The following is a 50,377-nucleotide window of genomic DNA, read 5'->3' as shown; positions in this document are numbered from 1 at the left end:
GGTCAGCCGACGGCGCGGGCCGGCCGGCGGGGCGGGTCAGTCGTCAGCGTCGACGATGGTGGCGGCGGCGCGGATCCCCCGAGCGGTCACCTCGTCCATGTCCTCGCCGGTCAGGTTCACGTGCCCCACCTTGCGGCCGGGACGCACGCCCTTGCCGTACAGGTGGATGGTGGCCGACGGGTCCTGCTCGACCGCGATCCGACCGCCGTCCACGAGGTCCTCGCGGGTGCCGCCCAGCAGGTTCACCATCACAGCCGCGGGACGCAGCGGCTCCGTGGAGCCCAGCGGCAGATCGGCAACAGCGCGCAGATGCTGCTCGAACTGGGAGGTGACACAGCCGTCCATCGACCAGTGACCCGTGTTGTGCGGCCGCATGGCCAGCTCGTTGACGAGAACGGTGCCGTCGGCCAGTTCGAACAGCTCCACGGCGAGCATGCCCACCACGCCGAGGTCCTCGGCGATGCGCTCAGCGAGACCGCGGATCTCGGCATCGCGTTCAGCGGACAGTCCGGGAGCGGGGGCGGCGACTCGGAAGCACACGCCGTCCTTCTGTTCGCTCTCCACCACCGGATAGGCGGCGACCTGTCCCCCGGGGCGGCGCGCCACCTGCGCGGACAGTTCCCGAGTGAACGGCACCAGCTGCTCGGCGAGGAGGTCATCACCGCGCTCCAGCCAGTCGGCGAACTCATCGGCCGAGGAGATGACGGCGACGCCGTGGCCGTCATAGCCGCCGCGGGCGGTCTTCACCACGATGCGGCCGCCGGCCTCCTCCAGCGCCTGCTCGAGGTCGGCGCGGCTGGCGATGCGCCACCACTGGGGGCAGGGGTGGCCGAGCTCGGTGAGGCGCTCGCGCATCACCAATTTGTCCTGTGCGTGGATGAGGGCGTCGGCCCCGGGGCGCACAGCGATCCCGTCGGCCTCCAGGGCGCGGAGGATGTCCTGGGGAACGTGCTCGTGGTCGAAGGTGACGGCATCGACGCTCGCAGCGAAGGCCGCAACTGCATCGGCGTCCTCGTGGCTGCCGATCTCCACTCGGTGAGCAACCTGTGCGGCGGACACCGTGTCGCTGCCGGCGAGGACGGCGATGTCCAGACCGAGTTCGATGGCGGCGGGGATCATCATGCGGGCGAGCTGCCCGCCTCCCACAACGCCGATGGTGCGAACGGTGGAGGGCGCAGAATCAGTCATCACGGCGACCATTCTAGGCGAGGACCGCTCAGCGCTGGGACTGCGCCTGCTGCGCCCGCCGCTCCCGGCGGCTCATCACCCGGCCCTGGGAGAACCCATCGGCGTCGTTCGCGCTTGCGCGGGACGTGAGGGTCGACTCCCCGAGGACCACATCACCGTCGCCGGCCTCCCCCGGCGCGGTGATGAGGAAGACGCCGAACACCGCCGGCTGCTCCTGCAGCAGCTCCAGCCGGCCGCCGTCGTCCTCCACCAGCGTGCGGGCGAGCGCAAGGCCCACACCGGTGCCGGTGGACTTCGGGCCCTGCACGGACCGCTCGAAGATGCGCGTGCCGACCGTCGGGTCCACACCCTCTCCCTGGTCCGCCACCTCGATCACCGTGGAGTGGGAGTTCGCGCGCACCTTCAGGCTCGTGGTGCCGCCGCCGTGCATGAGGGAGTTCTCGATCAGGGTGGCGACCACCTGCGTGAGGGGCCCGTCGGACGCCCACACCGCTGCGGACTTCGGCACGTGGATGCGCAGCTCTCGGCCGGCCTGACGGAACGCGTGCTTCCACTCTTCGCTCTGCTGGGTGAGCACGTTGCGCAGCTCCACAACGCCCGGGGTGCGGCGCTGGGAGGAGCGCGGCTTGTTGATGAGGTCGTTGACCACGTTCGTGAGGCGGTCCACCTGTTCCAGGGAGACGCGCGCCTCGTCCCTCACCCATTCCTCCGAGGAGGTTGCGAGGATCTCGTCCAGGCGCATCGACAGCGCCGTCAGCGGTGTGCGCAGCTGGTGGGAGGCGTCCGAGGCGAGCGCACTCTCCGCCTCCAGCCGTTCGGTGAGCGCAATACCGGACTTCGTGAGCTCCACGGCCACCATGTCGATCTCCGCGATCCCGGACTCCTGCCACTGGGTGCGGGCGCGGCCCGAGCCCAGCTCAGCGGCTCGGCGCGTCAGCTTGGTCAGGGGCGCCGACAGCCTCTGCGCCTGCCACAGCGCCACGGAGATGGCGATCGCGATCGCACTCAGCGCCGTCAGCACGATCAGCACCACCGCCCCACCGGTGTGGGCGCGCACATCCGACTGCGGAATCGAGATCGTCACGACCTGCCGATTGGAACCGGCCGCGGAGACCACAACGGGGTTCTCCCCGGGCGGCTGTCCGGCCTGCACGGTGCGGCCGTCGTGCGTCACGGAGATGTGGACGTTGAGGTCCGCGGTCTGGTTGACGTACTGCTCCAGCATCGGCTCATCGATGCGCTGCCCGTTGTTGAGGCGACCGTCGGTGGCGGTGACCACGGACTGCAGCAGGGTGCGCCCCGAGTTGCTGAGGTTGTTCTGCACCAGGGTCAGCCAGGCTGTGCCGAGGGGAATGCCGAGGAGCAGAACCACCAGGAGCACGGAGACAAGGGTGGCCTGCAGGACCCTGCGCTGCATGAATCAGCTCTCGGCGGGGTTCTCGAAGCGGAAGCCGACTCCGCGCACAGTGGTGATGCGGGTCGGGTTCGTGGCGTCGTCGCCGAGCTTGCGGCGTAGCCAGGAGATGTGCATGTCGAGGGTCTTGGTGGAGCCCCACCATTCGGCACCCCACACCTCTCGCATGAGGTCGTCACGGGTCACCACGGAGCCCGCTTCGCGGATGAGCACCGCAAGCAGGTCGAACTCCTTGGCGCTGAGGGTGAGCTCCTCACCGCCCACGTACGCGCGGCGGGCGGAGGCGTCGAGCTCCACGCCGTTGACGGAGAACGCGTCGGACTGCTCCTCCACGGCCTGGGTGCGGCGCAGCAGGGCACGGATGCGGGCCTGCAGCTCACCGAGGCGGAACGGCTTGGTGACGTAGTCATCGGCGCCGGCGTCCAGGCCCACCACCGCGTCGACCTCATCGGCGCGGGCGGTGAGGATCAGGATCGGGGCGGTGACGCCGCCCTTGCGGAGGCGGCGCGCAACCTCAAGCCCGTCGATGTCGGGCAGGCCGAGATCGAGGATCACGAAGTCGATCGGGTCCTCCTGCGCGGCCGCCGCCAGGGCATCCATGCCGCGCGATGCGCGCATGACGGAGTAGCCCTCACGGTCCAGGGCGCGGGACAGCGGTTCTGCAATGGCCGAGTCATCCTCGACGAGAAGTAGGCGAGTCACAGTTCCTGATCCTAACGGCCCGGTGCTGACAGCGCCGGGCGATCGATGCGGAGACCGGGTGCTTCCAGGCCGCTCAGCGGTTGATGACGATGCGGGACGCGGCGGCTCGCTCGAGGCGCACCACCGGGGTCAGACCGATGCCTTGTAGCTCCACGGTCCATTCCTCGGCGCGGCTGAACCCGCCCGGGAAGGCGCGGTCCACCGTCTCGGCGGTCTCCAGATCCACCACCACAGCGCCGGGTTCGGCGATGCCTTCGAGGCGGGCGGCGAGGTTCACACGCGGCCCGAACACGTCACCGTAGCGGGAGAACATGTTGCCCCAGGCCAGCCCCACGCGCACCGCCGGCAGGATGGGACTGGCGGCGACGGCTTCGGTGATGGACAGGGCGATGCGGACGCCGTCCTCGGGCGTGTCGGCGAGGAACATCATCTCGTCGCCCACGGTCTTGACCACGCGGCCGCCGCCCTCGGAGATGATGTCGCGGCACAGACCCTCGAACTGCTTGATGACGTCGGCGAGCTCGAACCCGTCGATCGACTGGGCAAGCCGGGTGAATTGGACGAGGTCGGCGAAGGCGACGGCGCGCGGCAGCGGAAGCGCCTCGTCGGACCAGGACTCGCCGACGCTGCGGAGGATCTCCGATCCGGCGCGGGCCGTGTAGGAGGCCATCTGCCGACGGAAGGCGTAGACGACCTGGCGCTCGAACACGCCGAGGAACTCCGGGGCGCGCTCCAGCATGAGCATGCGGGCCTGAGAGTCGGAGACCTTGCCTCCGGCCTTCGCCTCGTCCACGAGCGCTTCGGTGAGCCACATGGCGAGGCGGCCGGTGTGGAAGCCGAAGCCGCGGGCGAAGTTGACGAACGTGTCCTCGTCGATCTCGCCGTCGGTGACGAGGCGGATGAGCTCACCGATCGCTTCGGCGTCCTCGTCGGTGAACACGGCGGTGTCATGGTCGATGCCGCCGAAGCCCATACCGCGCCAGTACTTCGCAACCAGGGATTCGGGCAGACCGTGGAGCGACTGCAGTTCGCGGGCGGAGTGGGTGCGCGGCCCCTGCAGGAGGACCCGTTCGAGAGCGCCGACGCTCTGGCGGACGCGTGCGAAGCGCCGGTTGAGCTGCTGCGGAATGCTCATCTCCGCGGTGACGGTGGGGACAGCACCGTCACTGGGCTCGGCAGAGCTCATACACCAACGCTCCTCTCGTTCGTATCCGGCACCAGGTGGACGTCCCCGGCGGTGACGGACGTGCGGGTCCCGTCGACCGCGCGGATGACGAGTCGGCCGACGGAGTCGACGGTCTCGGCGGTGCCGCGGATGGTGGCGGAGCCGGTCTGATCGACCATGTGCACCGCTCGTGAGATCGTGACACATCTCTCACGATAGATCGAGGTCATCTCATCAGCACCCGTCCGAGTCTCCAGACACTGGACCCAGTGGTCCATGGCAGCGCAGATCGCGCGAGCGATCTGCTCCCGCTCCCCGTCATCGAGACTGCGGCCGATCACCGCCTCAACGGTGCCGGCATTCGCGAGGAGCGGGTCGTCCGCGTCGATTCCGCCGCGCAGGTTCACTCCGACCCCCACGGCGACCCGCTCACCGTCCACGGCCGCGAGGATTCCGGCGAGCTTGCGCCCGTCGGCATCGAGCACATCGTTCGGCCATTTGAGCTCGACGGCCGCGCCGACGCTGTCCTCCAGAGCGTCCTGCACCGCGAGCGCCATCGCCAGCGACAGCCAGCCCCACTGGTCCCGATCGATCCTGGGGCGCAGCACATAGGTGAGGGCGAGGGAGTCACCGGGGCGGTTCTGCCAGGTGCGTCCCTGTCGGCCCCGGCCGGAGCGCTGATCGAAGGTGGCGACGGCGAACGGTGTGCGGCGGGAGGCGAACGCGTCCTCGCCGACCAGATCGTTGGTGGAGCTCGCCCAGGGGACGAAGGTCAGGCTGGTCGCGTCCACGGTCGCGTGGCCCCTTTCTGCTGGTCGGCTGGGGAAGGCACCCGGAGAGAGTAGCGCATCACAGTGCGGAGGCGGGTAGCGTAGGATCCTTGCAGTTCCGGCCGCGCACCAAGGAGTGAGAGTGAACGACGCGTCTCCGACGAACCCCCAGGAGCCCCGAGCCATCACAACGGCTGAGCGGATCGCGGATCTGCAGGAGCGGTACGACACCGCCGTCACCGCCGCCGGCCGGACCGCCGTGGAGAAGCAGCACGCCCGCGGCAAGAAGACCGCTCGCGAGCGCATCACCGACCTCCTGGACGACGGTTCGTTCGTGGAGACCGATCGATTCGTCCGCCACCAGTCCACCGCGTTCGGCCTGGACAGCAAGCGCCCCGACGGCGACGGCATCGTCACCGGCTACGGCACCATCGACGGCCGCCAGGTCTGCGTGTACTCCCAGGACTTCACCGTGTTCGGCGGGTCCCTCGGTGAGGCGCACGGCCGCAAGATCATGAAGGTGCAGGACCTCGCTCTGCGCACCGGAGTACCGCTGATCGGCATCCTCGACGGCGGCGGTGCCCGCATCCAGGAAGGGGTGGCGTCCCTGGCCGCCTTCGCCGGCATCATGCGCAACAACACCCGCGCCTCCGGCGTGATCCCGCAGATCTCGCTGATCATGGGCCCCGCGGCGGGTGGTGCCGTGTACTCCCCGGCGCTGACGGACTTCATCGTGATGGTGGAGAAGACCAGCCACATGTTCATCACCGGCCCGGACGTCATCAAGACCGTCACCGGTGAGGACGTCGGCTTCGAGGACCTCGGCGGGGCCCGCACCCACACGTCGAAGTCCGGCGTGGCGCACTACATGGCGCCCGATGAGGATGACGCCATCGAGTACGTCAAGGACATTCTGTCGTACCTGCCGCAGAACACCCTCAGCGATCCGCCGGTGTTCCCGCTGGACACGCCGACGGAGACCACGCAGGAGGACGAGGCGCTGGATTCGCTGGTGCCGGATTCCCCGAACCAGCCGTACGACATGCTCACCGTGATCCGCACCGTGCTGGACGATGGTGACTTCCTCGAAGTGCAGCCGAACTACGCGCAGAACGTGGTCATCGGCTACGGCCGCGTGGAGGGCCAGAGCGTGGGCATCGTGGCGAACCAGCCGTCCCACTTCGCCGGCACCCTCGACATCGACGCCTCCGAGAAGGCCGCGCGGTTCGTCCGCACCTGCGACGCCTTCAACATCCCGGTGCTCACGTTCGTGGACACCCCGGGCTTCCTTCCGGGCACGGATCAGGAGTGGAACGGCATCATCCGCCGCGGCGCGAAGCTGCTGTACGCCTACGCCGAAGCGACGGTTCCGCTGATCACCCTGGTCACCCGCAAGGCCTACGGCGGTGCGTACATCGTGATGGGCTCCAAGGACCTGGGCGCCGATATCAACCTGGCGTGGCCCACCGCGCAGATCGCGGTGATGGGCGCGCAGGGTGCGGTGAACATCCTGCACCGCCGCACGCTCAAGAGCGTCGCGGAGGACGGCGGCGATGTGGAGGCGGAGCGCGCGAAGCTGCAGGGTGAGTTCGAAGAGCGGTTCGCGACCCCGTACCTGGCGGCGGAGCGCGGCTGGATCGACGGCGTCATCGCGCCCCGGGACTCCCGCCTCGAGATCGCGCATGCGCTGCGCCTGCTGCGCACGAAGCGGGACATGCTCCCGACGAAGAAGCACGGGAACATTCCGCTGTGAGCACGCCCGAGTCCGGCGCCCCGCAGGGGCAGGTGGAGGTGTCGCCCGCGGCATCGACCGCGGTGAAGCTCGTGAGCGGTCAGCTCTCCAACGATGAGCTCGCAGCGATCGCCGTGGCTGTCTCCGCGCTGAGCGTGGTGGCGCGCGAGGAAGCGCACCAGCGGGAGCTGGAGTCGCGCTCCGGTGACCGCGGTACGGGCTGGTCCTCCCCGGTGCACCGGGTGCGCGGGGGCCATGCTCTGCGCGGTGAGCGCGGGCCGATGGCCTGGCGGTTCAACCACCGCTGAGCACGTGCGCCGATAGGATCGGTGTCATGACTCACACCATCCCCTCGACCCCGTCCGCCATCGACCGCATCGCCGATTCCTACGTGGAGAAGGCCACCGCCCTGAACCCACTGCTCGCGAGCGGCCTCGGCGTGCCCGGTCATGACCGCGACATGCCGGACCTCTCCCCCGCCGGCCTCGATGCCGAAGCGGATCTCGCCCGCACCACCCTCGCCGACCTCGACGACGCCGAAGCCGCTGCCCGCGACGCCGGCGAAGAGCTCTCCCAGAACGACCGCCTCACGCTCGCCGCGATGCGCGAACGCCTCGGTCTCGACCTGGAGATGCACGAGAAGCTGATCCCGCACTCACAGGTCAACAACATCACCTCCCCCATTCAGGGCCTGCGCGCCGTGTTCGATCAGATGCCCACCACCGGCGACACCGATGCTGAGGCAGTCGGGAACTGGGACGTGATCCGCGAGCGCCTCACGAAGATCCCCGCCGCACTGGAGGGTTTCGCCGAGTCGCTGCGCTTCGCCGCCGACAAGGGCGTGCTCTCCGCTCAGCGCCAGTTGCGGATCGGCGCCGAGGAGGCCCGCGGCTTTGCGGCGGCCGACGGGTTCTTCGCGCAGCTGATCACCCAGGCCCCCAGCAGTGATGAGCAGCTGGCGGCGGGCCTGCGGGACGCCGCCGACCAGGCGCGCGGAGCATACGCGCAGCTCGCGGACGTGCTCGATGAGCTGCACCCGTCGGCCCCCGAGGCCGACGCGGTCGGCGAGGACGCCTACCGCCTGCACTCGCGCGCCTACATCGGCGCCGAGATCGACCTGGAGGACACCTACCGGTGGGGTGTGCGGGAGCTGCTCGGCATCCTCGAGGAGCAGCGGCAGATCGCCGCGCGCATCAACGAGCACTACGGCAACGGTGGCGGCGACGATGTGGACGCCGCCTACGCCAGCCTCAACGAGGACGAGGCATGGCTGGTGCACGGCTCGGACAACCTGAAGGCGTGGATGCAGGAGAAGTCCGATGCGGCGGTGGCCGCCCTCGCCGATGAGCACTTCGACATACCCGAGCAGCTGCACACCCTGGAGTGCATGATCGCCACGACCGGCTCCGGCGGCATCTACTACACGCCGCCGAGCGAGGACCTCACCTCCCGCCCGGGCCGCATGTGGTGGGACGTGCCCGAGGGCGTCACCGCCTTCCACACGTGGAAGGAGACCACGACCGTCTACCACGAGGGCGTTCCGGGCCATCACCTGCAGCTCGGCACGCAGACCATGCAGGCGGGACTGGGCCGCCTCAACCGGTGGCGTGCCCTCATGTGCTGGATCTCCGGCTACGGAGAGGGCTGGGCCCTGTACGCGGAGCGCCTGATGGATGAGCTCGGCTTCCTCGCGGAGGATGCGGAGCGGCTCGGCATGCTCAGCGAGCAGCGGATGCGCGCCGGTCGCGTGGTCCTCGACATCGGCCTCCACACCGGCCGCCCGGTGCCGGAGGAGTTCGGCGGCGGCGAGTGGACCTACGAGAAGGCGTGGGAGTTCATGACCGAGTTCTGGGGCCTCGGTGAGGAGCACCGCCGGTTCGAGCTGCACCGCTACCTCGGCTGGCCGGGCCAGGCGCCGTCCTACAAGGTGGGCCAGCGGGTCTGGGAACGTCTGCGCGCCGAGTCGCCGCTGCCGTCCCGCCAGTTCCATGACCGCACCCTCGCGCTGGGTGCGCTGCCGCTGTCGATCCTCGAAGACGCTGTGAAGGAGATGCGATGACCACCGCACGCCCCGAATCCGTCGGCCCCGCCGGCGGCGAGGAGTTCGAGCCGCTGCTGCTGCTCGCCTCCGCATCCGCCGGCCGCCATGAACTGCTCAGCCGCGCCGGCATCGCGTTCAGTGCCCGCCCCGTGGACCTCGACGAGGGCGCTGTTCTCGCCCGCGCTGTTGAGGCGGCCGACGGGGACCTCCCCGCCGCGGAGCAGGTCCTCGTGCTGGCGCGGGCGAAGGCCGAAGCGGGCCTGGACGCCTCCGACGGCGGCTATGTGGTCCTCGGCTGCGACTCCATGCTGGAGTTCGACGGCGAAGTCATGGGCAAACCCCTGGAAGCCGGGCGCGCCGTGGAGCGCTGGCGGCAGGTGCGGGGGAAGTCCGCGGTGCTGCACACCGGCCACTGGATCGTCGACGACCGCGACCCGGCGGACGGCGGCACCGGCGCCACCATCGGCACGACCGTCTCCACCGAGGTCTCGTTCGCGGACCTCAGCGATGAGGAGATCGACGCGTACGTCGCCACCGGGGAGCCGCTCGGCGTGGCCGGCGGCTTCACCATCGACGGCCGCGGGTCCGCGTTCATCGACTCGATCACCGGTGACCACACCGCGGTGATCGGTCTGTCGATACCGGCGCTGCGTGGCCTGCTCGCGGAGCTGGACCTTCTGGTCAGCGACCTGTGGACCGACCCCGAAGGCTGCTGACAGGTCACTGAGGTGCGCAGGTCAGGTGGGGGTCTCCCCACCTGACCAGGGCCCGCTCACCGATGAACCTGAAGGCGCACGGCGCGCGGCCCACCGGATATGCTTGCTGTCCGACTGGCCCCGCCCGTGCCCCGTTCACGGCCCACTGACCCGTTTCTCCGAAGGAATCGCGAATGTCCCGTCCCTCCGCCTACCGCCCGTTCTCCACGGTCCTCATCGCCAACCGCGGCGAAATCGCCGTGCGGATCGCTCGGGCCTGCCGTGACGCCGGGCTGCGCTCCATCGCCGTCTACTCCGACAGCGATCGCAGCGCCCTGCACACGAAGGTGGCCGACGAGGCGTACGCCCTGGGCGGCACCACCGCCGCCCAGTCGTACCTCGTGGTGGACAAGCTGCTGGACATCGCCCAGCGCTCCGGCGCCGACGCCATCCACCCCGGCTACGGATTCCTCTCCGAACAGGCCGACTTCGCGCAGGCCGTGATGGACGCCGGCCTGGTGTGGATCGGCCCACCGCCGCGCGCCATCGAACAGCTCGGCGACAAGGTCAGCGCCCGCCACATCGCCCAGCGCGCCGGCGCCCCGCTCGTCGCCGGCACGAAGGACCCCGTCAAGGGGTCCGATGAGGTCCTCGAGTTCGCGAAGCGCGAAGGCCTCCCCATTGCGATCAAAGCAGCGTTCGGCGGCGGCGGCCGCGGCCTGAAGGTCGCCCGCGAACTCGCCGAAGTGCGCGAACTGTACGACTCCGCCGTCCGTGAAGCGGTCTCCGCGTTCGGCCGCGGCGAATGCTTCGTGGAGCGGTTCCTCGACTCCCCCCGCCACGTGGAGACGCAGTGCCTCGCGGACTCCCACGGCAACGTGCAGGTCGTCTCCACCCGTGACTGCTCCCTTCAGCGCCGCCACCAGAAGCTCGTGGAGGAAGCGCCCGCACCGTTCCTCACCGACGACCAGAACACCCAGCTGATGGAGGCCTCCCGCGCGATCCTGCGCGAAGCCGACTACGTGGGCGCCGGCACCTGCGAGTTCCTCGTGGGCAAGGACGGCACCATCTCCTTCCTCGAAGTGAACACCCGCCTGCAGGTGGAGCACCCCGTCACCGAAGAGATCACCGGCGTGGACCTGGTGCGCGAGCAGTTCCGCATCGCCGCTGGTGAGAGGATCAGCGAAGAGACCCCGGTCAGCCGCGGCCACTCCTTCGAGTTCCGCATCAACGGTGAGGACGCCGGCCGCGGATTCCTCCCCTCCCCCGGCCCCATCAAGGTGTTCGAAGCTCCCAGCGGCCCGGGCGTCCGCGTGGACTCCGGTGTCCGCGCCGGTGATGAGATCTCCGGCCACTTCGACTCCATGCTCGCCAAGCTCATCGTCACCGGCGCCACCCGCCGGGAGGCGCTCGAGCGCTCCCGCCGCGCGCTGGACGAGTTCCGCATCGACGGTCTGCCCACCGTGATGCCGTTCCACCGCCTCGTGGTGGACGATCCGGACTTCGCCCCGCAGAAGGACGACGAGCCGTTCCGCGTCCACACCCGCTGGATCGAGACCGAATGGACCGGCGAGGTCACGCCCGCTCCCCTGCCCGTGCCGGGCGAAGAGGACGAGGGCCGTGAGAACGTGGTCGTGGAGGTCGACGGCCGCCGCGTCGAAGTGTCGCTCCCGGCTTCGCTGCGGGCGCCGCGGACCCCGTCGGCCCAGCGCCGCCGCCGCACCCAGCGCGGCCAGACCGGCCCGGCTGCCGCCTCCGGCAACGCCGTCACCGCCCCCATGCAGGGCACCATCGTCAAGGTGGTCGCCGAAGAGGGACAGTCCGTGGCCGACGGCGACCTGCTCGTGGTGCTCGAGGCGATGAAGATGGAGCAGCCGATCCTCGCCCACCGCAGCGGCGTGGTGAAGAACCTCGACGCGGAGATCGGCGCGACCGTCTCCGCCGGCGCTGTCCTCTGCGAACTCGACGACTGATCGATCTCGGAGGGCCCGTCGGCCCCGGCGGATCCCGGCTGCTCCCCGGTACGATCGGGGCATGACGAACACGCACGACACCGCCCAGCCGTACCGCGATGCCGACGCGGCCGCAGCCGCCATCCGCTCCGCCTCCGGCTTGGAGCGCATCGACCTGTCCCTCACCCTCGGATCCGGCTGGTCCGGTGCCGCCGACCTCATCGGTGACGAAGTGTGGTCCGCGCCTGCGCACTCCATCCCCGGGTTCTCCCGCCCCGCCGTGGACGGCCACACCGGGATGCTCCGCGCCATCCGCGTCACCGGCACCGACGCGATCGCCCTCGTCCTCGGCGCCCGCACCCACCTGTACGAGGGCAGGGGCGTGCCGGCCGTGGTGCACGGCGTGCGCACCGCCGCCGCCCTCGGCGCCCGCACCGCGATCCTCACCAACGGCTGCGGCGGTCTCAACCGCGACTGGCGGCCCGGCACCGCCGTCCTGATCCGCGACCACATCAACTTCTCCGGCGCCACCCCGCTGGTGGGAGCGACGTTCCTCGACCAGACCGAGGCGTACTCGCAGCGCCTGCGGAGCCTCGCTCACCGCATCGACCCGTCCCTGCCGGAGGGCGTGTACATGCAGTTCCACGGCCCCACCTACGAGACGCCCGCCGAGGTGCGCATGGCCGGGGTGGTCGGCGCTGACCTCGTGGGGATGTCCACGGTGCTGGAGACCATCGCGGCCCGAGAGGCCGGCATGGAGGTGCTCGGCATGTCGCTCGTGACGAACCTCGCCGCCGGCATCTCCCCGGAGCCCCTGTCCCACCAGGAGGTCATCGAGGCGGGCCGGGCCGCGGCACCGCGGCTCGCGGACCTGCTGTCGAAGATCACCGTCGGCATCGCCGAAGCCGGCCCCACCACTGAGGAGCGCACCGCATGAGCACCCCCGACCCCGCCCTGCTGGAGCGCGCCCGCACCTGGCTCGCCGACGACCCCAACCCCGCCACCCGGGAATCCCTGCAGTCCCTGATCGACACAGCCGAGAACGGAGACGCGGCCGCCGCTGCCAAGCTGCAGGACGCGTTCGCAGGGATGCTGCAGTTCGGCACCGCGGGCCTGCGCGGCGCCATGGGACCCGGCCCGAACCGCATGAACGACTCCGTCGTGTCCCTCGCCGCCGCCGGCATCGGAGCATGGCTGCGCGAGAGGGTCGGCGATGCCCGCGTGGTGATCGGCTTCGATGCCCGCTGCCACTCCGAGGAGTTCGCGCGCCGCAGCGCCGCCATCCTCACCGCCGCCGGACACCAGACGATGCTGATGCCCGCCGCCTGGCCCACCCCCATCACCGCCTACGCGGTCCGCGCGCTCGATGCGGACGCCGGCATCCAGGTCACCGCCTCCCACAACCCCGCCGCGGACAACGGCTACAAGGTGTACCTCGGCGGCCGCGCCACCAGCGCAGAGGGCCGCGGGGTGCAGATCGTGCCGCCGGTCGATGCGGAGATCGCCGCGCAGATCGCCGCAGTCGAATCCGTCTCATCGATCCCTGTCGCCGAATCCGGCTGGACCACGCTCGGCGGCGATGTGCAGGGCGAGTACGTGCAGGCGATCCAGCAGGTCCTCACCCCGGGCGGACCCCGCGATGTCAGCATCGTGCACACCTCCATGCACGGGGTCGGCCACGACACGGTGATGACCGCGCTGTCCCAGGCCGGGTTCCTGACCGTGCATGCCGTGGGGGCGCAGGCGGACCCCGACCCGGACTTCCCCACCGTGGAGTTCCCGAACCCGGAGGAGCCCGGCGCGATCGACCTCGCGCTCGAGCAGGCGCGCCGCGTGGGCGCCGACCTCGTGATCGCGAACGACCCGGACGCTGACCGGTGCGCTGTGGCGGTCCCGGACCCGCGGCTCGGCGACTGGCGGATGCTGACCGGTGATGAGCTCGGTGCCCTGCTCGGCTTCGCACTGCTGCGCCGCACCACCGAGAGCAGCGTCTACGCCAACTCGATCGTGTCCTCCCGCCTGCTCGCCGCCATCGCCGACGGCGCGGAGGTGAAGTCAGCGCAGACCCTGACCGGGTTCAAGTGGATCGCCCGCACCGAGGACCTCACCTTCGGGTACGAAGAGGCGATCGGCTACTGCGTGCTGCCGGACGTGGTGCGCGACAAGGACGGCATCTCAGCGGCGCTCGCCATCGCGGAGCTGGCCGCCGAGGTGAAGGCCGACGGGTCCTCCCTGATCGGTGTGCTCGATGCCCTGGCCCGCCACTGCGGGCTGTTCGCCACGTCGCAGGTGTCGCTGCGGGTGACGGATCTCGATGAGCTGGGGGCGATGATGGCGCGGCTGCGGCAGAATCCGCCCGCGCAGCTGAACGGCTGCCCGGTGACGGTGACGGACCTCGCCGGCGGCACCGACCCCGGCGAAGCGGGCGGCGGTGTGCCCGCGGGCCTGCCGCCGACGGATGCCGTGGTGCTGCTCGCGGAGGACCGCTCCCGCATCATCGTGCGGCCCTCCGGGACGGAGCCGAAGCTGAAGTGCTACCTGGAGGCTGTGGAGGACGTCGCCCCCGATGCCTCCTTCGAGGACCTCACCGGCGCCCACCAGCGCGCTCAGCGGACGCTGACGGCGCTGGCGCGCGAGATCCGCCAGGTGCTCGGGGTTCAGTAGCCGTTCGCCTGCGACTCCTCAGTGAGGCTCTCGGTCTCACCACCGAGGCCGGCGCCGCCGGCCTGCTGACCGCCGGCCGCCTCCTCGAGGATGGCGGCGGAGCCGGACAGGCCCAGACGGTTCGCGCCGGCGGCGATCATCTCGCGCGCCGCAGCGAGGGTGCGGATCCCGCCGGAGGCCTTCACACCGAGGTCCTCGCCGACGGTGTCGCGCATCAGACGCACCGCGTGACCGCTGGCGCCGCCGGCGGGGTGGAACCCAGTGGAGGTCTTCACGAAGTCGGCGCCGGCGTTCTTCGCGGCCCGGCAGGAGGCGACGATCTGCTCATCGCTCAGCGCCGCCGATTCGATGATGACCTTGAGGACGGCGCCGGGGATCGCGTCGCGGACGGCGCGGATCTCCGCTTCGGTGAAGTCGGCATCGCCGGCGGCGGCCCGGCCCACGTTGATCACCATGTCGACTTCGTCAGCGCCGTTGTCGACGGCGAGCTTCGCCTCGGCGGCCTTGACCTCGGGGGCGTGCTGGCCCGACGGGAAGCCGCACACGGTCGCCACGTGCACGGTGGTGTCGATCGGCAGCATCGACGGGGACACGCAGATCGAGTAGGTGCCGAGCTGTTCGGCTTCACGGGCGAGGGCGGCGGCGTCGGCCGGGCTGGACTCGGGCTTCAGCAGGGTGTGATCGATCAGCTGGGCGAGTTCGCTCGGCGTGAGGGCGGAGGCGTCAGGGGCGGTGGTTGTCACGTTGTCGTTCATACGCGTCATTCTCGCACGCGCCTACACTGGTGCATCGTGAACACTGAGCCCCCAGCCGCCGCGGTCCGCCGCATCGTCCTGCTCGCGGGACCCTCCGGCAGCGGCAAGGGCCGCCTCGGCGCCCTCGCCGGCATCCCCCTGGTCCAGCTGGACGACTTCTACCGCGACGGCGACGAGCCGGGCCTGCCGCAGCGCTTCGGCATCGTGGACTGGGACCACCCCGCCTCCTGGAAGGGCGACGACGCCCTCCAGGCACTGATCGCGCTCTGCCACGAGGACTCGGTCCGGATCCCCACCTACTCCATTCCCCGCAGTGCCCGCACCGGCACGCAGACCATCCGCGCCGCCGGCTTCCCGATCGTGCTGGCCGAGGGCGTCTTCGCCGCGGAACTCGTGGAGCCGCTGCAGAGGCTCGGTCTGCTGGCCGACGGGATCGTCCTCGACCGCCCCACCGCCCTCGTGACGGGCCTGCGGGTGGCGCGCGACGTGCGGGAGCGCCGCAAACCGCTGCCGACGATCATGCGCCGCGCCGTCGGCCTCGCCCGGTCCCAGAAGACCGATGTGACGACCTGGGCGAGCAAGGGGCTGCGGCCCCTCGGCTTTCGGGACGCGCTCGCCCGGGTGCGGGCGCTGATGACCGCCGCCGACGCTCAGACGGAGCACGCGGGCCGGACCGAGCAGGTGGCCGAGCCGCCGGTGATCACCGTGTCCGCGGTGTGCTTCACGCACTTCACTCCCCCGGGGCCCGGTGTGCCGAACGGTCAGTGGCGCCTCTTCAGCGTCCGCAAGAAGGGCACGGACCGCTTCATGCAGCCCGGCGGCAAACCGGAGCCGGGTGAGACCGCTGTGCAGGCAGCGGTGCGGGAAGTGAAGGAGGAACTGAACATCTCGCTCGCCCCGCACCAGCTGGTGGAACTGGGCTCGCACCGCACCATGGCGGCCAACGAAGCGGGGCATGCCCTGGAGGGGACGGTGTTCCTCGCTCCGCAGGTGCACAACCCTACGGACATGGCCATCCGCGCGGAGCTCGAAGAGGCCCGCTGGATCGACATCGAGAACCCGTCGGACGACGTCCCGATCGCCCCGCTGATGCGGGAGTTCATCCTCCCTGCCCTGCGCGAGCGCCTGCGCTGACTCGCCGGCCGGTTCCCGCCCTCAGGCGATGCGGTCGAGGATGCGGCTGGGCAGCGGGAACTCCTCGGCCCCCGCATCGATCATGAAGGCGCCCGCAATCGCTTCCTCGGCGCGGCTGAACTTCTCCGGCGTGTTCGTCTGCATCCGGGCGATGACCTCGCCCTTCGTCACCCGCTGACCGAGGGTGCGCATCAGCCGCACACCGGCCTCGTGCTGCACCGGGGCGCCCGGGGTGGAGCGACCCGCGCCGAGGCGCCACGCCGCCACCCCCACCTTCAGCGAGTCGATATCGGTGATGACCCCGTCGGCCTCCGCCACCACATCGGTGAACTCCGCCGCCTGCGGCAGCGGGGCGTCCACGTCCCCGCCCTGGGCGGTGATCATGGCGCGCCACGTGTCCATCGCGCGGCCGTCCTGCAGCGCAGCCTCCACATCGACGTCGCTCTTTCCGGCGGCGGCGAGCATCTCGCGGGCGAGCGCAACGGTCAGCTCCACCACGTCGGCGGGGCCGCCGCCCTGCAGCACCTCCAGGCTCTCCTCCACCTCGATGGCGTTGCCGGCGGTGAGGCCGAGCGGGGCGGACATGTCCGTCAGCAGCGCCACGGTCCGCACGCCGGCGTCCGTGCCGAGGTCCACCATGGTGCGGGCGAGCTCGCGCGCGTCCGCCTCATCACGCATGAACGCACCGGCACCGGTCTTCACATCGAGGGTGAGGGCGGCGGTGCCCTCCGCGATCTTCTTCGACATGATCGAGGAGGCGATCAGCGGGATCGAGTCGACGGTGCCGGTGACGTCCCGCAGCGCGTACAGGCGCTTGTCGGCGGGGGCGAGCCCGGAACCGGCGGCGCAGATCACGGCACCGACCTCGCGCAGCTGAGCGAAGAACTCCTCGTTGGTGAGGTCGGCGCGCCAGCCGGGAATGGATTCGAGCTTGTCGAGTGTGCCGCCGGTGTGGCCGAGGCCGCGGCCGGACAGCTGCGGCACGGCGGCGCCGAAGCTGGCGACCAGGGGCGCGAGAGGCAGCGTGATCTTGTCGCCCACGCCGCCGGTGGAGTGCTTGTCCGTGGTGGGGGCGCCGAGGCCCTCGAAGCTCATGGTCTCGCCCGAGTCGATCATGGCGCGGGTCCAGTGGGCGATCTCAGCACGGTCCATCCCCTGCAGGCAGATCGCCATCGCCAGCGACGCCATCTGCGAATCGGCCATGTGGCCGCGGGCATAGGCGTCGATGGTCCAGGCGATCTGCTCGGGGGTGAGGGTTCCGCCGAAGCGCTTGGCGCGGATGATGTCGACGGCGTCGAACTGTTCGGTCATGAGGGGTCTCCTTCGGTGCGGCGCTCCGCGGCGGCGGGGCCAGCAGGGTCGGCGGCGGCGGGGTCGTCGAGGTCGGCGGGGCCGAACGCCTGCGGCAGCACCGCATCGAGGGTGCGCTCCCCCAGCGGGGTGAGGATCCGGAACTGCGGCGACGCATGCTCGGCGAGCAGCTGGCGGCAGCGGCCGCACGGCATGATGACCGCCCCATCGCCGTTGACGCACACGAACTTCTCCAGCTTCCCGCCGCCACCGGCGATGAGCTCGGAGACCAGTCCGCATTCCGCGCAGAGCGTCACGCCGTAGCCGGCGTTCTCCACGTTGCATCCGGTGACGGTGCGCCCGTCGTCGGCGAGCCCCGCCGCGCCCACCCTGAAGCCCGAGTAGGGGGCGTAGGCGCGCTGAGCGACGTCGCGAGCGGAATCCAGCAGGGCGTCGAACCCTGCGGTCTGCGCCGTCGGCCCTGTCGTCTCCGTCGGTTCCGTCGGTCCCGCCGGGGTGGGGGTGTCCATGCCTTGACTCCGTTCGGCAGCGGTGCGGGCGCTGAGGGTGCCGGCGCCCGCTCGAGCGGTCACGATGACCGGGTGGCGGTCACTTGATGTAGGGCTTGCCGTCGGCGGCGGGTACGCGCACGCGGCCCACGAAGCCGGCCACGGCCAGCAGCGTCACGATGTACGGGAGCATGTTCAGGAACTCCGAGGGCACCGTGAACTTCTCCACGCCCGCCGGCAGCGGCGAGGAGGAGAGGATGCCGAGGTTCTGCTGCAGGGCGGTCGCGAACGCGAAGAACAGCGCCGCCATCGCCGCGCCCACCGGGTGGTAGCGGCCCAGGATCATCGCCGCGAGCGCAATGTATCCCTTGCCGGCGGAGATCTCCTGCGTGAACGCCACATTGGTGCCGACCGTGAGAGTGGCACCGCCGAGACCGGCGATCGCGGAGCCGAGCAGCACGTTCGACCAGCGGGTGCGGGCCACGTTGATGCCGACGGTGTCCGCCGCCTGCGGATGCTCACCGACGCTGCGGACCCGCAGCCCCCACCGGGTGCGGAAAAGGGCGACGGTGCAGACTGCGACGATGACCCACATGAGGTACACGAGGATGTTCTGGCTGAACAGCATCGGGCCGATCAGGGGGATGTCCGCCAGCACGGGGATCCGCAGCTCGGGCAGGCGCAGCGGCACGTTGTACCGCTCGGCCTGCGGCTTCAGCACCGCCCCGTAGAAGAAGCTGGTCAGGCCGACCGCCAGCACGTTCAGCACCACGCCGACGATGATCTGCTGCACGTGGTATCCGACTGCGAACAGTGCCAGCAGTGCACCCATCACGAGCGCGACGAGCGGGGCGGCGAGCATGCCGATCCAGGGGCTGCCCGTCATGGAGCCGACCACGGCGGCGCCGAAGGCACCGAACAGCAGCTGGCCCTCGATCGCGATGTTGATGACGCCGGCGCGTTCGGACAGCACACCGGACAGGGCGCCGAACACCAGCGGCACGGCGAGTCCGAGGGTGGCCTTCAGCAGGAACTCGATGTTCAGGGACTGGGCTGCGACGGTCCACACGAGGAACGCGACGGCGAACAGCACACCGAAGCCGACCAGCAGCGCGGGCTTCGCGAAGCGCGGCCAGGTGCGGTTGGTGGCCTGCATGAACCAGGCGAAGCCGGCGAGGGCCAGCAGCACCATCGACAGCACGATCGCGGTGGGCACCGACGGCACCGTGATCTCCGTGGGGATGCCCATGGAGGTGAACATGGAGTCGTGCGCGATGGTGAAGTGGGAGTCCTGGCCGCGGACTCCGCCGATGCCGAACACCAGCAGGGACACCAGGGCGAAGAAGGTGAGGGCGGCCGGCATCTTCCACCAGCCGGGCAGGCGGCCCTTGGCTTCGGTGAGGCGGACCTCGGAGTCCCCGGTGGTGATGGGGGCGCGGCTGACTGCGGTCGAGTTCATCTCAGGCCTCCTTGGCGGCCGCGGTGCGGCGGGGACGGGTCAGCAGGTTCAGGCCGGACATGCGGCGCACCAGCGGCGGGGCTGCGATGAACAGCACCACGAGCGCCTGGATGACGGCGACGAGGTCGATGGGCACGCCCTGGCCCTCCATGTAGCGGCCGCCGGTGGACAGCCCGGCGAAGAGGATGCCCGCCAGGATGATGCCGACGGGTCCGGAGCGGCCCAGCAGGGCCACGGTGATGGCGTCGAAGCCGATGCTGCCGGCGATGCCGTCGTTGAGGGAGTGTTCGGTGCCGAGCACGTTGACGGCGCCGCCGAGGCCGACGAGGCCACCGGCGATCAGCATCACGAGGAAGCTGGAGGTGCCCACGCTGATGCCGGCGACCTGTGCGGCGCGGGGGTTCTCGCCGACCGCGCGGAAGCGGAAGCCGAGGGTGGAGCGGGACATCAGCCACCACAGGAACAGGGCCGCCAGCAGCATGATGACGAAGCCGAGGTGGAGGCGGAACTGGTCGCCGAGCAGGCGCGGCAGCATCGCGGTGGCCTTCACCTGCGGGGACTGCGGGGTGAGCACGTTGGGTGCGCGGAACGCGGCCGTGGTGAGGAGCCAGGCGAGCAGGTTCACCGCGATCCAGTTCAGCATGATCGTGGTGATCACTTCGTTGGCGTCGAAGCGGGCCTTGAGGAAGCCGGCGATGCCGCCCCAGAGCCCACCGGCGGCGATGCCGGCGGCCAGCGCCGCGATCAGGTGGATCACCGGGGGCAGGGACAGGCCGAAGCCCACCCAGGCGGCGGCTGCGGAGCCGACGATCAGCTGGCCGGTGCCGCCGATGTTGAACAGGCCGGCGCGGAAGCCGACCGCCATGCCGAGCGCGGCGATGATCAGCGGGGTCGCGACCGTGAGGGTTTCGATGAGGCGGTTCCACGCCTGGGTGGAGGTCCTCGCCCTGTAGTCGTACACGGCGCCGCGGAAGAGCGCGTCGTACGCGGAGACGATGGCGTCCCACGAGGCGCGGAAGAAGTCGGAGGGGCGGGCGAACAGGTACGTGGCGGACTGGCGGACGTCCTCGTTGGAGATGAGGATCAGCACGGCGCTGATCAGGAACGCGAACACGAACGCCATGATCACCACGGGGATCTCGCTGCGCCCGATGCGGGCGGCGAGCGTGGGGGTGTTCTCGTTCTCAGCAGTGGGGGCGCTCACGCGATGTCTCCTTCGGCGGCGAGTTCTTCGTTGGCGAGGGTGCTGCCGGAGGCGACTTCGGCGCGGGCCGCTTCAGCGGTGTAGCCGGCCATCATCAGGCCGAGCACTTCGCGGGATTCGTCTCCGGGCACGATGCCGAGGATGCGGCCGCGGTACATCACCGCGATGCGGTCGGACAACTGGCTGATCTCGTCGAGCTCCGTGGAGACGATGATGACGGGGGTTCCTTCGCTGCGGGCCGCGATGATGCGGCGGTGCAGGAACTCGATGGAGCCGACGTCCACGCCGCGGGTGGGCTGGGCGGCGATGAACAGGGAGAGGTCGCGGCTGAGCGCGCGCGACATCACGACCTTCTGCTGGTTGCCGCCGGACAGGGAGCCGACGGGTGAGTCCGTGCCGGAGGTGCGGATGTCGAACTCCTCGACCTGCTCCTGGGCGTGCTTGCGGATGCGCGGCAGCCGCAGGGAGAGGGCGGAGCCGAAGGGGCGGCGGTCGTGCTGGTCGAGCACGAGGTTCTCGGCGACGCTGAAGGAGCTGACGAGGGCGTCGTGCGTGCGGTCCTCGGGGACGAACCCGACCCCGGCGTCCAGCACCTGCTTGGTGGAGCGGCCCACCAGTTCGGTGCTGCCGAGGCGGATGGAGCCCCACACGTTCTTCTGCAGGCCCATGATCGCTTCGGTGAGCTCGGTCTGGCCGTTGCCCTGCACTCCGGCGATGCCGAGGATCTCCCCTTCGCGGACGTCGAAGGAGACGTTGTCGACGGTGCGCAGCCCGGCATCGTCCACCACGGTGAGGTCGCGCACGCTGACGGCGGTCTCCCCCGTCGGCGCCTCCTCCTTGTCGAACTGCAGGGCGACACTGCGGCCCACCATCAGGTTCGCCAGTTCGGACTGCTCCGCGGACGGGTCGGCGGTGTCGACGATCCTGCCGCGGCGGATCACGGTGATGCGGTCGGCGACGGCGCGCACTTCGCGCAGCTTGTGGGTGATGAACACGATGGAGGTGCCCTCGTCCCGCAGCTGCTTCATGATCTGCATGAGCTCGTCGGTCTCCTGCGGGGTGAGCACCGCGGTGGGCTCATCGAGCACGAGGACCTCGGCGCGGCGGGACAGCGCTTTGATGATCTCCACGCGCTGCTGCGCACCGACGGGGAGGTCCTCGACCACGGAGTCGGGGTTGATGTCGAAGCCGAACCGTTCGGAGATCTCCCGCACCTTCGCGCGGGCGGCCGCCATGTCCAGCATGGGGCCCTTCGTGGGTTCGTGGCCCAGTGCGACGTTCTCCGCGACGGTGAACACGGGCACCAGCATGAAGTGCTGGTGGACCATGCCGATGCCGGCGGCCATGGCGTCGCCGGGGCCGCTGAAGCTGACGGGCTTCCCGTCGAGCAGGATGCGGCCGCCGTCGGGCTGGTACAGCCCGTACAGAACGTTCATCAGGGTGGATTTTCCGGCGCCGTTCTCGCCGAGCAGGGAGTGGATCTCCCCGGGTTCGACCACCAGGTCGATGCTGTCGTTGGCGGTGAACGAACCGAAACGCTTCGTGATGCCCTGCAGTTCGAGTTTCACGGTCTCCTGCTCCTTGCGCGGCCGTCGTCGGCGGTCAGAAGGCCGACGGGTCCCGAAGAACCCGTCGGCCGGTGATGGTGATGATCAGGGGATCACTTCGGGGAGGACGGGGAGTCGACCGTGACCTTGCCGTCGATGATGTCCTGCTTCAGCGAGTCGATCTCCTTCTTCAGGTCCGCGGGGACCTTGGAGTCGAAGTCGTAGAAGGGGGCCAGCGACACGCCCTCGTTCTCCAGGGTGCCCACGTACGGCTCGTTGGAGAACTTGCCGGCCATGTCGGCAGTGGCGACGTCCTGAACAGCGGGCGAGATGCCCTTCATCACGGAGGTGAGGATGACCTCCTTGGAGTCCGGGTTCGTCTTGGCGCCGTCGGCGTCCACCCAGATCACCTTGGTGCCGTCGTGCTCCTTCGCGGCGGCGAGGGAGCCGGCGCCGACGGGGCCCGCGACCGGCATGATGATGTCGGCCTTCTGGCTGATGAAGCCCTCGGTGAGGGTCTTGCCCTTGGTCTGGTCCTCGAAGTCGCCGGAGAAGGAGCCGTCCTGCTTGTCCTTGTTCCAGCCGAGCACCTTGACGTCGGTGCCGTGGACCTCGTTGTACTTCGCGACGCCGTCCACGAAGCCGTCCATGAAGATGGTGACGGACGGGATCTTCATACCGCCGTAGGTGGCGACCACGCCGGTCTCGGACATGCCGGCGGCGAGGTACCCGGCCAGGTAGGAGGCCTGGGCGGTGTCGAAGAGGATCGGCTTGACGTTTTCGACTTCGATCGGGTTGCCGTCGGAGTCGAGGGCCGGGGAGTCGATGATGGCGTAGTGCGCATCGGGGTTGGCCTTCGCCGCGGTGGCGGTGGAGCCGGCCAGGAGGAAGCCGACCGTGTAGGTCAGGGTGCAGCCCTGGTTGAGCATGTTCTGCAGGTTCGGCTGGAAGTCAGCCGGGGAGGAGGACTCGGCGGTCTGGATCTCCGCACCGGTCTGGTCCTTGATGGCGACGAGGCCGTCGTGGCCGGACTCGTTGAAGGACTTGTCGTCGAAGCCGCCCTGGTCGGAGACCATGCAGGCCTTGTAGTCCTTGGGGGCGCTGCTGTCGCCACCGGCGCCCTTCTGCTCTTCGGGTGGTGCGCCACAGGCGCTGAGAAGGAGCGCTCCGGCTCCGAGGATAGCCGCTGCGCGGGCTGCCGTTGACTTCATGGGGATCCTCCAACGACACGGGGGTCGGGTCAGGGGTCGGGGCCGGGCTCCGATGCCAGGCGCTGGCAATAACCTACCCCGCCTGAGAGGGTTTGCAGAACCCAGAGGTCCCACCGCGGCGGCGACCCCGGTCAGCGCTTCTGGTCGCGCTGCACGCACAGGGCCGCGAGGAACCCGGCGCCGCAGCGGATGGCGCGCTCGTCGATCACGAGGTCCCCCATGTGGAGGTCGTAGGTGCGGCCTCCGGGAGTGCGGGTGCCGAGGCGGCCGAGCGCCCCGGGCACCTTCCCGAGGTACCAGGCGAAGTCCTCACCCCCGAGGGACTGCGGCGCCGCCTCCACGCTCTCCGGACCGAACTGACCGGCGGCGGTGCGCTCCATGAGGCGCACGCAGCGGGCGTCGTTGGTGACCGGCGGGATGCCGCGGGTGTGGTGCACGCTCGCCTCCACCCCGAGGGGCCGCACCAGCATGACGAGCAGTTCTTCCAGGAGGGTGGAGGCGCTGTCCCAGGCGTCGCGGTCCAGGCAGCGCAGCGTGCCCTGCATCTGCCCCGAGGAGGGGATCGCGTTGAAGGTGCTGCCGGCGTGGATGGAGCCCCAGGTGAGGTTGACGCCGCTGCGGGGGTCGAGGCGCCGGGTCAGCATCGCCGGCAGCTGGGTGGCGACCAGCCCCATGGCGCAGATGAGGTCCTGGGTGTTGTGGGGCCGGGAGGTGTGGCCGCCGGCGCCGCGCAGTTCGATGGAGATCGGGTCGGCGGCGGAGGTGATGGGGCCGGTGCGCATGCCGATGCGGCCCACGTCGAAGCTGGGGTCGCAGTGGAGGGCGTAGATGGAATCGATGCCGTCCACCACGCCCTGCTTCACCATCTGCAGCGCGCCCGGCGGGGTGGGGCTCTCCTCGGACGGCTGGAACACGAGCCGCACCGTCCGCTTCAGGCGACCCGCGGCCTGGACGGCGCGCAGCGCCATGGCGGCGCCGAGGACGCAGGTCATGTGGACGTCGTGCCCGCAGGCGTGGGAGACGCCGTCGTTGCGGGAGCGGTACTCCACCTTCTTCAGATCGGGTATGCCGAGGGCGTCCATGTCGGCGCGCAGCGCGACGGGGCGCAGGGAGTCATCGGTGCCGCGGATGTCGCAGAACAGGCCGGTCTGCTTGGTGAGGCTGGGTTCGAGGCCGAGGTCGCGCAGCTCGGCGGCGATCAGGGCGGTGGTCCGGAACTCCTGGTGGCTGAGCTCGGGGTCGGCGTGGAGGCGTCGGCGCACCGCGATGAGGTCGTCGATGCGGGAGTCGATGATGCGGTCGATGATGCCGCCCTCTCCGACGACGGCTTGGTGGCGGGCAGCCTCGGGTCCGGCGGTGCGGTTCTGCTCGTTCTCAGGCGTCGGCGACGGTGTCACCCCTTGCCCCTTTCCGTTCATGTCGGTCGTGTTCGTGCTCCCGGTGGTCAGCGCAGATGCCCCTGCCCATGCTCCTGGAGGTTCGCGACGAGGCCGGAGAGGCTCTGCGCGTGGTCGTCGGCGAGGACGAGGAGGACGTCCTCGGTGTCGACCACGGTGATGTCCTCCAGGCCGACGACGGCGACGGGGCGGCCGGTGCGGGAGTAGATGCTGGCGCGGGAGGCGTCGGCGATGACGGGGGCGTCCCCGAGCGCGACCACGTCACTGCCGGCTCCCCCGCTCCCCTGCTGTACGGCTGAGCCGGCCGGCGTGGCGTCGTGGTGTCCCTGCTGGGCGGCCGGCGGGGCGCTGCGCAGCTGACGGCTGAGCGCGTGGAAGTCGCCGACGTCGTCCCAGTCGAATCGGGCCGGCACCATCGCCACCGCTCCCTCCGCGGCGAGCGGCTCCGCGAGCGCGTGGTCGATCGCGATGGAGGTCATCCCCTGCCAGATCCGGTCGATCTCCTCGGGGCCGACGCGCTCCTGGCCCAGACGGGCCAGCTGCCGCGCAGCGTCCGCCACCTGCGGCAGCAGCCGGTCCAGCCAGTGCAGGATCAGGGAGGCGCGGGCAACGAACATGCCGGCGTTCCAGGTGAAGCCCCCGGCGGCGAGGAAGGACTGGGCGGTCTCGGCGTCCGGCTTCTCCACGAAGCGGGCAACCGCGCGGGCGCCCGCAGCCCCGAGCTGTTCGGGGGTTCCGTCGGCCTCCTGGATGTACCCGAAGCCCGTGGCCGGGTAGGTCGGTTCGATGCCGATGGTGACGAGGTGGCCGAGTTCGGCGGCGCGGTGGGCGGCGCGGATGGTCGCGGTGAAGCCGTCGACGTCGTGGATCAGGTGGTCGGCGGCGAAGGAGCCGATGACGGCGTCCTCATCGATGCGTTCGGCGACCGCAGCGGCCCAGGCGATCGCCGGCATGGAGTTCTTCGGGCTCGGTTCGGCGAGGATGCGGGCGCGGCGGTCCGCTCCCGCGGCCACGGCTTGGGCCTGGGTGGTGACGGCGTCGCGGTGAACAGCACCGGTGACGATGATCGGTGGGTGGTCCGCAATGGGCTCGAGGCGGCGAAGGGTCTGCTGCAGCAGGGACGAGCCCGTGCCGGTCAGGTCCAGCAGGAACTTCGGTTCGCTGCGGCGGGACAGGGGCCACAGACGGGTGCCGGACCCGCCGGCGGGGACGATCGGGATGAAGACGGAGCTTGCGCACATGCCCCCACAGTACCGAGCCGCAACCAGGTGACCGACCGAAGAGTCGGTGAGCAGTGTTCGCTCGCCCGGACAGGACAGTCGACACGCCTCGATGTCCAGCGGGCGTTGGGCGTTCGCCCTGTGTTCTCCAGTGCTAGTGTGATAAAGCCAAAACCCCTCACGAACCAATGGAGGTCCCCGTGGCGAATGCCAAGTCCGGGACGCTGTACCGCGGACGCGAAGGCATGTGGTCCTGGGTTGCCCATCGCATCTCCGGCATGCTTCTGTTCCTGTTCCTCATCGTCCATGTGCTCGATACGGCACTGGTGACCGTCTCCCCTGAGGCCTACAACGTGGTCATCGGCCACTACAAGACGGTGGTCTTCGGCCTCGGCGAGATGGGCCTGGTCGGCGCCGTCCTGTTCCATGCGCTCAACGGCCTGCGCATCATCGCAGTCGACTTCTGGTCCAAGGGACCGGCGAAGCAGCGCGCACTGTTCTGGGGCGTGGTCATCGTCTGGGCACTGATGATGCTCGCCTTCGTCCCCCGCCACCTCATGCACATGTTCGGAGGCTGATCATGACCTCGACTTCCATCCCCCAGCCGAGCACCCGCTACTCGCGTTCGCGCTACCGCCGCACCGGCCGGTCCGGCCCGAACTTCGAGATGATGTCATGGCTGTTCATGCGCCTGTCCGGCCTCGTCCTCGTCTTCCTGGTCATCGGCCACCTGTTCGTGAACCTGTGGCTCGGCGAAGGCGTCAAAGCGATCGACTTCGGCTTCGTGGCCGGCAAGTGGGCCAACCCGTTCTGGCAGGTCTGGGACCTGCTGATGCTGTGGCTCGGCATGATCCACGGCGCCAACGGCGTGCGCACCATCATCAGCGACTACGTGGAGCGCCCGCGCCTGCGTCAGGGCCTGAAGTACCTGCTGGCCGCCGTCACCGTCGTCATCATCCTGCTCGGCACCCTGGTCATCTTCACCTTCGACCCGTGCCTGCCGGGCGTCGACTCCCAGACCATGGCGAAGTACTGCCAGGCCTGAGCACTCCCCCACTCAACGCGAGGAAAGAACCGTATTCATGCAGACCCACAAGTACGACGTGGTGATCGTCGGCGCCGGCGGCGCCGGCATGCGCGCTGCGCTGGAGTCCTCCACGCGCGCCCGCACCGCTGTGCTGACCAAGCTGTACCCCACCCGCTCCCACACGGGCGCGGCCCAGGGCGGCATGTGCGCCGCCCTGGCGAACGTCGAAGAGGACAACTGGGAGTGGCACACCTACGACACGGTCAAGGGCGGCGACTACCTGGTGGACCAGGACGCCGCTGAGGTGATGGCGAAGGAGGCGATCGACGCCGTCCTCGACCTCGAGAAGATGGGCCTCCCGTTCAACCGCACCCCGGAGGGCCGCATCGACCAGCGCCGCTTCGGCGGCCACACCCGCGAGCACGGTGAGGCGCCGGTGCGCCGCTCCTGCTACGCAGCGGACCGCACGGGCCACATGATCCTGCAGACCCTCTACCAGAACTGCGTCAAGCAGGAGGTCTCGTTCTACAACGAGTTCTACGTTCTGGACGTGCTGCTGTCCGGCGACCCCCGCACCGACGAGGACGTCCGCGCCGCCGGCGTGGTGGCGTACGAGCTCGCCACCGGCGAGATCCACGTGTTCCAGGCGAAGTCCGTCGTCTTCGCCTCCGGCGGCTTCGGCAAGATGTTCAAGACCACCTCCAACGCCCACACCCTCACCGGTGACGGCCCCGCGATGGTGCTGCGGCGCGGCCTGCCGCTGGAGGACATGGAGTTCTTCCAGTTCCACCCGACCGGTCTCGCCGGCCTCGGCATCCTGCTGTCCGAAGCCGCCCGCGGCGAGGGCGGCATCCTGCGCAACAGCGAGAACGAGCGCTTCATGGAGCGCTACGCCCCCACGCTGAAGGACCTCGCCCCGCGTGACGTGGTGGCCCGCGCCATGGCGAACGAGGTGCGCGAGGGCCGCGGCTGCGGCCCGAACCGCGACTACGTGCTGCTGGACCTCACCCACCTGGAGCCCGCGCACATCGACGCGAAGCTGCCGGACATCACCGAGTTCGCCCGCACCTACCTGAACGTGGAGCCGTACACGGAGCCGATCCCCGTGTTCCCCACCGCCCACTACGCGATGGGCGGCATCCCCACCAACATCCGCGGTGAGGTGCTGCGCAACGAGAAGGACGTGGTGCCGGGCCTGTACGCCGCCGGCGAGGTGGCGTGCGTGTCCGTGCACGGGGCGAACCGACTCGGCACGAACTCGCTGCTGGACATCAACGTGTTCGGCCGCCGCGCCGGCATCTACGCCGCCGAGCACGCCCACGAGGTGGACTTCGCGGAGGTCGCCGAGAACGCTGAGGCGCCGACCGTCCAGCTGCTCGAGGAGCTGAAGAACCGCCCGGCGAACCCGGATCGCATCGCGGCGATCCGCCGCGACCTCCAGGAGGTCATGGACGCCCACGTGCAGGTGTACCGCACCGACGAGACCTGCCGTCACGCGCTCGCCGAGATCAAGAAGCTCAAGGAGCGCTACGCCGCCGTGTCCGTGGACGACAAGGGCACCCGCTACAACCTCGACCTGCTCGAGGGTGTGGAGCTCGGCTTCCTGCTCGACCTCGCCGAGGTCGTCGCCCTCGGCGCCCTGGAGCGCAAGGAGTCCCGCGGTGGTCACTTCCGTGAGGACTACCAGAAGCGCGATGACGTCAACTTCCTGCACCACACCATGGCCTACCGCACCGCGGACGGCACCGGTGAGGAGGGCACCGACATCCGCCTGGGCAAGAAGGACGTCGTCATCACCCGTTACGAGCCGAAGGAGCGCACGTTCTGATGTCTTCCGCTGCTGCTGACACCACCGCATCCGGCGCGCCCGAGGGCCGTCAGGAGAAGCCGCGCATGAGCGGCGACCAGGAGATCCCCACCTTCCAGGTCACCCTGAAGATCGCCCGCTTCGACCCGGACACTGACCGCGGCCACTACTGGGACGAGCACACCGTCACCATGTACGGCACGGACCGCATCCTCGATGCGCTGCACAAGATCAAGTGGGAGATCGACGGCTCGCTCACGTTCCGCCGCTCCTGCGCGCACGGCGTGTGCGGCTCCGATGCGATGCGCATCAACGGCCGCAACCGCCTGGCCTGCAAGACCCTGCTGAAGGACCTGAACCTCAACAAGCCCATCACGGTGGAGCCGATCAAGGGCCTGCCGGTGGAGAAGGACCTGATCGTGGACATGGAGCCGTTCTTCGACTCCTACCGCGAAGTCATGCCCTTCCTGGTGGCGCAGGGGCAGGAGCCGTCCCGCGAGCGCCTGCAGTCCGCTGAGGAGCGCGAACGGTTCGACGACACCACCAAGTGCATCCTGTGCGCCGCGTGCACCTCGTCCTGCCCCGTGTTCTGGACCGACGGCCAGTACTTCGGTCCCGCTGCGATCGTGAACGCGCACCGCTTCATCTTCGACTCCCGCGATGACGCCGGTGAGCAGCGCCTGGAGATCCTCAACGACCGCGAAGGCGTGTGGCGCTGCCGCACCACTTTCAACTGCACCGAGGCATGCCCCCGCGGCATCCAGGTGACCAAGGCGATCGCCGAGGTCAAGCAGGCGATGATCAACGGCCGCATCTGACGGCCGCGCCCCGGCCGGACCATCCTGCCGGATCACACGACAGCAGCGCCCGCCCACCACTCCCCCATGGAGCATGTGGGCGGGCGCTGCTGCGTCTGCGGGTGGGCTGGACCTGAGCCCGCCATGGATCCGGTCCGCCCTGCCCTCCGCGGCCGGGCCGCGGCCGTCAGGACAGCAGCGTCTCGCCGATGAACCCGTCGGCCGCGCACCCCGGCGGGATCGCGAACACGGCCGACCCGATCGGCGTGGTCCACGTGTTCAGCAGGTCCCCCTCGGCCAGGCGCTGCTGAATAGGCAGGAACTGCTCGAGCACATCCGCCTGGTAGGACGCGAACAGCAGCCCCGTGTTCGATCCGGACTCCGCCCCCGGCAGGGGCGCATCGTCGTAGTTGTAGGGGCGGCGCAGGATCCGCTCCCGCGCGTTGCGTGACGTGGCACGGCGCATGTGGGAGAAGTCGTCGATGACGGGCATCCCGGTCGCTGTCTTCGCGTGGTAGTCCGGGGCGTCATGCTCCTTTGTGCCCGTCAGGGGTGCGCCGGTGTCGAGGCGGCGCCCGATGGAGAATTCGCGACTGGGTCGGTCCACCTCATCCCACGTCTCCATGTTCATGGCAATGCGGCGCAGCACGAGCGACGTGCCGCCGTTCATCCACGAGCCGTCCTTCACCCAGATCAGGTCGTCGAACGCATCCTCATCGGGATGCGGGTTCACCGTGCCGTCCACCTGCCCGAACAGGTTGCGCTGCGTGCGGCCGTCGTCGTGCGCGCCGCGGGCGCTGCGGAAACCGCGCTGGACCCAGGCGAGGTCGGCGAACGGCCGCACGGACTTCAGCATGGCCCGCTGCGCATGCGACAGCGCGACGGGGTCGTCGGAGGCGACGAGGATCAGCAGGTCCCCGCCGGAGAACTCGTCCTGCAGCTGGTCGATCTCGAACGCGGGCAGCGGCTTCAACCAGGCGGGGGCGGCGCCGCCGGCGCGCTCCACGAACCCCGGACCGAAGCCGATCGTGATGGTGAGGGCCGACGGGTCCGCCGCCAGCTCGGGCTCCACATCCGTCAGCGGGGCCCGGCCGTCGGTGAGGCGGGATGCGTCGTCGGTGACGATGCGCATCATCCGGGCGAGCGCGTCCCGGTCCGTGTCCTTCTTCAGGGTGAACGCGATGAACGCGGCGTGGGCGGCGGGGGCTTCCGTGATGCCGGCCTGGTGGGTGCCGTAGAAGGCGGTCCTCTCCTCCCCGAACGGGGCGGGGCTCTCCTGCTGGGCGGACTCGGCTCCGCGGTTCCTGGTGAGGAGACCGGAGGCGGTGGATGCGCCGAGCGCGCCGCCGACTGTCAGGCCCGCTGCAGTGAGTGCGCCGCCGGTCAGCAGTCGCCGTCGCGAGGTCCCCGACTGCGCGGGGGCCGGCTCAGCCGAGTTCGGCTCAGCGGGGCTGGCCTGGTCAGTGGCCGCCATCGGATGCACCCCCGTGGCCGGGCGCGTAGTCCTCCTGTGCTCCGGCGAAGTCGCGGATCTGTGCGGTCAGTTCGAGGGTGCTCCCATCGGCGAGCTCCAGGTCGATCGCGACCTCGTCACCGGGCTTCAGCGGGCCGGTCAGGTCCATCAGCATGATGTGGTCGCCGCCGGGCTCCAGAGTGAGGGAGGCGCCCGGTTCGATGGTGAACCCGCCTTCCTTCTCCTTCATCGTCATCCCGCCCTTGGCGTTGCCTTCGGTGCCGTGCAGCTGCACCATGTGCGCCGCCTCGGAGGAGCCGCCCGTGATGGTGATGGCCTTCGGCCCGTTGTTGGTGATCTCGGCGAACACGCCGGTCATGCCGTCGTCGGCGGCCTTGCCCCAGGCGTCGTGCACGGTGAGATCCGCGCTGGTGGCCGTGGCGCCCTTGTCGGTACCGCCCTGGTCGGAGCCGCCGCCGTCGGAGACGACCGCGGGGGTGCTGGAGGTGTCCGGGCCGGCGCTTCCGGAGGCTCCGTCGGCACCGCTGGAGCAGGCGACGAGGGCGGCGAGGGCAGCGGTGGCGACGCCGGCGGCAGCGGCGCGGCGGGACAGGGCAAGACGACGAGAGCGCATGCGCATCAGAGCGGGGTCCTTCGCAGATCGGGACGGCCGCGCGGCAGTACGGGGCCGGGCGCTCGCCACCCTATCCGTCCCGAATCCCGGCCGGGAGGACCAAGGTCCCCACCCTGGAGACAGCGGAGCGGCCGACGGATCCGTGCGTTCACACGGTCCCGTCGGCCGCTGTCGATGCCGAGGTGGCTGCCCTCCGGGCGCCGCCGGGTGGGCAGTCGGGGCTTCCTCAGTCCGTTCGATAGTCGACGACCAGTGGTGCGTGGTCGCTCCACCGCGTGTCGTACGAGGGGGCGCGGTCCACGCGGCAGTCCACCGCGCGGCCCGCGAGGTCCCGGGAGGCGATCTGGTAGTCGATGCGCCAGCCGGCGTCGTTGTCGAACGCCTTTCCCCGGTTGGACCACCAGGTGTACGGCCCGGGGACATCGCCCGCGTGCGTGCGGCCGATGTCCACCCAGTCGAGCTGGTCGAACATCCTGTCGTAGTAGGCCCTCTCCGTGGGGAGGAAGCCCGCCTTCTTCAGGTTGCCCTTCCAGTTCTTGATGTCGCGCTCGGTGTGCGCCACGTTCAGGTCGCCGGTGAGCAGGACGTGGTTGCCCGCCTCCCGCAGCAGCCCGATGCGCTCCACCATGGCGTCCATGAAGCCGTACTTGTCGCTCATCTTCTGTTCGTCCTCGGCGTTGCCGGTGTGGACGTACGCGGAGATGATGGTCAGAACCGCATCGTCGTTGAACGGGGAGGTGATGTCCGCCTCCACCCACCGGCCGGCCGTGGCGTAGTACTCCACGCCGATGCCGAGGCGAGTGTCCAGGAACGGGTGGCGGGAGCAGATCGCCACACCGGCGCGGCCCTTGGCGGCCGCTTCCGCGTGGACGACGTTCCAGCCCTCACCGATCAGCGGGGCGACGAGCTCGTCAGGAGCCCGCACCTCCTGCAGGGTGATCACGTCCGGTGCGGCCTGCTCGATCCAGTCGTGCATGCCTTTGCGCACCGCGGCGCGGATCCCGTTGACGTTGACGGTTGCGACGGTGAAGGTCACTTGTCAGCGGCCTTCTTCTTCTCCCATGCGCGCTCAGCGGACTCCACCACGTTCGCCATGAGCAGGGCGCGGGTCATCGGGCCCACACCGCCCGGGTTCGGGGAGTACCAGGAGGCCTTCTCCTCGCAGCCCGGGGCGAAGTCGCCCTGGATCTTGGACTTGCCGGTCTCCGGGTCCTTCGTGCGGGACACGCCCACATCCAGGAGGACAGCGCCCTCCTTGATGTGCTCCGGCTTGATCAGGTGCGGTGCGCCGGCGGCGCCCACGACCACGTCGGCCTGCTTGATGAGCTCCGGCAGGTTCTTCGTGCCGGTGTGGCAGAGGGTCACGGTGGCGTTGAACTCGCGGCGGGTCAGCAGGGAGCCGATCGGGCGGCCCACGGTGACGCCGCGGCCGACCACGACCACGTGCTTGCCGTTGAAGTCGATGCCGTGGCGCTGAGCGAGCTCGATCGCTGCGCGCGGGGTGCAGGGCAGCGGGGTATTGATCGGATTGTTGACGTTCAGCACGAGGCGGCCCAGGTTGATGGGGTGCAGGCCGTCGGCGTCCTTCTGCGGGTCGATGTACTCGAGCACGGCGTCGGTGTCGATGTGCTTCGGCAGCGGCAGCTGGACGATGTAGCCGGTGCAGGACTCGTCGCTGTTGAGCTCGTCGAGGACCTTGAAGAGGTCCTCCTGCGAGATGTCCTCCGGGAGGTCCTTACGGATCGAGTTGATCCCGATCTCCTCGGAGTCGCGGTGCTTGCCCGCCACGTAGATCTCGGAGGCGGGGTCCGCGCCCACCAGGACGGTGGCGAGGCCGGGCTTCACGGCGCCCTCGGAGATGATCTTCTCCACGCGCTCCTTGAGCTCCTGCTTCATGGTCTTGGCCGTGGTGCGGCCGTCGAGGACCTGTGCGGTCATGTGCGTCTTCTCCTTCTGTCGGAAGAGCTGGGGTATCAATACTGCTCGAGGCCGGCGTACAGCGGCTTGGAGTCGGCGAGGGCGCGGGTGCGCGCACGCAGCTTCTCCAGGTCCGCGTCGCCCTTGAGGGCCTCGGCGATGACATCGGCGACCTCGGTGAACTCCTCGGCGCCGAAGCCGCGGGTGGCGAGGGCGGGGGTGCCCACGCGCAGACCCGAGGTGACCCGCGGCGGGCGCGGATCGTTGGGCACGGAGTTGCGGTTCACGGTGATGCCGACCTCGTGGAGGATGTCCTCCGCCTGCTGGCCGTCGATCTTCGAGTTGACGAGGTCGACCAGCACGAGGTGGACGTCAGTGCCGCCGGAGAGGAGCTTGATGCCGGCATCCGCGGCGTCCTTCTCCATGAGGCGATCAGCGATGATCTGGGCGCCCTCGAGGGTGCGCTGCTGGCGCTCCTTGAACTCCGCGGACTGGGCGACCTTGAACGCCACGGCCTTGGCGGCGATGACGTGCATGAGCGGGCCGCCCTGCTGGCCCGGGAACACGGCTGAGTCGACCTTGCGGGCGAGTTCCGCCTTCGACATGATCAGTCCGGAGCGGGGGCCCGCCAGGGTCTTGTGGACCGTGGAGGACACGACGTCGGCGTAGTCGATGGGGCTGGGGTGCAGGCCCGCGGCCACGAGACCGGCGAAGTGAGCCATGTCGACCCAGAGCTTCGCGCCGACCTCGTCGGCGATGGAGCGGAAGGCATCGAACTCGAGCTGGCGCGGGTAGGCCGACCAGCCGGCCACGATGACCTGCGGGCGGGTCTCCAGCGCGAGCTTGCGGACCTTGTCCATGTCGATGCGGCCGGTGTCCGGCTCCGTCTCGTAGGCGACGACGTTGTAGAGCTTGCCGGAGAAGTTGATCTTCATGCCGTGGGTCAGGTGACCGCCATGGGCGAGCGACAGACCCATCATGGTGTCGCCGGCTTCGGCGAGTGCGTGCATCACGGCAGCGTTCGCGGAGGCGCCGGAGTGCGACTGCACGTTGGCGTGCTCAGCACCGAACAGCTGCTTGACGCGCTCAATGGCGAGGTTCTCTGCGACGTCCACGTACTCGCAGCCGCCGTAGTAGCGCTTGCCGGGGTAGCCCTCGGCGTACTTGTTGGTGAGGACGGAGCCCTGCGCCTGCAGGACTGCGCGCGGAACGAAGTTCTCACTGGCGATCATTTCGAGCATGTCGCGCTGGCGACCGAGCTCCTGATCGAGGACCTTCGCGATGTCGGGATCGAGCTCAGAGATCGAGCTGTTCATCAGGTTCATTTCTTCTCCTTCACGGACGGACACATCCTCGGCCGAGCAGCGGTGAGGAAGGAGTACGGGAGCGGGGGCCACTGCACGCCCGCCCAGGGTTCTTCTTACCAGGTCAGTCTGACGCTTTCGCCCAGATCCCTAGAGATCCAGGCCGAGTCTCACGGGTTCGGGCTCCAGCGCGATCCCGAAGTGATCCTGCACACGCCGCTGGACTTCGCGGGCGAGCAGACGGATGTCCTCGCTGGACGCCCCGCCGCGGTTGGTGAGCGCCAGCGAATGCTTCGTGGAGACCGATGCGCGCACCTCGCCATCGGCCTGGAGGGTGAAGCCGCGGTCGATGCCGGCGTGACTGATCAGCCACGCGGCACTGCTCTTGATGCGGCCGTCTCCGGCGGGGAACTGCGGGGCGCCGTCGGGCAGCGCGGCCGCCTGTTCAGCGGTGAGGATCGGGTTGGTGAAGAAGCTGCCGGCGCTCCAGGTGTCGTGGTCGGCTTCGTCCAGGACCATGCCCTTGCTGCCGCGGATCTCGAGAACTGCGTCACGCACCTGGGCCGACGGGGCCCGCTCCCCCACCTCGACGCCGAGTCGGCTGGCGAGCTCCGGGTAGCGGATCGGTGCGGACAGGTCGCTCTTCTCCTGGTGGAAGGTGACGCTCAGCACCACCCAGCGGTTGGTGGCCGACGGCGTCCCGCCCGTGTACGGGGTCGCCTTCAGCACGGACATGCGATAGCCGAAGACGAGCTCGGGGGGCGTCAGCACCCGTCGAGCGCAGTCGTGGCGGTCCCACACCTCGACCTCGGCGATGGTGGCGGAGACGTCCTGGCCGTAGGCGCCGACGTTCTGGATGGGGGTGGCACCGACGGAGCCGGGGATGCCGGAGAGCGCTTCCATGCCGGAGGCGCCGTGCTCGATGGCGTGGCGGACCGCGTCGTCCCACACGGTGCCGGCGGCGTGAGTGATGGCGAGGCCGTCGATGTCACCGCGGTCCTCGGTGGTGATGATGATGGGCCGCACCTGGGCCGGCTCGGCCGGCGGCAGGGTGCGCACGACGGTTCCGCGGAAGGGGGCGTCGGAGGCGACGAGGTTGGAGCCGCCGCCGAGGACGAGCAGGGGCTGCCCGGCCTCATCGGCGGTGCGGACCGCGTCGATGATCTCCTCGGGAGTGCGGGCGTCGATGACCTCGTCGATCTCGCCCCCGATGCGCAGGGTGGTGAGGTCGCTCAGCCTCATGCAGCGTCCCCCATCGAGGCGCCGGACGAGTCGGCGGGGTTCGTCTCGCCGATGCGGACGACGGCGCGGGACTTGCCGAGCACGCGGGCGCCGCCGCTGGTGACGGTGAGGTCGATGCGGGCTTCCTGCTTCGCCTCGTCCACGGCGCCGATCACGGCGACGACCTCGACGTCGACGGAGCCGAGAGCGGGCACGGGCACGGGCTTGGTGAAGCGTGCTTCGGCGCGGAGGATGCGGCCCGGGTCGCCTGCCCAGTCGGAGACGGGGGCGAGGACGGAGCCCATGGTGAGCATCCCGTGGGCGATCACGGATTCGAGGCCGACGCTGCGCGCGAACTCGTCGTTGTAGTGGATCGGGTTGAAGTCACCGGAGGCGGCGGCGTAGCGCACGAGGCTGTCACGAGTGAGTGTGATGGTGGCGCTGGCGACCTGGGTGCCCTTGTGGTTCGCGGTGATGCCGGCGGGGGTGGGGACGGTGGCGGTCATGTCAGTTCTCCTCTCCGCGCACCACGAGGGAGGAGCGGACGCTGGCGGCGTGGGCTCCGTCGGCGTCGGTGAAGTCGACACGGGTACTGATCATGGCGTGGGGGCCGACGGACTTCACGGACTCCACGGTGAGCTGGGGTGTGAGGACGTCGCCGGCGACGATGGGGCGGGCGAGGTCGAAGGACTCATCGGAGTGGACGACGCGGGAGAAGTCGACGCCGGCGTCGGGGTCGTTGATGTAGGCGGCCTCGGCCTGCTGGGCGAGGGACACGAGGAACGTGGGGGTGGCCACGATGTCGCGGTAGCCGGCGGCGCGGGCGGCGTCGGTGCTGTGGTGCAGTTCGTTGGCGGCGCCGGTGGCGGTGGCGAAGGCGCGGATCGCGTCAGCGGTGACGGCGGCGGCGTCGCCGGGCGGGTACTGCCTGCCCGCGTAGTCGGGGTTGGGCTGAGTCACGTGAGCCTCCTTGTGCGTACGGTGCCGCCGAGGATTCTAGTCCGCTGGCCTGGGCGGCGAGTTCCGGCCGAGCGGGCGGAGGCGGTGCGTCGGCTGCGGGGCCGACGGGTGCCGCGCGTGGTTCGGGCAGAGAAAAAGCCACCCGTAGCGCCGGGTGGCTTTTTTCTATGGTCTCGCAGACCGAAGATCAGCGGGTCTCGCGGTGAGCCGTGCTGCGGCCGCAGGTCGAGCAGAACTTCTGGAGCTCGAGGCGGTCCGGGGTGTTGCGACGGTTCTTCTTGGTGATGTAGTTGCGGTTCTTGCATTCTACGCACGCCAAGGTGATCTTCGGACGCACGTCAGAGCTCTTGCTCGCCACGATTGCCTCTTTTCGTCATGCGCACTCGCATACGCTGTTTCGATGTGCCTCCGAGCCGGAGACAAGTCAACACTCCAGCATCGGACTGGAAGTGGTACCGAGGGCGGGGCTCGAACCCGCGACCTCACGATTATGAGTCGTGCGCTCTGACCAGCTGAGCTACCCCGGCTTGATCGGGAAAGCGGCCCGGCAACCACGTGGGATGCCGGGCCGAATCCTTCTCAGAGCCCCGAACGGGAATCGAACCCGTGACCTTCTCCTTACCATGGAGACGCTCTACCTTCTGAGCTATCAGGGCAACCTGCGAAACTTTATCAAGCTTGCTCGTGAGAGACAAACCGAAGAAGTCTCCGGTGCACGAGATCACATCTGCGGGATGTGGACTCTCCTGCGTGGCGGGTGAGGGATTCGAACCCCCGAAGGCGATGCCAGCTGATTTACAGTCAGCCCCGTTTGGCCACTCCGGAAACCCGCCGGAGGTCCGATCCGGCGATCACTCACCCGATCTGACTCGAACAATACTAGCGACAGTTCACCGGGGGTTTCCAATCCCGCCAGGCGGAATGTGACCTGATCCGCTCACGGCGTGCGCCTGCGCTGGTAGCCGCTGACTGGGGCGGTCAGCAGCAGTTCGTGGGCCGACCGCCCCAGTCCAGCGGCGACTGTGCTCAAGCAGCGGAGGGCAGCGCTGTGCGGTTGGTGCCGCCGGCGGAGATCATCGCGCCGAAGAGTGCGCGGGAGGCCTCTACCTGCCCGGACATCTGCTCTTCGAGTGCACGTTGGGCACGGCTGATGAGCTCCAAGACGTTCTCGATCCGTCTGCTGAGCTCCTTCCAGATCACGCGGGCCTCGTCGCAGTCATCGCCCCACCAGGGCAGAGCGAGGATGAGCGGGTTGCAGGTGTTGTGGGACCCGCTGATCTTCTGGATGCAGTCCGCGACGATCTCCAGCGCCTTCTTCACAGAGGCGGGATCGAGGCCGATGTAGTCGTTCATGGTGTTCTCCTTCGATTGGTGGCGGGTCTCCGGCTCAGGCGGCGGATGCGGTGAGCTGCTGGTCGGCCTCGGTGACGAGGTGCTGGCCGAGCGTGCGCAGCTCTTCGACGAGCGTGAGCTCCTCGGAGAGCGGGACGCAGTACGTGGTGATGAAGTGTTCGCGGTCCTCACCGATCCACTCGATCGCCTCCATCGCGTCGATAGCGGATTCCAGGGCCTGACCGATGCTCTGTGCGGCATCGGTGAGGCTCTGGCCGCTGTTCTTGACGGCGGCGGGGCTCATTCCTTTGAAGGTGGATTCAGTCATGGCTGTGTCCTTTCGCGCCGGGTTCACTCCCGGCTGTGTCGTGTGGGCTGCTTCCGGGCCGTGTCGGTGCCGGTCTGCCCGTTCCGGATTGTGTGGGTGATGGTGCGCCTGCTCCAGGCGTGGGGGCGGGGGCTGCAGACCCCCGCTGCTCTGGTGGTTCTCGGCAGGGTGAGAGTCGACGCTTCACTGCGGGCTCACCCCTACGGATCCGGGTCCACTGGGTGCGCCGACGCGGCGGATGCGGCCGGTGCTCGGAGCGGGGACGAACCCGTCGGGTCCGGCGGAGGCGGCTTCCTGTTCGGCGGCGTGGTGGTCGAGCGATTCGCCGATGCCGAGGACGTTGGAGGACAGCAGGCGCAGCTGCGTGTCGATGTGCCTGTCCCAGCGCTCAATGACGGTGTCGCGGTCGGGACCGCGCCAGTCGAGGTCGATGAGCAGGTGGCGGAGCGCGTCGGTATAGCCGTCGAGCTTCTGCCCGTAGTCGGTGATCTGCTGCGCGGCTCGCCGCGCCTCAGTGGGGTTCATGCCGAGGAATGTCATGGGGTCTCCTCCCGAACGATGGTGGCGGTTGCGGCCAGGACGGGCACGGGCCCGCGCGGGCTGAAGTGGTAGCCGCGGCCCGGTCCGGGGGCATCCGGGTAGCGCAGTCGGTGGCTGCCGAACAGGGTGGAGCCGGATGGGTCGGCGGTCTCGAGCAGAAGTCCGGTTCCGTCGGCGGTGAAGACGCGGGTGAGCTGCCTGCTCGGGGCCGCTGCTGTGGTGTCGAGGTCGCCGACGAGGTGGAAGCCGTATCCGGTCGCGGTGCGCAGAACGTCAGCGATGTGGTGGTGCTCGTCCTCATGGGCGAGGTCGCGCAGCCCGGTGACGGCGATGAGGCCGCGCACGTCCGGTTCGGCTGCCCCATCGGCGCAGGGCTCCTCCCCCGGGGCCGCGGCGAGGTGGTCGGCGAGGTCGCCGGTGAGGGCGAGGAGGTCGGCCAGACCGATGGCGACCTCGTCTGCGAGGTCGCGCAGCTGTGGGTGCAGCGGTGCGCGTTCGGCGTGGGCGAGGACGATCGGCGCCGACGGGTGCATCCGGCGGAACTCCGAGCAGTGGGCGATCAGGGCGGTGGTGCGGCCGCTCCCCTGGGCACCGGCGATGAGCATGGTGGCGGAGGGCACCGCCACCAGCGGCTCCACGCTGTCGGCGCGCAGGCCCACTCGTAGCTGCTTCTCCGTGAGCGGCAGGTCGTCGAGGCCGACGGATTCCGGCAGCGTCGGGATGCCGGAGGGCCTCTGCCCGGATGCCCCGGTGGCGGGTTCAGTGGTGGTGGTGCCCAGGTCCGGCGCGGGCGGCTGAGCGATCTGCGCTTCGGTGCCGTTGATGAGGGCCCGCCCTGCCGGTGAGTCCGCGGTGAGGACACCGGGGCGCTCACCGGCGATGCGGTAGTCGTCGTCCGTCGACAGGCGCAGCACGATGCGGTGCTGGGCGGATCGGGCGATGGCGGCGGGCAGGGCCTGCGGGTGCTCTGCGGTGACGGCGAGGGTCAGGCGGAGGCGCCGCGCGTCCCGCAGGAGCGCCAGCAGTGTGTCCTGCCAGTGCGTGTGTCCAGCGGAGGCGAGGGCGTCACGCAGGCCTCCCGCGTCGATGAGGATGAGTGTGTCGGTCGGAACCTGCGGGGCCGCAGTGAGGTCGGCGAACCGGGCCATGAGGCGGTTCATGCGGGGCAGGTCCGCGAGCGCAATGACGTCAGCGGTCTCCGGGAGGTCGTGCAGGGCGGCGAGGCCGCCGCTGGGGCCGTCGATGCCCCAGATGGTCAGGGGCCGGCTGGTTCGGCGGGCCGCCTCCGCGGTGGTGTGCGCGAGGGTGAGCAGCGCGCTGGTGCGGCCGCTTCCGGGCGCCCCCACGATGGTGATGGCGGTGTCCTGACCGGGCGTCACGCTCATGACGGTCTGCAGCTGTCGATGCGGGAAGTCCAGCAGCGCGAATGCACCGGCGGCGGTACCCCTGCGTTCACTGAGGCGGTCGAGGCTGATGCTCTCGGGCAGGTCATCGAGCCAGGGGCGGCGCGGTGCAGGGCAGCCGGTGGCGTCGGCGAGTCGCTGCAGCCCGGTGACGATGCGCTGAGAATCCGTCGGCTGGCCCTCCGCTCCCCCGTTGCTCGAGCTGGGCGTGAGCTGTCCGGTGCTGCCGGCGGAGACGGTGGCAGCCTCCCTGGCTGCGCCGCTGGGCTCGGCGACGGGGCGGATGGTGATCCTGCTGCGCTGCTGCTCCGTGGTGCGGCCGCCGACGAACGCGCCCTGCAGGTGGGTGAGCTGTCCGGGGCCGCGGGAGATGACAGCGCGGCCGGGCCGGTCCGCGGGGAAGTCGACGGCGTCGCGGACACCGACGATGTCCGCGGAGTCCGTTGCGTCGGTCTGCCGAAGCGCGATCCGCAGCGGGGTGTTCGTGCGCAGGCTTCCGGTGATGATGCCGGAGGGGCGCTGCGTGGCGAGGATCAGGTGGAGGCCGAGGGAGCGGCCCCGCGCGGCGATGTCGACCACGCCGTCGATGAAGTGCGGAACATCGGCCGCGAGCGCAGCGAACTCGTCGATGACGATCACGAGGCTCGGCGGGCACTCCGGGTCCTGCCTGTCCTCCAGGGTGCGCAGGTCCTTCGCTCCCTTCTGGTGGAGGATCTCTTCGCGGCGGCGCACCTCAGCGCGCAGGGATGCGAGGGCGCGGTCCACGAGGTGGTCGGTGAGATCGGTGACGAGGCCGACGCAGTGCGGCAGGTGGACGCAGTCAGCGAACGCACTGCCGCCCTTGTAGTCGACGAACAGGAACGTGATGCGCTCGGGTGAGGCGTGCGCCGCCATGGACAGCACCCAGCTCTGCAGGAATTCGGACTTTCCGCTGCCGGTGGTGCCGCCGACGAGTGCGTGGGGGCCGTCGGCCCGCAGGTCCACGGTGCAGGGCGCGGTCCCGGTGTGTCCGAGGACGGCTGTGAGAGTGCCGCTGCGGCGGCTCCAGTTCTCGGCGGCACGGCGGAGGAAGGTGCGCAGGCTGCCGCCGTCGACCTCCAGCAGCGACCAGGAGTGGGGCATGGTGGTGGAGTCGGGGGTGCTGGCGCTGGCGTCGGCGAGCGGCGCGAGGTGGCGGGCGAGGCGGCGCTGCGCCGAGTCGCTGAGGGTGTCCAGGACGTGGGCGCGGCTGCGGGTGATGCTCCAGGTGGAGCCGGGCTCACCGGCTTCCTCGTGGTCGACCCGGGCGCTGTCGGCGGCGATGTGGGCGCGGGTGCGGCAGGCCGCCGGGACCTCTCCGCTGCTGCGCGCGATCCAGATGACGTGGATTCCAGCGGCGGGACCGCCATCGAGCAGTGCGCTCAGGTCGGTGCGACTGACCAGCGCGGGTTCGACCAGGGCGACGACGATCCGCGGGAACGGGACCGTGGCGTCAGCGCCGGCCTCGGCATCGGGTGCCTGCAGGCGGGTGTGCAGTTCGGTCAGCAGCACGGCGATGAGGTCACGGGCGGCGGCGCTGCCGCGTGCGATGTGGGTGGTGTGCAGGGGGCTGAACGGGCTGCTCGTGTGGGGCAGGTGGTGCAGCCAGTCGGGAATGTCGTCATCGACTGCGGCGATGGCGGTGAGCGTGAGGTCGGCTGGTGAATGGAGGGCAGCGAGCTGCAGCAGGGCGGACGCGAGGACCGGCGCGGTGTGCGTCCCCTCCCCGATCAGTGCAGCGGGTGTCCGGCCGGTGAGCGGGATGGTGATGGGGGCGTCCGTGATGTCGGCGAGGCCGTCGGCGGCGCGGGCGAGCTGCCGGCGCAGCTCGGGTTCGTCAGCGCCGCCGGATGCAACGGTTGTGGCGGAGGTGCGGCTGCCCGTGCCGATGCGGACGGTGCCGAACGTCGCATCGACGCGGCGGCGGCCGAACACAGCGGGGCCGAGCCGGCCGACCTCGTCGCCGAGGTCGCGGATGTGAGGGTGGTGCGCGGCGAGGAGCTCTCGTTCGCGGGCGTGGTCCAGGTCGAGCGTGGCGCGCAGTGCGTCGATGTCGCTGTCGAAGTCATGCCAGGCATCGCCGCGCTGCAGGCGGTGGTTGCGGCGGGAGTTGACGTACCCGGCGGTGGCGAACGCCGGCATGAACAGGATGAACATGAGGCTGAACGGGCTGCGGGTCAGGGCGAACAGGCCGGCGCCGAGGAACAGCGGCATGATCAGCATCATGATCGGGAAGGTCTGCCGAGTGGGGCGGCCGGGCGGTTTCGGCAGGGTGTGCCTCTCCCCGGTGACGGGTTCGAGCAGGGCGGGTGCTGGGTCCACGGGGATGGCGGCGGCGTCGGTGGCGTCCCCGCTCGTGCTGGGGGTGCGGCGCAGCCGCAGCGTGGTCTGCCCGATATGGATGATGTCCCCGTGCAGGATCGGGGCGTCGGTGATGGCGCGACCGTTGATGCGCACCGGGGAGCTTTCGGTGGCGGCGCGGATGCGGTCGCCGTCGGCGCTGATGCTGAGGTGGGCGTGGACCTCGTCCAGCGTCGTGTCACCGAGGCTCAGAATCCCCGTGCGGCTGCTGGTGCCGATGGTGTGCTCGCCGGTGGTCAGCGGCAGGTGGAGCCCTTCGGCGGGGCCGGTGAGAGCGGACAGGTAGGCGGCCGGTGCCGCGTGAGGTCCGGAGCGCTCGAGCGTCGGACGGCTGCTCGAGGCGGGGTCGGCGCCGGCGGCACGGAGGCGAACGGTCGTGCCGGAGAAGATGCCGGAGTGCAGCAGCCGCAGCTGCGGGTTGATGCGCTGCCCGCCAACGCTGATGGTGAGCGGACCCGACCCGTCCGCGGCATCCGCGTTCGGACGGGGCCCTTCGGCCGGGATCGCGGCGGCGGTCGATCCGGCGTTCTCGGCCCAGGTGTCGAGCGCGTCCGCGAGGTCGCCGACGGTGGCGGTGCCGTCTGCGGTGACAGCGAGTGCGGTGGTGTCCGCGTCGGTTTCGAGTGTGAGTCGCAGCCGCATGTCTCCCCCTCAGGACACTGCGTTCTCACTCCTTACGGAGCGCCGGCTGTCGGCCGGTGCACTCGATTATTCGGCGGCGCGCCTCGCTTCGTCCGCCTCCTGCACGGCTTTGTGGAGAAGGGGAAGGTCAGACTGATCCACAACGCGGGACATGACGGCGTACTCCACGAGCCGGGCGCGCCTGTTGGAGGCGAGACGGCCGGGGCCGCCGCGCAGACCGCGCACACCCATGCGGTCGAGCTTGTCGCACACGTTGTCGAGCTTGCGGTTGAACTTAGTGCGGGTCCAGCCGAGGCGATCGGCGGCGTCAGCGGACGACGGGATCGAGGAGATCGATTCGCCGTCGCGCATCAGCATCGGCTCGGCCAGCACCAGGATCAGCAGCTTCTGCGAATCGGTGAGGACGACCTGGCCGATGGTCTTGGGACCGTCGTCGTCGAGTTCGCGCGGGATGGTGGCGAACTCCGGGGATGTCGTATGGATGGAGAACTCGTAGGTGGTGGGGCCGGCGGTGAACACGACCTTCGTCTGATCGAATACGAGCGGCAGGCGGGCCCCGGGTGACAGCACGGCCTGCATGGTGCCGGAGTTGTCGGTGATGGAGGCGCTGAGCCGGTCACCGACGTTCAGCAGCCACCACAGTCCGTCGATGCTGCTGATGGCGAGGAACCGCCGGTGCAGGAACGGGTTGCGTTCGTCGATGATGAGATCGGCTTCGCGTCCGATCGTGAGGGAACCGTTGTCTGCGACGTCAGTCCACTCACCGCAGAACTCCACTGATACCTGTGCCATGGCACAACTTTATGGCATCCGCCACGAAACTACGCATTACGCCATAATCCGCTGGGAGAAGACCGACTCTTCCCGACCCTCCCACCATGCTGCTCGGCGGGCCGCATCATCGAGCTCGTCGGCGAGCATCCCCAGGTCAGAGGGCCGATCCGCGACGGACGGTGCCGTCGCCCGCTCCAGCGCCGTGACGAGCGCCGCATCGGACGTCCACGACGTGTCGGCGCCTTCGTCCAGGACGGCGAGGACCGTGCTGGCGAGGGCGTAGACATCGGAGCGGGGCTCTCCCCCGCTGACCTGTCCGACTTCGGGCGCCTGGTGCTCGAGGGCGGCCTCGGCGATCCAGTGGACACCGGGGGCGCGGTGCGCGCTCAGGTGGATCTGTCCGCTGGGCGTGGTGGTGAGCGCCTGCGGACAGAGCGCCAGGTGGAGGTGTCCGGCGGCGTGGAAGCGATGGAGCGCAGCGGCGATGTCAGCTGCGGCGCGCAGCAGGTGGGCCGGGTCCACGACCGATGGGCCCAGGACCTCGCCGTTGTCGTCGGTAACGAGGTAGAGGTGGCGGCCGCGCCGACTGTCCACGAGGCCGCCGGCGCGCACGGGGGTGATGCCGGGCAGATCGGAGAGTCGGGCGAGGGCGTCGATCCGCTGCTGGGCGCGGGCGGGGCTGACGCCGGCGACGAGGGCCGGGTCCGTCCAGGTGCGGACGGTGACGGGTCGGCGGTCCTCCACTGATCGGTAGGCGCTGGCGGTGGCGCCGCTGGCCGGGCACCTCTGGGGTGTGTGCGGTCGCGAGGTGAAGCCCTCGATGGGCAGGTGGCGACGGCGTCGGATCATCGGTGATCTCCTCCGTGTCGGGCCTCGGCGCTCCTCGTTGATGCGCGGGCGGTGGCTGCGACGATCCGGTTGGGACGCTGCGGCGGCCCGCCGGTGGTGCGGCCCGGCGCGTCTGGGTGCGCTGCCGTGCTGTCCGGTCCGGTGCGGCGAGCGGCACTTCGGGCGGTCAGCCTGCTGCGGGTTCCGCTCTCCGGGGGCGTCGGGGTCGTGCGTGCATCTGCACGCGTCGTCGCCCCTGAGGCCCGGGTGGTGGACGGCGGGTCGAGCTGGGCCTGGATGGCGCGGTCGGCGTCGGCACTGCGGCTGCCGCTGGGCAGGTTGCGGACGTGGGTGAAGGCTGTGACTCCGGTGATTCCGCTGTCCAGGAGGGTGCGGGCCGGCTGCGGGTCGCCGAGGTGGACGCTGATGGCGGCGATGTCGTCTCGGGTGATGCTGGCCGGCGGGCGTGCACCGGGCTCGGGCTGGTGCCCGTCGGCTTCGGTGAGGTCGATCTGGATGCCGCTGACGAGGATGGCGCGGATTGTGGTGGTGCCGCGCAGCAGGATGTGGAGGCGTTCGCCGTCGTCGTCGAAGGCGAGGAGGGGTTCGTCTCCGGCTGCGGCGGCGAGGTTGGTGAAGGCGTCCGGGGCGCTGAGTGCGCGGCGGAGGCCTGCTGCATCGCTGTGGCTGGTGCCGGGCGGCAGCAGGAGTCCTCGGCCGCCGGTGCGGATGAGCAGGGCGGCGCCGTGTGCGCACCAGGTTCCGTTGTGATCCGGCATTGTTCCCCCCCTCTGCCGGTTCGTCCCGGTCAGACGCTGCCGGCGTCGAACAGGGAGTAGCGGTTGATCTCTTCAGCGGCGTCGTCGGCGACTGCTTCGAGGGCGACGACGGTGGCGTTGTCGCGGCCGCCGGCTTCGACGGCTTTGGTGACGAGGGAGGGGGCGACGTCGCGGATGTCGTCGGCTTCGCGGAGGCAGTATTCGATGACGGCGTCGTCGAGTTCGCCGTTGATGCCGTCGGAGCAGATGACGAAGCGGTCACCGAGCATGGCCGGCAGGCGCCAGAAGTCCGGGCTGGAGTTGGGGCCGGGGCCGAGGGCGCGCGTCACCATGTTGCGGTAGGGGTGGACGCGGGCTTCCTCTTCGGTGATTTCGCCGCGGTCGACGAGTTCCTGCACGACGGAGTGGTCGATGCTGATCTGTTCGAATTCGTCGTTGGAGAGGCGGTAGATGCGGGAATCGCCGAGGTTCATGACGACCCAGGTGGCCTGGTCGTGGTCGAACGAGGTGCCGACGAGGGCCACGGTGGTGCCGGCGGAGCGCGCGGCGGTGGAGTCGTCGAGTCGGGTGATCCGCTCGTAGGCGACGATGAGGTTCTCGGCGAGGGTCTCGGGGGTGATGTCGTGCTGCCCGGCGAGGTCGCTGAACTGGTCGACGACGATGGCGCTGGCGATCTCTCCGGCGTTGTGGCCGCCCATGCCGTCGGCGACGAGGTAGATCGGGTGGGCGGCGAGGTAGGAGTCCTCGTTCATGCTGCGCACGCGCCCGACGTGTGTGGCCGCTGCTGACCGGACCCGGATGGGCTCGGTCAGCAGCGTGCCGTACTGGGAGTCATCCCTCACGCGTTCTTCTCCACGGTCACGTCCCGGTCACCGAGCTGGAGGGTCCAGCCGTCGGGCAGGATGGTCGGCTGGTTGGCGGGGACCGGGTAGACGGTGCCGTCGACGTCGGTGACGGAGGTTCCGTTGGTGGAGCCGAGGTCGGTGACGACGATGCCGTGCTGGTTGTTCTCGATCAGCGCGTGGGTCTTGGACATGGAGCGGGACTCGTCCTGCACGGCGATGACGCTTTCGCCACCGGATGCCTGCGGGTTGCGGCCCACGAGGGTGCGCGGGGCGAGGGTGTGCTCTTCGCCGTTGTCGAAGCGGAGGCGGATTCGGGCCATGAGCTCCGTGGCATCGTCGTCGGAGCTGGTGGCCTGCTGCGCGGCCGGTGCGGCGACGAGGCGGGTGGCGTCGTCGTCTTCGTCCTGCTGGGCGGTGTCGGCGTGGCCGACGACGACGTTGTCGCCTGCTGCTTCGGTGCTCTGGTCGAGGCGCTGGCCGACGGAGTCATCGCTGACGGCAGCGGCGTCCTCGGTGGTGTTCTCATCTTCGGGCGAAGCCGTGAGGGCGGAGTCGTCGCTGGAGACGGAGACGCCGACACCTGCTGCCGCGGAGTCCTGTTCTGCCTGTGCGCTGCTCTGCTCCTCCGCGCCGTCGGTGAGCTCCTCACTCTGGTGCTCAGCGTTGAGAGCGGGGGCTGCCTGCTCCTGGGCGGGCGCATCTGCCGGTGCTTCACCGAAGGTGCCGGAGGCGGTGGCGTCGGCGGGCTCTGCGGACAGCGCATCGGAGTCGTCGGAGACGCTCACGCCGTGACCGGCGGCGACTGCGGCGCTGTCGTCATGAGCGGCGTCAATGTGGCTCTCGCCTGTGGTGGAGGCTCCCTGGCCGTGGTCCTGTTCACCGAAGGCGGGGGCAGCGGACTGGTCGCCGGAGGCTGGGGCTTCGGACTGGTCACCGTAGGCCGGGGCAGCGGACTGGTCACCGTAGGCCGGAGCTGCGGAGCCCTGGCCGACGGCCGGCGCGGCTCCGACGGCGAAGGAGCCGCCGGCGGCAGGGGCGCTGAACTGCTGCGCCTGCTGATCCTGGGCACCCCACTGGGGTGCCTGCTGCGCGCTGGGCTCACCGTACTGCGGAGCCTGACCGGCGGAGGGCTGACCGAAGGACGCCTGCTGGTCGTAACCGCCCTGCTGGTCGTAACCGCCCTGCGGGACGGGGTTGTTGGCGCTCGCCTGACCGAAGGCCGGGGCGGACTGCTGGAATCCTTCTGCGCTGTTCTGCCCGAACTGGTTGGGGGCCTGGCCGAAGCCAGCGGAGTGCTGGTCGTAGCTGCCGGCGCCAGCGGCCTGGTTCGAGTTCGAGGCGCGCTTGTCGATGGTGAGCTTTCCGGTCGCCTGCTTGATGGTGCGGATGCCGACGGCTCCCATGCCGGGGCTGGTTCCCTTTGCCGCCCGCAGGCCGATGACGGCGAGCAGGAGGATGAGGAAGATGACGACCGCGGCGACCCAGAGGATGAAGTAGAGGGCGCCGGGCTTGGATGCGTTGGAGAGCATGTAGCCGATTTCGGCAATGGCGACGAGGATGATCGGCAGGGCGCTGATGAAGATGACGTCGATCAGCCAGGATCCGACCTTCTTGCCGCCGGATGCGGGGGTTTCGGAGGACAGGGGTCCGCTGTTGGCGCTCGCTGTCGGTCCGTATGGCGTGTTGGTCATTGCGATTCCTCTGTCGATTGAAGTCGTGGGCTGACAGTCTGGTGGCCTGCCGGTGCTCAGCGGCGCGGTGCGGACCGGCCGTGCTTGCTGATCATCCTAGTTCCTTGTGCCGTGGGAGGGCCCGTGAGACCGGCTGGTTCCCTGCCCCGCCTGACACTACCGAAATCGGGATTGACTTGCGCGGATAGTTCGCCCCGTGTGGATAACGATCCGGTATGGACTGCCCCTGGTCTCCCGGTGCGGCCTGCTTCGCCCAGCTCCTCGCTCGCGTTGTCAGGCTGGGAGGGCGGGTGGAATCAGGCGGAGCGACGCACGAGCTGGGTGGTGAATTCCAGGAGTGCTGAGCGCGCCTGAGATTCGGGCAGGTCGCTGATGATGTCGATGGCTTCGTCGCCGTACTCGTCGGCGAGCTCTTGTGTGCGATCGGTGGCGGGATCGGCAGCAAGGAGTTTGACGGCGTGCTGGAGCGCGTCGTCGCTTTCGAGGTCGGACTCGATGGCGTGGAGCACCGCAGTAGTGCCCGGGGCGTCGTCGCCGTCGGCGTGCCGTTGGCGCAGCAGCAGGGTCGGCATGGTGGGCACTCCTTCGCGCAGGTCGGTGCCGGGGGTCTTGCCGGAGGTCTCTGGGTTGCTGCGCAGGTCGATGACGTCATCGGCGAGCTGGAAGGCAACACCGACTGCCTCGCCGTATCGGCCCAGTGCGCCGACGGTGTCCGCGGCGGCGTTGCCGAGTTGAGCGCCGAGGATTCCGGCGGCGGCGATGAGGGAGCCGGTCTTGTTCTCGAGCACGGAGATGTAGTGCTGGAAGGCGTCGGCGTTCTCGGCGGGGCCGACGGTTTCATTCAGCTGGCCGAGGCAGAGCCGCTCAAAGGTGTTGGCATGGAGGAGGACCGCTTCGGGTCCGAGCTTGGCACTGAGGGCGCTCGCACGGGCGAAGAGGAAGTCGCCGGTGAGGATGGCGACGTTGTTGCCCCAGACCTGGTGAGCGGCGCGGGTGCCACGACGGGTGGTGGCTCCGTCCATCACGTCATCGTGGTAAAGGCTGGCGAGGTGGGTGAGTTCGACGAGGACTGCTGCGTCGAGGACCTTGTCATTGGTCCCTTCCCCGAGGTGTGCAGCCAGGAGCACCAGGAGGGGGCGGATGCGCTTGCCGCCAGCGACCATGAGGTGTTTGGCGGTCCACTGTGCCATTGCGTCGTGAGTGGCGACTGCGTCGTTGAGCCGCTTCTCCACCTCTGCGAGATCGGTGAGGAGGGAGTCGGCAAACGCATCGTCCAGGTCTGACGGCAATGCGAACGAGGACATCTGTGTTCCTTCACGGGTCGAGGGAGTCGAGCACCGCCGCGCGGCGCGTCCAAAGCTCAATCCTACCCGCTGGGGATGCGGTGCCCTGCTCCCAGGCCGTCACGTGTTGACGAGACGCTTGTTTGCGTTCGAGTGGCTCTCACCCGCTCTCAGGCCAAGCCAATGAACCTGTGCCGCGGAAGAACAATTAAATGCGTGTGGGCCCCAACCACAAGGCTGGAGCCCACACCACACAAGAAAAAAGTCCGGCAGCGACCTACTCTCCCACACCCTCCCGAGTGCAGTACCATCGGCGCAGTTGGGCTTAGCTACCGGGTTCGGAAAGGTAACCGGGCGTTTCCCCAACGCTATGACCACCGGAAC

45 protein-coding genes, 3 tRNA genes and 1 rRNA gene are annotated in these 50,377 nt (G+C 69.8%); 12 read left to right on the top strand and 37 right to left on the bottom strand.

Annotated features, from left to right (window positions below; genetic code table 11):
* Positions 1 to 36: 36 nt before the first annotated feature.
* The 5 genes from MHY20_RS07770 to MHY20_RS07750 form a co-directional block, all read right to left on the bottom strand.
* On the bottom strand, positions 37 to 1,188 hold the full coding sequence (locus MHY20_RS07770) for a 5-(carboxyamino)imidazole ribonucleotide synthase (RefSeq protein ID WP_239376041.1): 1,152 nt from the start codon (positions 1,186 to 1,188) through the stop codon (positions 37 to 39).
* A gap of 28 nt (positions 1,189 to 1,216) precedes the next feature.
* A complete protein-coding gene (locus MHY20_RS07765) occupies positions 1,217 to 2,605 on the bottom strand; it encodes an ATP-binding protein (RefSeq protein ID WP_239376039.1) in 1,389 nt (462 codons plus the stop codon).
* A 3-nt stretch (positions 2,606 to 2,608) separates the two neighbouring features.
* Entirely contained in the window at positions 2,609 to 3,304 is a 696-nt protein-coding gene (locus MHY20_RS07760; RefSeq protein WP_183373616.1) for a response regulator transcription factor, read from the bottom strand.
* Positions 3,305 to 3,377: 73 nt separating this feature from the next.
* Positions 3,378 to 4,490 (bottom strand): adenylate/guanylate cyclase domain-containing protein, encoded by a 1,113-nt coding sequence (locus tag MHY20_RS07755; RefSeq protein ID WP_239376038.1) that lies wholly within the window; start codon positions 4,488 to 4,490, stop codon positions 3,378 to 3,380.
* Entirely contained in the window at positions 4,487 to 5,260 is a 774-nt protein-coding gene (locus MHY20_RS07750; RefSeq protein WP_239376037.1) for a biotin--[acetyl-CoA-carboxylase] ligase, read from the bottom strand. The genes MHY20_RS07755 and MHY20_RS07750 overlap by 4 nt, the downstream gene beginning before the upstream one ends.
* 121 nt (positions 5,261 to 5,381) lie before the next feature.
* On the opposite strand from MHY20_RS07750, the gene MHY20_RS07745 reads away from it, so the two are divergent.
* The 7 genes from MHY20_RS07745 (at position 5,382) to MHY20_RS07715 (ending at position 14,323) form a co-directional block, all read left to right on the top strand.
* Positions 5,382 to 6,992 carry an acyl-CoA carboxylase subunit beta gene (locus MHY20_RS07745; RefSeq protein WP_239376036.1) on the top strand — a complete coding sequence of 537 codons (1,611 nt, stop codon included), beginning with the start codon at positions 5,382 to 5,384 and terminating at the stop codon, positions 6,990 to 6,992.
* A complete protein-coding gene (locus MHY20_RS07740) occupies positions 6,989 to 7,279 on the top strand; it encodes a hypothetical protein (RefSeq protein ID WP_183373612.1) in 291 nt (96 codons plus the stop codon). Before MHY20_RS07745 ends, MHY20_RS07740 begins: the two co-directional genes overlap by 4 nt.
* 26 nt (positions 7,280 to 7,305) lie before the next feature.
* Positions 7,306 to 9,030 (top strand): DUF885 domain-containing protein, encoded by a 1,725-nt coding sequence (locus MHY20_RS07735; protein WP_239376035.1) that lies wholly within the window; start codon positions 7,306 to 7,308, stop codon positions 9,028 to 9,030.
* Positions 9,027 to 9,728, top strand: coding sequence for a Maf family protein (locus tag MHY20_RS07730; RefSeq protein ID WP_239376034.1), 702 nt, complete (start codon positions 9,027 to 9,029; stop codon positions 9,726 to 9,728). Before MHY20_RS07735 ends, MHY20_RS07730 begins: the two co-directional genes overlap by 4 nt.
* A gap of 173 nt (positions 9,729 to 9,901) precedes the next feature.
* Entirely contained in the window at positions 9,902 to 11,680 is a 1,779-nt protein-coding gene (locus MHY20_RS07725; RefSeq protein WP_239376033.1) for a biotin carboxylase N-terminal domain-containing protein, read from the top strand.
* A 61-nt stretch (positions 11,681 to 11,741) separates the two neighbouring features.
* A complete protein-coding gene (locus MHY20_RS07720) occupies positions 11,742 to 12,596 on the top strand; it encodes a purine-nucleoside phosphorylase (RefSeq protein ID WP_183373608.1) in 855 nt (284 codons plus the stop codon).
* Positions 12,593 to 14,323: a phospho-sugar mutase gene (locus MHY20_RS07715; RefSeq protein ID WP_239376031.1), complete on the top strand. Its 1,731-nt coding sequence runs from the start codon at positions 12,593 to 12,595 to the stop codon at positions 14,321 to 14,323. Before MHY20_RS07720 ends, MHY20_RS07715 begins: the two co-directional genes overlap by 4 nt.
* Here the strand turns inward: MHY20_RS07715 and deoC are convergent.
* Complete coding sequence (gene deoC / locus MHY20_RS07710; RefSeq protein ID WP_239376029.1) at positions 14,317 to 15,078, bottom strand: deoxyribose-phosphate aldolase; 762 nt, start codon at positions 15,076 to 15,078, stop codon at positions 14,317 to 14,319. The genes MHY20_RS07715 and deoC overlap by 7 nt on opposite strands.
* A 36-nt stretch (positions 15,079 to 15,114) precedes the next feature.
* Between deoC and MHY20_RS07705 the strand changes: the two genes are divergently transcribed.
* Positions 15,115 to 16,212, top strand: coding sequence for an NUDIX domain-containing protein (locus MHY20_RS07705; protein ID WP_239376027.1), 1,098 nt, complete (start codon positions 15,115 to 15,117; stop codon positions 16,210 to 16,212).
* Positions 16,213 to 16,233: 21 nt separating this feature from the next.
* Here MHY20_RS07705 and MHY20_RS07700 read toward each other — a convergent pair whose 3' ends face one another.
* From MHY20_RS07700 to MHY20_RS07665, 8 genes are all read right to left on the bottom strand, one after another.
* The gene (locus tag MHY20_RS07700) at positions 16,234 to 17,523 is read right to left on the bottom strand and encodes a thymidine phosphorylase (protein ID WP_239376025.1); all 1,290 of its coding nucleotides are present in this window, start codon (positions 17,521 to 17,523) and stop codon (positions 16,234 to 16,236) included.
* Positions 17,520 to 18,032, bottom strand: a complete 513-nt coding sequence (locus MHY20_RS07695; RefSeq protein WP_239376023.1) for a cytidine deaminase — start codon at positions 18,030 to 18,032, stop codon at positions 17,520 to 17,522. The genes MHY20_RS07700 and MHY20_RS07695 overlap by 4 nt, the downstream gene beginning before the upstream one ends.
* 79 nt (positions 18,033 to 18,111) lie before the next feature.
* Positions 18,112 to 19,470, bottom strand: a complete 1,359-nt coding sequence (locus MHY20_RS07690) for an ABC transporter permease (protein ID WP_239376021.1) — start codon at positions 19,468 to 19,470, stop codon at positions 18,112 to 18,114.
* Position 19,471: 1 nt separating this feature from the next.
* Positions 19,472 to 20,674 (bottom strand): ABC transporter permease, encoded by a 1,203-nt coding sequence (locus MHY20_RS07685; protein ID WP_239376019.1) that lies wholly within the window; start codon positions 20,672 to 20,674, stop codon positions 19,472 to 19,474.
* Positions 20,671 to 22,242 (bottom strand): ABC transporter ATP-binding protein, encoded by a 1,572-nt coding sequence (locus tag MHY20_RS07680; RefSeq protein WP_239376017.1) that lies wholly within the window; start codon positions 22,240 to 22,242, stop codon positions 20,671 to 20,673. Before MHY20_RS07680 ends, MHY20_RS07685 begins: the two co-directional genes overlap by 4 nt.
* A 92-nt stretch (positions 22,243 to 22,334) precedes the next feature.
* Positions 22,335 to 23,432 carry a BMP family ABC transporter substrate-binding protein gene (locus MHY20_RS07675; protein WP_239376015.1) on the bottom strand — a complete coding sequence of 366 codons (1,098 nt, stop codon included), beginning with the start codon at positions 23,430 to 23,432 and terminating at the stop codon, positions 22,335 to 22,337.
* 131 nt (positions 23,433 to 23,563) lie between these two features.
* Positions 23,564 to 24,829, bottom strand: a complete 1,266-nt coding sequence (locus MHY20_RS07670) for an amidohydrolase (protein ID WP_239376013.1) — start codon at positions 24,827 to 24,829, stop codon at positions 23,564 to 23,566.
* 47 nt (positions 24,830 to 24,876) lie between these two features.
* Entirely contained in the window at positions 24,877 to 26,070 is a 1,194-nt protein-coding gene (locus tag MHY20_RS07665; protein WP_239376011.1) for a mannose-1-phosphate guanylyltransferase, read from the bottom strand.
* Positions 26,071 to 26,249: 179 nt separating this feature from the next.
* Here MHY20_RS07665 and sdhC point away from each other — a divergent pair, with 179 nt between their 5' ends.
* From sdhC to MHY20_RS07645, 4 genes are all read left to right on the top strand, one after another.
* The gene (sdhC, locus tag MHY20_RS07660) at positions 26,250 to 26,627 is read left to right on the top strand and encodes a succinate dehydrogenase, cytochrome b556 subunit (protein WP_239376010.1); all 378 of its coding nucleotides are present in this window, start codon (positions 26,250 to 26,252) and stop codon (positions 26,625 to 26,627) included.
* Between the two features lie 2 nt (positions 26,628 to 26,629).
* Positions 26,630 to 27,094, top strand: a complete 465-nt coding sequence (locus tag MHY20_RS07655; protein WP_183373596.1) for a succinate dehydrogenase hydrophobic membrane anchor subunit — start codon at positions 26,630 to 26,632, stop codon at positions 27,092 to 27,094.
* A 37-nt stretch (positions 27,095 to 27,131) separates the two neighbouring features.
* The gene (gene sdhA, locus MHY20_RS07650) at positions 27,132 to 28,904 is read left to right on the top strand and encodes a succinate dehydrogenase flavoprotein subunit (RefSeq protein ID WP_183373595.1); all 1,773 of its coding nucleotides are present in this window, start codon (positions 27,132 to 27,134) and stop codon (positions 28,902 to 28,904) included.
* A gap of 65 nt (positions 28,905 to 28,969) precedes the next feature.
* Complete coding sequence (locus MHY20_RS07645; RefSeq protein ID WP_183375229.1) at positions 28,970 to 29,701, top strand: succinate dehydrogenase iron-sulfur subunit; 732 nt, start codon at positions 28,970 to 28,972, stop codon at positions 29,699 to 29,701.
* A gap of 166 nt (positions 29,702 to 29,867) precedes the next feature.
* Here MHY20_RS07645 and MHY20_RS07640 read toward each other — a convergent pair whose 3' ends face one another.
* The 23 genes from MHY20_RS07640 to rrf all read right to left on the bottom strand — a co-directional run bounded on the left by MHY20_RS07640 (position 29,868) and on the right by rrf (position 50,375).
* Positions 29,868 to 31,154 (bottom strand): Dyp-type peroxidase, encoded by a 1,287-nt coding sequence (locus tag MHY20_RS07640; RefSeq protein WP_239376009.1) that lies wholly within the window; start codon positions 31,152 to 31,154, stop codon positions 29,868 to 29,870.
* A complete protein-coding gene (locus MHY20_RS07635) occupies positions 31,141 to 31,773 on the bottom strand; it encodes a copper chaperone PCu(A)C (protein WP_239376008.1) in 633 nt (210 codons plus the stop codon). The genes MHY20_RS07640 and MHY20_RS07635 overlap by 14 nt, the downstream gene beginning before the upstream one ends.
* Before the next feature lie 220 nt (positions 31,774 to 31,993).
* Entirely contained in the window at positions 31,994 to 32,803 is an 810-nt protein-coding gene (locus MHY20_RS07630; protein ID WP_183373593.1) for an exodeoxyribonuclease III, read from the bottom strand.
* A complete protein-coding gene (locus MHY20_RS07625; protein ID WP_183373592.1) occupies positions 32,800 to 33,705 on the bottom strand; it encodes a bifunctional methylenetetrahydrofolate dehydrogenase/methenyltetrahydrofolate cyclohydrolase in 906 nt (301 codons plus the stop codon). The genes MHY20_RS07630 and MHY20_RS07625 overlap by 4 nt, the downstream gene beginning before the upstream one ends.
* Before the next feature lie 35 nt (positions 33,706 to 33,740).
* Positions 33,741 to 35,009: a serine hydroxymethyltransferase gene (gene glyA / locus MHY20_RS07620; protein ID WP_275436723.1), complete on the bottom strand. Its 1,269-nt coding sequence runs from the start codon at positions 35,007 to 35,009 to the stop codon at positions 33,741 to 33,743.
* A 129-nt stretch (positions 35,010 to 35,138) separates the two neighbouring features.
* Positions 35,139 to 36,230 carry a UDP-N-acetylmuramate dehydrogenase gene (locus MHY20_RS07615; RefSeq protein ID WP_239376007.1) on the bottom strand — a complete coding sequence of 364 codons (1,092 nt, stop codon included), beginning with the start codon at positions 36,228 to 36,230 and terminating at the stop codon, positions 35,139 to 35,141.
* Positions 36,227 to 36,715 carry a MaoC/PaaZ C-terminal domain-containing protein gene (locus MHY20_RS07610; protein WP_183373590.1) on the bottom strand — a complete coding sequence of 163 codons (489 nt, stop codon included), beginning with the start codon at positions 36,713 to 36,715 and terminating at the stop codon, positions 36,227 to 36,229. The genes MHY20_RS07615 and MHY20_RS07610 overlap by 4 nt, the downstream gene beginning before the upstream one ends.
* A gap of 1 nt (position 36,716) precedes the next feature.
* Positions 36,717 to 37,169, bottom strand: coding sequence for a MaoC family dehydratase N-terminal domain-containing protein (locus tag MHY20_RS07605; protein WP_239376006.1), 453 nt, complete (start codon positions 37,167 to 37,169; stop codon positions 36,717 to 36,719).
* A gap of 187 nt (positions 37,170 to 37,356) precedes the next feature.
* Positions 37,357 to 37,527, bottom strand: coding sequence for a 50S ribosomal protein L33 (rpmG, locus tag MHY20_RS07600; RefSeq protein ID WP_183373588.1), 171 nt, complete (start codon positions 37,525 to 37,527; stop codon positions 37,357 to 37,359).
* A gap of 92 nt (positions 37,528 to 37,619) precedes the next feature.
* Positions 37,620 to 37,696 (bottom strand) — tRNA-Met (locus MHY20_RS07595).
* A gap of 56 nt (positions 37,697 to 37,752) precedes the next feature.
* Positions 37,753 to 37,825, bottom strand: a tRNA-Thr gene (locus MHY20_RS07590).
* Positions 37,826 to 37,920: 95 nt separating this feature from the next.
* A tRNA-Tyr gene (locus MHY20_RS07585) sits at positions 37,921 to 38,002 on the bottom strand.
* A gap of 193 nt (positions 38,003 to 38,195) precedes the next feature.
* Entirely contained in the window at positions 38,196 to 38,522 is a 327-nt protein-coding gene (locus MHY20_RS07580; RefSeq protein WP_183373587.1) for a hypothetical protein, read from the bottom strand.
* A 34-nt stretch (positions 38,523 to 38,556) separates the two neighbouring features.
* A complete protein-coding gene (locus tag MHY20_RS07575; protein ID WP_239376005.1) occupies positions 38,557 to 38,829 on the bottom strand; it encodes a hypothetical protein in 273 nt (90 codons plus the stop codon).
* A gap of 183 nt (positions 38,830 to 39,012) precedes the next feature.
* A complete protein-coding gene (locus MHY20_RS07570) occupies positions 39,013 to 39,369 on the bottom strand; it encodes a hypothetical protein (RefSeq protein ID WP_183373585.1) in 357 nt (118 codons plus the stop codon).
* On the bottom strand, positions 39,366 to 43,793 hold the full coding sequence (locus tag MHY20_RS07565; protein ID WP_239376004.1) for an FtsK/SpoIIIE domain-containing protein: 4,428 nt from the start codon (positions 43,791 to 43,793) through the stop codon (positions 39,366 to 39,368). Before MHY20_RS07565 ends, MHY20_RS07570 begins: the two co-directional genes overlap by 4 nt.
* Before the next feature lie 66 nt (positions 43,794 to 43,859).
* Positions 43,860 to 44,585 carry a hypothetical protein gene (locus MHY20_RS07560; RefSeq protein WP_183373583.1) on the bottom strand — a complete coding sequence of 242 codons (726 nt, stop codon included), beginning with the start codon at positions 44,583 to 44,585 and terminating at the stop codon, positions 43,860 to 43,862.
* Positions 44,586 to 44,621: 36 nt separating this feature from the next.
* Positions 44,622 to 45,416: a hypothetical protein gene (locus MHY20_RS07555; protein WP_239376002.1), complete on the bottom strand. Its 795-nt coding sequence runs from the start codon at positions 45,414 to 45,416 to the stop codon at positions 44,622 to 44,624.
* Positions 45,413 to 46,174, bottom strand: a complete 762-nt coding sequence (locus MHY20_RS07550) for a hypothetical protein (RefSeq protein WP_239376000.1) — start codon at positions 46,172 to 46,174, stop codon at positions 45,413 to 45,415. The genes MHY20_RS07555 and MHY20_RS07550 overlap by 4 nt, the downstream gene beginning before the upstream one ends.
* Before the next feature lie 29 nt (positions 46,175 to 46,203).
* Complete coding sequence (locus MHY20_RS07545; RefSeq protein WP_239375998.1) at positions 46,204 to 47,016, bottom strand: protein phosphatase 2C domain-containing protein; 813 nt, start codon at positions 47,014 to 47,016, stop codon at positions 46,204 to 46,206.
* On the bottom strand, positions 47,013 to 48,710 hold the full coding sequence (locus MHY20_RS07540) for an FHA domain-containing protein (RefSeq protein WP_239375996.1): 1,698 nt from the start codon (positions 48,708 to 48,710) through the stop codon (positions 47,013 to 47,015). The genes MHY20_RS07545 and MHY20_RS07540 overlap by 4 nt, the downstream gene beginning before the upstream one ends.
* A gap of 296 nt (positions 48,711 to 49,006) precedes the next feature.
* Positions 49,007 to 50,014: a polyprenyl synthetase family protein gene (locus tag MHY20_RS07535; RefSeq protein ID WP_239375994.1), complete on the bottom strand. Its 1,008-nt coding sequence runs from the start codon at positions 50,012 to 50,014 to the stop codon at positions 49,007 to 49,009.
* Positions 50,015 to 50,257: 243 nt separating this feature from the next.
* Positions 50,258 to 50,375: ribosomal RNA gene (gene rrf, locus MHY20_RS07530) — 5S ribosomal RNA — on the bottom strand.
* Between the last annotated feature and the right edge of the window lie 2 nt (positions 50,376 to 50,377).

This window comes from Helcobacillus sp. ACRRO (assembly GCF_022347125.1).
Taxonomy (GTDB): domain Bacteria; phylum Actinomycetota; class Actinomycetes; order Actinomycetales; family Dermabacteraceae; genus Helcobacillus; species Helcobacillus massiliensis.
Note: the sequence above shows the minus strand (reverse complement) of the source record. Positions and strands in the feature narration are given on the sequence as shown.

Bases quoted from the DNA above. Each gene is read 5' to 3' on its own strand.
- MHY20_RS07770 (WP_239376041.1), bottom strand. From the start codon at position 1,188: ATGACTGATTCTGCGCCCTCCACCGTTCGCACCATCGGCGTTGTGGGA.
- MHY20_RS07765 (WP_239376039.1), bottom strand. From the start codon at position 2,605: ATGCAGCGCAGGGTCCTGCAGGCCACCCTTGTCTCCGTGCTCCTGGTG.
- MHY20_RS07755 (WP_239376038.1), bottom strand. From the start codon at position 4,490: ATGAGCTCTGCCGAGCCCAGTGACGGTGCTGTCCCCACCGTCACCGCG.
- MHY20_RS07735 (WP_239376035.1), top strand. From the start codon at position 7,306: ATGACTCACACCATCCCCTCGACCCCGTCCGCCATCGACCGCATCGCC.
- MHY20_RS07730 (WP_239376034.1), top strand. From the start codon at position 9,027: ATGACCACCGCACGCCCCGAATCCGTCGGCCCCGCCGGCGGCGAGGAG.
- MHY20_RS07725 (WP_239376033.1), top strand. From the start codon at position 9,902: ATGTCCCGTCCCTCCGCCTACCGCCCGTTCTCCACGGTCCTCATCGCC.
- MHY20_RS07720 (WP_183373608.1), top strand. From the start codon at position 11,742: ATGACGAACACGCACGACACCGCCCAGCCGTACCGCGATGCCGACGCG.
- MHY20_RS07715 (WP_239376031.1), top strand. From the start codon at position 12,593: ATGAGCACCCCCGACCCCGCCCTGCTGGAGCGCGCCCGCACCTGGCTC.
- deoC (WP_239376029.1), bottom strand. From the start codon at position 15,078: ATGAACGACAACGTGACAACCACCGCCCCTGACGCCTCCGCCCTCACG.
- MHY20_RS07700 (WP_239376025.1), bottom strand. From the start codon at position 17,523: ATGACCGAACAGTTCGACGCCGTCGACATCATCCGCGCCAAGCGCTTC.
- MHY20_RS07695 (WP_239376023.1), bottom strand. From the start codon at position 18,032: ATGGACACCCCCACCCCGGCGGGACCGACGGAACCGACGGAGACGACA.
- MHY20_RS07690 (WP_239376021.1), bottom strand. From the start codon at position 19,470: ATGAACTCGACCGCAGTCAGCCGCGCCCCCATCACCACCGGGGACTCC.
- MHY20_RS07675 (WP_239376015.1), bottom strand. From the start codon at position 23,432: ATGAAGTCAACGGCAGCCCGCGCAGCGGCTATCCTCGGAGCCGGAGCG.
- MHY20_RS07665 (WP_239376011.1), bottom strand. From the start codon at position 26,070: ATGTGCGCAAGCTCCGTCTTCATCCCGATCGTCCCCGCCGGCGGGTCC.
- MHY20_RS07655 (WP_183373596.1), top strand. From the start codon at position 26,630: ATGACCTCGACTTCCATCCCCCAGCCGAGCACCCGCTACTCGCGTTCG.
- sdhA (WP_183373595.1), top strand. From the start codon at position 27,132: ATGCAGACCCACAAGTACGACGTGGTGATCGTCGGCGCCGGCGGCGCC.
- MHY20_RS07645 (WP_183375229.1), top strand. From the start codon at position 28,970: ATGAGCGGCGACCAGGAGATCCCCACCTTCCAGGTCACCCTGAAGATC.
- MHY20_RS07640 (WP_239376009.1), bottom strand. From the start codon at position 31,154: ATGGCGGCCACTGACCAGGCCAGCCCCGCTGAGCCGAACTCGGCTGAG.
- MHY20_RS07635 (WP_239376008.1), bottom strand. From the start codon at position 31,773: ATGCGCATGCGCTCTCGTCGTCTTGCCCTGTCCCGCCGCGCCGCTGCC.
- MHY20_RS07625 (WP_183373592.1), bottom strand. From the start codon at position 33,705: ATGACCGCACAGGTCCTCGACGGCCGCACCACGGCCAAGACCATGAAG.
- glyA (WP_275436723.1), bottom strand. From the start codon at position 35,009: ATGAACCTGATGAACAGCTCGATCTCTGAGCTCGATCCCGACATCGCG.
- MHY20_RS07615 (WP_239376007.1), bottom strand. From the start codon at position 36,230: ATGAGGCTGAGCGACCTCACCACCCTGCGCATCGGGGGCGAGATCGAC.
- MHY20_RS07610 (WP_183373590.1), bottom strand. From the start codon at position 36,715: ATGACCGCCACCGTCCCCACCCCCGCCGGCATCACCGCGAACCACAAG.
- MHY20_RS07580 (WP_183373587.1), bottom strand. From the start codon at position 38,522: ATGAACGACTACATCGGCCTCGATCCCGCCTCTGTGAAGAAGGCGCTG.
- MHY20_RS07575 (WP_239376005.1), bottom strand. From the start codon at position 38,829: ATGACTGAATCCACCTTCAAAGGAATGAGCCCCGCCGCCGTCAAGAAC.
- MHY20_RS07570 (WP_183373585.1), bottom strand. From the start codon at position 39,369: ATGACATTCCTCGGCATGAACCCCACTGAGGCGCGGCGAGCCGCGCAG.
- MHY20_RS07565 (WP_239376004.1), bottom strand. From the start codon at position 43,793: ATGCGGCTGCGACTCACACTCGAAACCGACGCGGACACCACCGCACTC.
- MHY20_RS07560 (WP_183373583.1), bottom strand. From the start codon at position 44,585: ATGGCACAGGTATCAGTGGAGTTCTGCGGTGAGTGGACTGACGTCGCA.
- MHY20_RS07555 (WP_239376002.1), bottom strand. From the start codon at position 45,416: ATGATCCGACGCCGTCGCCACCTGCCCATCGAGGGCTTCACCTCGCGA.
- MHY20_RS07550 (WP_239376000.1), bottom strand. From the start codon at position 46,174: ATGCCGGATCACAACGGAACCTGGTGCGCACACGGCGCCGCCCTGCTC.
- MHY20_RS07540 (WP_239375996.1), bottom strand. From the start codon at position 48,710: ATGACCAACACGCCATACGGACCGACAGCGAGCGCCAACAGCGGACCC.
- MHY20_RS07535 (WP_239375994.1), bottom strand. From the start codon at position 50,014: ATGTCCTCGTTCGCATTGCCGTCAGACCTGGACGATGCGTTTGCCGAC.